Source organism: Mycobacteriales bacterium, assembly GCA_035550055.1.
In the GTDB taxonomy this organism is placed as follows: Bacteria; Actinomycetota; Actinomycetes; order JAFAQI01; family JAFAQI01; genus DASZTV01.
Genome location: DASZRO010000065.1, coordinates 1 through 57,671, shown reverse-complemented (window position 1 = coordinate 57,671; position 57,671 = coordinate 1). Strand labels below are relative to the sequence as shown.

Genomic DNA, 57,671 nt, shown 5'->3' with positions numbered 1-57,671 from the left:
GGAGCGCAGGATCGCGGTGAACACCGCCATCCCGGACGCCGACTCGGCGTCCCAGTGCCGTTCCCACACCCGACGCGATGCCTCGACGACGTCGAAGGGGGCCGGCTCGAACCCACCGCCGCGAGAACCGTTCGCGCGCGCCATCAGTGACCCCCCACCGCAGCAACCGAGTTGCCGATGATCCCGGCAGCGGCCAGCTCGTCGATCTCGCTGCGACTGAGCCCGAGCTCGGTGAGCAGCGCGTCGTTGTGCTCCCCCAACAGCGGAGCGGCCCGTCGCTGCATCGCCGCGGGTCCGTTGGACAGCCGCATCGGCAGCGTGCTGTAGCGGCAAGCCCCGACCACGGGATGCTCCAACGTCTCGAAGAAGCCCCGGGCCGCCACCGGTGGGAGATCCGGCTGTTGATGCGGCTGCATCACCTTGGCAACGGGTACGCCGGCCGGCCAGAGCAGATCCACGACCTCATCCGCCGTACGACTGCGACACCAGGCGGCGAGATGGCCGTCGAGCTCGTCCTGCGCGCCGCGACGTCCCGCCGCGGTCGCGAGCGCGGAGCCCGATGCCCACTCGGGTTCACCGATCGCGGCCCGCAGCGCCAACCACTGCTCGTCGGTGGCCACCGCAATCGCGACCCATGAGTCGTCCCTGCCCTCCTCGTCAGGGCCGGCGGCCTGGTAGACGTTCTGCGGCGCGGCCATCGGACCGCGGTTGCCGTCGCGTTGGAGGAGGTTGCCGTAGGCGGAGTACTCGATGACCTGCTCCGCCGCGACGCTCAGCGCCGCATCGACCATCGCGGCTTCGACCAGGCAACCCTCGCCCGTGTGATCGCGGTGCTCGAGCGCCAGCAGCAACGCGAGGACCGCGTGCAGCCCGGCGTTCGGGTCCCCGACGCAGTAGGGCTCGATCGGCAGCTTGTCCTCATACCCGGTCAGCCAGGTCAGGCCGGAGGCGTCCTCGATCACGAAGGCGAACGCGCCACCGTCGCGCCACGGCCCGTCGAGACCGAAACCGGGCATGCGAACCATCACCAGGTCCGGCCGCTTCCGGCGCAACGTCTCGTAGTCCAGGCCGAGCTGGTCGAGCACTCGCGGGGTGAAGTTCTCGACCACCACGTCGCAGGTTGCGACCAGCTGTTCGAGCACCTCGACCCCCCGTGGCGTGCCCAGGTCGATGGTGAGGCTCGACTTGTTCGTGTTCAGTGCCGCGAAGATCGGGCCGCGCTCCCAGAACTGATCGGTGGTCTGGGGGATCCCGCCGATCAGCCGCGCGCCGTCGGGACGTGCGGTGGACTCGAGGTGGATCACTTCGGCGCCGAGCATGCCGAGGATGCTGCCGACGAGCGGCCCGGCCCAGAACGCGGTCATCTCCAGCACGCGCAGACCGCGCAACGGCAGGCTGTGGTCGGCATCGGTCGGGCTCGGCGCAACGGGCTCGCGCCGCTGGTCCGACGCCGGCGAGATGCGGTACGGCGGGCCGGGATTGACCGCGCCGTCCACCGGGTTGGACACGAACGCGTTGCGCGCCCGGAAGTGCTCGAAGGTGGTCGCGTTGGCGCCGTTGACCAGCGGCGCATTCGGGATCCGGAACGCGGATGCCAGCTCGAGCAGCGCATCCACCTTCTGCTCGGCGATCCAGGCGTCGATCGTCGGCATCAGCGACGTCCGGTCGAGGAACAGCTTCGGGTCATCCATCCACTCCGGGTGACCGACCATCGCGCAGAAGTCATACCACTGCTGACCGGTGCCGACGCCGAGTCCCACCATGCCGTCCGACGCCTGCGCCACACCCGGCGACGGCACGAACCGTCGCTTGCGCATCGGACGGCCCATCTGGTCGTGGTAGGTCACCGGGTAGTAGGTCAGGCACAACGCCAGGACTTCGAGCATGGATACGTCGATGATCTCGCCGGTGCCGTCACGACGCAGCGAGGCGACGGCTCCGACGGCTGCGACGACGCCGGCTAGCCACTCCCCGATCTGGCCTCCGACGTGAACCGGCGCGCGATCGGGGTAGCCGCGACCGAGCCCGACCATCCCCCCGGACCACGCCTGGAGGGTGAACTCGGTCGCCGGACGGCCGGTCCACGGTCCGGTCAGCCCGAACGGCGTGATCGACGCAATGTGGGCGTCGGGGTGGCGCGCCGAGATCGCGGCCGGTGCGAGCGCAGGATCCGCGGTGAGTGCGGAGCCGGGCGACCACACGACGAGGTCGGCCGCGTCGAGAAGGGCCTCGACCTCTGCGGCGTGGGCGGCGAGATGCTCGCGCTTTCCGGCGTGCAGGAAGTTGAACAGGGCCCCGTTTGCGTCGGGGGCGATCACCGCGCGGGAGGCCGACCACCGCCGCAACGGGTCGCCGCCGGCAGGCTCGACCTTGACCACGTCGGCGCCGGCGTCGGCGAGCAGCTTGGTGCAGTAGCCGCCCGCGATCCAGGTCGACAGGTCGACCACGCGGCGACCGGCCAGCGGTGCAGGACTCGTCATTCGGCGGGAGGCTGCTCGCGACCCGACCGGGACAGTCGCCACTCCGGCGGGAACCGGCTGTCGTTGTCCTTGACCAGCTTGTTGACCCCACCTTCGGCGATCTTGCCCCCGAGTCCGGCTTCGGAGCGCTCGACGTCCTCACGGAGCGCGCCGGTCATCGACTCCAGCCAGGCGCTCATCATGCTGCCCATGTACTCGCCCTGGTGCTGCTTCATGATGTTGAAGAACGTCTTCTGCATGAAGATCGTGTCGGTGTTGCGGGTGTTGGAGCACGCAAGGGCGTACTTCGCGACCTCGGTTTCGAGCTCGGCGCGTGGCACCACGCTGTTGACGAAGTTGCAGTCCGCCATCTCCGCGGCGGTGAACGGACGGCCGGTGAAGACCATCTCCTGGAACTTTCGAAGTCCCATCACGGTCGCCCACTGCCACATCCGCGGCGCGTAACCGACGTACCGGAACGCCGGGTGGCCGAACAGTGCGTCGTCGGAGGAGATCACCAGATCGGCATCCGCCGCTTGGTAGAAGTGCCAGCCGTAGCAGTAGCCCTTGACCTCGAGAATGCTGATCTTCTTGAAGTCGGCGAGACTGCGGTTGCCCGAGCGGGCGTCGGCGTACCAGTGCACGAGCGAGGCGCCGTTGCGGTAGTTGTGGCGATCCGGCATCGTGACGTCGTCCTCGTCGCTGATGCCGAACTCCTCGGCCATGGCGACGCCGCCTTTGCGCTTGGCCATCAGCTCGTCGAGGTCTGCCCCGGTGCCGAGATGCTCGCCCTCGCCGCGGACGACCAACACCTTGACGTCATCGTCGAGGCTGGCTTTGAAGATCAGGTCGCCGTAGCGCTTGCGAGCACCGATGGTCGGCGCATTGAGATGGTCGGGCCGGTCGAAGGTGATGGTCGCGATGCGGGTCTCGGGGTCCTTCTCGTACCGGATGATGTCCTCGGGCGCGGGTACGTCGGTCACCGGTCAGCTCCTCAGCTCGCGGAGAGGTTTCACCGACAGCAGCTCTGGCCCGGCATCGGTCAGCGCGACCGGCGCCTTGCCATAGAGCGCACCGACGCCGTCGGCCCAGACGTAGGCGGTCACCGCCAGCACCATCCCGGCTTCCAGCCGCAAGTCCTTGGCGGTGGCGGGCAGCTCGGCGAGCACCAGCGGCATGTCGTTGCCGTTGCCCAGCCCGCGCCCGATCGGCATCGGCGGCGCGGGCAGCCCGGCTGCGGCGTACGCGTCGAGCAGCGCCGACGCCGGGTTGCCCGGCCGGCATGCGGCCAGCAGGCCTTCCCACAGCTCGTCCCACTTGGCGAGCAGCGGCCCGCCCACCTTGGCGACCCCGTCGATCGCGGCCGTCCAACCGACCTCTCCGACGTACCCGTCCGCGAGCACACCGCCGTCGAGAGCGACCAGGTCGTCGGCGCCGACCGCGGCGTCCCGGCTGGTGCGCGCCCACGGCCTCGTACGCGAGGTGATCCAGGCGACGTCCTGCGTGCTCGGGGTCGTCACGCCCGCCTCGGCCATGTGGCTCATGAACACCCCGGTCAGCTGTCGCTCGGTCACGCCTGCCCGCAAGGCACCCTCTGCCGCGAGCAGCGCGCTTTCCGCGATGCGGACCGCATGCCGGATCGCATCGATCTCGTCGGGCAGCTTCACGGCGCGCACCGTGCGCATCAGCTGCTCGCCGTCGACGAGCTCAGCCGCGGGAAAGGCCTTTCGAACCAGGCCGAGCGTCGAGGGCATCAGCCCGTCCGTCGCGACGGTCTTCGCCGTGGCGGCACCCTCGACCTTCGTCAGCCAGGCCAGCGTGTTCGCGCCGTTGAACGTGATGCCATGCAGGTTCTCGTGCGGGATGTCCGCCGGCACCCCCTCGTCCCACGTGCTGACGATGTGGATGGAACCGGTCGCACGCTCGATGACGCAGCCGGGGCCGAACGGCCTCGACCCGTTGATCCACAGCCGCGGCACGCCGGCGATGTAGCGGGCGTTGGGCTCCCGGCCGGAGATCAGGATGTCGATCCCGGCGGCGTCCATCGCCTCCAGGACGCGTTGTCGCCGCGCGTTGCGCAGTCCGGCGGCGTCAGGTCGTGTCTCGGTGTCGGTCACGCGGTCCTCAGAACGGGTCGTACGGATAGTCGGTGAGCGGCTCCCAGCCGTCCTCGGTGATCAGGACGACCTCTTCCGAGCGATAGCCGCACTGGCCGTCCTCCCACACCACGGGCTCGAGCACGAGCACCATTCCGGCTTCGAGGACGTACGACGCGTCGAAGTCTTCGCCGATGTCGCTGCCGACGAACGGCATCTCGGCGCTGTCGATGCCCAGGCCGTGACCGAGGTAGAAGTGCGGCAGCCACGGTTTGCTGCCGCCGTTCGCGGCCGTGGCTGCGGCGGTGAGGTCGCTGTTGCGCGCGCCGGCGCGGGTGACGGCCAGCGTGGCGTCGAGGATCGCGCGCCACCGCTCGAACTGGGCGCGCTGGACGTCGTTGGGCTCTCGTCCGACGATCCAGGTCCGGCCGAAGTCGGTGTGGACACCCTCGTAGCTCATGCCGAGGTCGACCCACAGGACGTCACCCTCGACGAGCTCCCGCGTGGTCGACAGCAGCGGCAGGGCGAGGTCGCCCGTGGTCGTCCAGGGGCCCTCGGCGACGCTGTTGGGCATCACCTGCCAGATCGGGTCGAGGATGTTCGCGTCGGCGCCGGCCTCGAAGATCGTCTGCAGGAACGTTGCCGTCAGGTCCACCTGGCGCACCCCGGGCGCCAGGCGCTCCTGCACCTGCGCGATGCCGACCTCCATGATCCGCAGCGCCTCGCGCATGCAGGCGAGCTCGTCGGGGGTCTTGCGCAGCTTGGCGCGGCTGATGATCCGGCCGCCGTCCACGGGCGAGCCGGCAGGGCCCAGGAACATCTCGGTACGCCGCAGCGGGTGGGTCCACTCGTCGAAGGCGACCACGGCGCCGGCCGGCACCAGGTCGGCGAGCTTCGGCAGGAACAGATCCACTCCCTCGTCGAAGTCGAGCAGCGCAGGGCCGTGGACGTGGTCCGCGGGCAGCCCCGAGCGCAACCGGTCGTCGCTGCGAAGAGGCGTGAACAGGTGCGGCACATCGTCGTCGGCCACCACAACCGCGACCGGCCGTTCGAACGTCGTCCGGCTCTCGTCGGCGAAGGGCCAGATCGCTCCGGTCGCGTAGACGACGTTCGTGTTGCCCGACAGCACCACGGCGTCGACGCCTTGCTCCTGCATCGCGGCACGAACCCGCTCGATGCGGTCCTTGCGCATCCGCGCCAAATCGGGCGGGCCCGAGAACCGAGTCGGAGCCGCCGCCATGAGACCGGCGGTCATCTGTCGAGGTCCGCCCGCGTCACGCCGAGATGCCCAGGTAGCGCCGGGCGTTCGTGCTGACGATGTCGATCGCGCGGTCGACGCCGACGGCGTCGATCACCGAGCCGAGCGACTCGTTGCTGTAGCCGTACGTGCTCTCGTTGTGGGGGAAGTCCGTCGACCACATCACCTTGTCGGCACCGATGCGGTCGACCATCGACAGGCCGAGCGGGTCGAGCATGAACGACGCGTAGAAGTGCTTGTCCCAGTACTCCTGCGGATCCAGCTTGATCTCGGTGTCCTGCATGTGCCGAAACGACGCGCAGATGTGCTGGGCGTCCTGGATGGCCGACGGCACCCAGTTGATGCCGCCTTCGAAGTAGCCGATCTTGAGGCCGGGGTGGCGGTCGAGAATGCCCCCGAGGACGTACTTGCCGAAGGTGTCGCGGAACGGCGCGACCGACTGGAACATCCCGACCTGCAGCGCGTTGATCTCGATCGGTGTCTGCGGCGGGTTCTCGCCGATGTGATGCGACACCGGGATGCCGGACTCCTCGATCGCCTCCCATACGCCGTCCATCGAAGCGGCGCAGTAGTCGATCGGCTTCTTGTCCTCGTCCTTTCCCGGGACGAGCGGCATCAGGAAGGTCTTGAGGCCGAGCGCCTTCAGCTCGGTCAGCGTGCGACGCGCACCGTCCGCGTCCCACCAGTTGATGAGCCCGACGCCGTAGATCCGGTTGCCGGAACGCTCCTGCACCTCCGCGATGTACTCGTTGTAGATCCGGAAGCAGGTCTCGCGGACCTCCCGGTCGGGCCAGCCGAACAACGCGAGGATCGAGTTCGGGAAGGCCAGCTCGCTGTGCACGCCCTCGGACTCCAGCGCCGCCAGACGAGCGTCGATGTCGCCCGCATGCGAGCCGGGCACCGGGTCGTACTGCTGAAGGACGTCGATGAACTCCTTGACCAGGACCGACTTGCCGTCGAGGCCGACGACCCAGCCCCCGTCGACGTTCATGACGCGAGGGACCCGGTCCTTCATGCCCTCCGGCGCTCGCTCGAAGAAGATGTCTTCGGACAGCGAGATGTGGTTGTCGGCCGAGAACACCTCGGTGCCGGCCGGCAGCCCGAAGTCCTGCACGGGGCCGGGGTGGCGGTCCTTCGGGGCGCCGAGTCCCTCCCGCGGATATGTCAGAGCTGGCGAGCCTGCGGCCATCGTTACTCCCTCGTTCCCGGTGAGCGGACATTACTTCGGCTTCGTAGCAATGGTCAATGAACTCTGGTTAGATTCGCTTCGGAGTCGTAGCAACCGGGAGCCCGAATGTCCGAGTGGGATGTGACCGTCGACTTCGTCGCGGTCGGTTCCGGCGGCGGCGGCATGGTCGCCGCATTGGCCGCGGCCGACCGTGGCGCCGACGTACTCGTCGTGGAGAAGCAGTCGCTCGTCGGCGGCTCGACCGCGATGTCCGGGGGCATGGCCTGGGTGCCCAACAACTCGGTGATGAAGCGGGCCGGGGTGCCGGACTCCTACGAGGACGGCATGGCCTACTTCGACGCGGTCGTCGGCGACGTGGGTCCGGCCTCGTCGCACGAGCGACGCCACGCGTTCTGCACGGCAGGCCCGGAGATGATCGACTTCCTGGAAGCCAAAGGCGTGAAGTTCGTCTACTGCCCGGGCTACAGCGACTACTACTCCGACGCCAAGGGCGGCAGTGACATGGGTCGCGGCGTCGAGCCCGTGCCGTGGGACGGCCATCAGCTCGGGGCCTGGTCGGGCAAGGTGCAGATCGGGATGGCCAAGCACCTCGGCATGGCGGTGATGACCAACGAGGCCCGCTACCTGTCGCACTACAACCGCAGCGTCAAGGCGTTCGCCACCTCCGCCCGGGTCGCCATGCGCACGACGTGGGCGAAGGTGCGCCGCCAGGATCTCCTCACCAACGGCGCCTCCTTCATCGGGCAGGCGCTCAAGATCGCGCTCGCCAGCGGCGTCGAAGTGTGGACGGACGCACCCCTCGACGACCTTCTCGTCGAAAACGAGCGGGTGGTCGGCGTGCGAGTGCTTCGCAACGGCACTCCGGTCAACGTCCGCGCCCGCGACGGCGTGTTGCTCTCGACGGGGGGCTTCGCACAGAGCCGCGAGATGCGCAGCGAGTTCAGCGGGGACCAACCCAACACGGCCCGCTGGTCGATGGCCAACCCGGGCGACACGGGCGAGGCGATCCGCACCGCAATGAAGCTCGGCGCAAAGACCGACCTCATGGACGAGGCGTGGTGGCTGCCGTCGCCGCGATCGGGCAAGTTCGGCCAGAACACCCTCGACCAGGCCCGCCAGCGGCCGCGCACCATCTACGTCGACGCGGCCGGCAAGCGGTTCGTCAACGAGTCGAACTCCTACATGGAGGTCGGCAAGGCGATGTACGAGAGGGACAAGACCAGCAAGGCGGTGCCGTGCTGGCTGATCTTCGACGACCGCTACCGCAAGCGTTACGCGCACGTGCGGTCCTCCCCCGGCCGCTTCCCCAAGGACGTCCTCGCCAGCGGCAAGATCAAGCGGGCGGCGACGTTGCGCGAGCTCGCCGAGATGTGCGGCATCGATCCGGACGGGCTGATCGAGACCGTCGAGTCGTTCAACAAGTACGCCGCGGACGGCAAGGACCCTGAGTTCGGCCGCGGCGAGTCGGCGTACAACAAGGCGCTCGGCGATCCGCACCGCAAGGTGAAAAACCCGTGCGTCGAGCCGATCGACGAGGCGCCGTTCTATGCCTGTGACGTCGTGCCTGGAGACGTCGGGACTTGTGGCGGCATGCTCACCGACGAGCACGCTCGGGTCATCGGCAGCGACGACAAGCCGATCCCCGGTCTCTACGCGACGGGCAACGCGACGGCCACGGTGATGGGACGGCACTATCTCGGCCCCGGCGGCAGCATCGCCAACAGCATGGTTTTCGGATACGTCGCGGCGAAGCACGCCACGTCGCGGGAAGAGGCAACGAAGTGACGACCACCACCGACTTCTCGCACGTCAACTTCTTCAAGGACGCGGCAGTGCAAGCCGACCCCTACCCGTACTTCGACTGGGTGCGCGAACAGGGACCGGTGTGGCAGGAGCCGCACTTCGGCGCGTACATGATCACCGGACACGCCGAGGCCAAGGAGATCTACCGCGACCCGGCGACGTTCCCGGAGCACGAGGCCGCGTCCGGCACCTACTCCTCGTGCAACACCGTGAGCGGACCGTTCGTGAAGTTCTCCCGAGCGGTCGAGGGCGACGACATCACCGACGTGATCGTGGCCTGCCGCGACGAGCTGCCCTTCAGCGACCAGATCCCGTCGTTCGATCCGCCGTACCACACCGCGCAACGGCACCTGCTGATGCGGCTGATCACGCCCGGGCGGCTGCGCGCGAACGAAGAGTTCATGTGGCGTTACGCCGACGCGCTGCTCGATGTGTTCGTCGACGGCGGCAGCTGTGAGCTGATCTCCTCGTTCGCCGAGCCGTTCACCCTCACCGTCATCGCCGACCTCGAAGGGGTGCCGGAGGAGGACCACGAGTCGTTTCGCGAGCACCTGTCGACCGTCTCGGACGGGCTGCAGCACAAGCCGCTGGAGTTCCTCTACGACCGGTTCGCCGAGTACATCGAGGACCGCCGCGGCGAGCCGCGCGGCGACGTGCTGACCGGCCTGGCGACCGCGACCTTCCCCGACGGCTCGACGCCGGACGTCAAAGATGCGGCGCTGATCGCCGCGAACCTTTTCGTCGGCGGTCAGGAGACGACCGTGCGGATGATCGGCTTCGCGCTGCGAATGCTCGGCGAGCGCCAGGACCTGCAGAAGCTGGTACGCGACGACCCCGCGCTGATCCCCAACTTCATCGAGGAGACCCTGCGGCTCGAGAGCCCGCTGCGCAGCCAGTTCCGGATGACCCGGGTCCGCACCACGCTCGGCGGGGTGGAGCTGCCCGCCGGCAGCACGGTCATGCTGCTCCCGGGCGCGTGCAACCGGGATCCGCGGACCTTCGACAACCCGCACGAGTTCGACATCCACCGCTCCAACGCGCGCCAGCACATCGCGTTCGGGCACGGCATCCACACGTGCGCCGGCGCGCCGCTGGCCCGCACCGAAGGGCGCGTGACGGTCGAGCGTTTCCTCGAGCGCACCGGCAACATCGCGATCAGCGGCGACCGCCACGGAGCACCGGACGCGCGTACCTACGACTACCTGCCGACGTTCTTCCTTCGCGGCCTGCAGACGCTGTACCTGGACTTCGCCCCGCGCTGACCTAGCCGCGTGGCTTGGTGGCCTGGCTCATGATCAGCCTGGTCTGCGCCATCGAGTTGCCGGCCGTGGTGCCGCCGTCGACCGGCAGGACGACGCCGGTGATCTGCGCCGCCCGGTCACCGGCAAGGAACACGACCGCGTTGGCGACGTCCTCCGGCTGCGCCTCCCGCGGGTAGGGCTGCATGTACTCGAGCACCGGACCCATGTCGTAGGTCGTGATGCCGGTGCGGATGTGGGCGGGGGTCAGACAGTTGACCCGGATGCGGTACGGCGCGAGATCGATCGCCATGCACTTCGTCGCATGCACAATCGCCGCCTTCGATGCGCGGTAGGCGATCATCCCGGCGCCGGCGTTGATCGCGGCGATGGACGCGTTGTTGATGATCACGCCGCCGCCGTGGTCTTTCATGTGGCGCGCCGCCCGCTGGGTCCCCGCGATCACCCCGAACAGGTTGATGCCGACGATCCGGTCGTAGTCCTCGAAGTCGTCGTCGAGGAGCCGCTTCAGCGCGCTCCCGACCCCGGCGTTGTTGAACATGATGTGCAGCCCGCCGAAGCGAGCGACCGCGAAGTCGACGGCGGCCTGCACCTGGTCGATGTCGCTCACATCGGTCCGGTGAAAGGCCGCCACCTCACCGAGATCGTCCGCCAACGCGTTGCCGGCCTCGGCGTCGACGTCGGCGATCACGACCTGCGCGCCCTCCGCCGCCAGCGCGATCGCTGTCGCCCGACCGATGCCTCCCGCGCCTCCGGTGACGATCGCGACCTTGTCCGCCAGCTCGTGCGTTTCCACGCACGTGACCCTACGGGCGGGCGTCGGCCTAGGCAGCAGCGAGGGCGGCTTGCAGACCGTCGATCTCGGCGACGGTGACGGTGAGAGCCGGGTGCCTGATCCGCCCGAGCGGGTCGATGCCGCTGACGGGCTCGGCGAAACGGATGCAGAGCCCCCGATCGCGATTCGTCGCGAAGGTCAGACCTCGGTCGACGAACGACAGATGCGCCGGCCCGATCGTCTTGAGGTAGCCGAACGGCCCGGTCGGCACCGCCTCCGTGACGTTCGACAGCGGTGTCTGCACCCGCCACAACCCGAACCGCGCGGTCAGCTCGCCGTACTCGAGGTCCACGCCCGTCGTCCACGGGGTGACCCCGAACGGGACGCCAGCGGCGAGGAACGGGGTCGTGAAGCGGAACCGGAAGCTGTCGGTCGGCACGAGCTGCAGATACCCGCCGTGGCGCCGGATAGCCGGCCGGCGGGCGGGCAGAAATCACTCATGACCGATATGACGCAGACCATCGACGTCGACGTGCCCGTGACCGTCGCGTACAACCAGTGGACGCAGTTCGAGTCCTATCCGGAGTTCATGGACGGTGTCGAGGAAGTCGCGCAGAAGACCGACACCCTCACCCACTGGAAGATCTCCATCGGTGGGGTGAAGCGCGAGTTCGACGCCGAGATCACCGAACAGCACCCGGACGAGCGCATCGCCTGGCGCTCGGTCGACGGCACGGCGCATGCCGGCGTCGTCACCTTCCACAAGCTCGACGACGCCCACACCCGGGTGGCCCTGCAGATCGACACGAAGCCGGAGGGCGTGGTCGAGAAGGTCGGCGACGCGCTGGGCTTGACCAACGCGAATGCCAAGGCCGACCTGAAGCGGTTCAAGCAGTACATCGAGCAGCGCGGCGCTGCCACCGGCGCCTGGCGCGGCGAGGTCCCCCGCGACTGATCAGCGGGTAGCGCCGCCCGACCGAGCTTCGGTGAGGCTCGGCGGGGCGGCGCTCGCTGCTGTTCCCCACGCGCCGTGCGTCGCCGTCATCGTGTAGCTCAGGGTTCCGTGCAGCTGCCGGTCGGTGAGCCACGTCCGATTGACCGCGTGGCCGTTGCGTCGTAGCGCCGCGACGTAAGGCGTGAGACCGTCCGTGCCGGGCGCGGATATCCGCAACCGCGGGCCGATCTGCACGGTGTCGAACATCGGAGCGGACAGTTCCCACGCGTCGACGCCCGGTTGGGCCTGGTACAGGCCGATTGCCGACAGCACGTAGTCGGCTGACATCGTCCCTGCGTCGTCGTTGCCCGGAAGTCCGTAGGGCCCTGGGGTGAACACGGCGGTTTCGGAGTGGACGACCTGCGTAGTCCGCCACGGCTCACCCAGCCAGTCGTACAACCACGGCGCCTGCAGGTCGGTCTCGTTCGCGGGGGTGTACTGGTTGCCGACGTAGATCGCCCCGAAAACCGACGACTCGGCCTGCACCTCGGGAACCACGGGCGCGACCCGGTGATCGAGCGCCGCCGAGAAGAAGCTGTCGAGACGCTGCCTGGTCCGGGCCGGACCGATCGCCTCGGCCAGTCCCCGCACGTCCTGCGGCACGAGCCACAGGTACTGCCAGCCGGTCCCTTCCTGCCAACCCTGCGGGAAGATCGGGTTCCACACGTTCGCCAGGCCTACGAACGTCGGCGTGGCCCACGACCCGGTCCCCGTGCGCGGCCGCAGGAAGCGGTCCGCCGGGTCGAACAGGTGTCGCCAGTACTCCGCGCGCCGGTCGAACTGGGCGGTGCGAGCGGCGTCGCCGAACCGCCTGGCGAGCGCGGCGACCGACGCGTCGTCGATGGCGTACTCCAAAGTGACCGCGGCGCCGCGGTCACTGACGTTGAGCGGGACGTAGCCGAGTGCGAGATAGCTGTCCAGACCGGATCGCGGATCGACCGGCGGAAGCGTCGTCGCTTGGCGGACCACGTCGCGGTAAGCCGCGTGCGCCGCTTCGCCGGCGAGCGCGCCGCTGGTGACGAGGGTGGCCAGCGTCGGCGTCCCGGAGTCGCCCCCCATGATCCCGTAGTCGCGGTTGCCGCGGACCCACCGCGGGATCACGCCACCGTTCTGGGCGGTGTCGGCGAGCAGCGAGAGCCCGAGGTCATGCGCGACGCGGGGCGCGTCGAGCGTGAGCAGCGGCGTCTGGGTCCGATAGGTGTCCCACAGGCTGAGGTCGGTGTAGTGGTGATGGCCGGGTGCCACCTCGTGAACGCGTCCGTCGAAGCCCCGATAGTGGCCGTCGGCGTCGTCGAACGTGGTCGGCATGAGTGAGGCGTGATACATCGCGGTCTCGAACGTCCGGCGCTGCCGCCGGGTCCCGCCACGGACGCTGATGCTGCTCAGCCGTCGCTCCCAGACGCGCTGAGCCGCAGCGCGTACCGCGTCGAAACCGCGGTTCACCACGGTGGCTGCGGTGAGGTTGCGCGCCGCCTCGGCCGCCGAGGTGTAGCTCAGCGCGATGTCGGCCTGCACCTGCCGAGACGCGGCGGTGCCGAAGCTGACCCAACCGCCCGCACCGCGCCCGGCAACGGAACGCTTGCCTGCGGTGATGCCCTGAGCCGTCCACGAGCCGCTTCGCGTGAAGGGCCGGTCGAAGCGGGCCGCGAAATAGATCGAGACACCGCCGGAGTCCGGGACCAGCACGCTGCCGGCCACCCGGTCGTCGCCAGTGATCCGGAACGTGCCTGTCTGGGTGCCGCCGTCCTGGTTGCTGTCGTTGTGCCGTGTCACGTCGAAGATCAGGTTCGCCACGCTGCCGGCCGGGAACGTGAAGCGCTCCACCGCGGTCCGCAGCGTCGCGGTCAGCTCGGCCCGCACGCCGGATCGCAGCAACGTCGTCGCGTAGTAGCCCGGCTGCGCCGTCTCGGTCGCGTGCGTGAAGGGGCTCGCCCAGCTCGCCGGGTTGCGGCTCGTGACCGGTCCGGTCGTCGGCATCACGGGAAGCTCGCCGCCGATGTGAATGCCCGCGCCGGAGAAGTGGGTGAGCGCGAAGCCGCGAATCTCCGGATCCTGGTAGGCGTAGCCGACGTAGTCGAGTGGATCGTCGCCGAGCGGCGTAGTGGTGGCGGGCCCTGGCGTGACCATGCCGAACGGCAGGCCGGCAGCAACCGTGACGAAGCCCGGCCCGAGGGATCCCGACCGGGTGTCGACCATCCGCACCAGGGCTGGCACGTCGGGCGACGCGGCGGACACCGGCCTGCGTTGCGCCGTGCCCATCACGTTGGCCGCGCTGGAGGCAGGAACGGCGACCGCGAGCGCCGCGGCGAAGACCGCCGCGACCACACCCCGCCGCATCACGTCGCTCAACTTCGGTGCGGTGCCGCCGGCTTCCTGCCCGCAGCCTCCGTCAGGGCAGGCCGACGCGTGTCAGGTCACGCGCGAACTCGGCGTACGACGCAGCGGGCGACGGGCTGTCCCATGCCTTCTGCGCGAGTACGGCGAGGTGGGGCTCCACCCGACGGGCGGTCTGCGCCGGCGTCTCGTCGAGCGGCCCCCAGATGTTCATCTGCGCACCGAGCAGGCCGGGGCTTGCCGCAGCCACCTGCTGCTTCGAAGTGACGGAGCTGCCGACCTGCGTGCCGTCGAAGTCGTTGACCTGCCAGCCGGCGTACACGCCGGGCAGGCTCGCCTTGCCGCGCACCGGTCCGATGTCAGTGGTGTAGTAGTTCGGGTACCACCCGGCGTTGACGATGCGGTATCCGCGGTCAAGCAAGGTCTGGGGTGAGACGGTCAGCGTGTCGCCGAACGGCGAGATGGAGTCCCACCACTCGAGGATCACGTCGCGGTTGACCGCGACCTTGCCGACCCCACCGACCTGGTCGCTCCAGATCCGCAGCGTCTTGCCGTGGGCGCGGACGATCCGGTCGACCCAGTTGATGAAGCCGTGGACCGCGTCGGCGGGAGTAGCCCCGACGCCGTACCGGCGTGTGGCGTAGGTCTCGAGCTGCGGGAACAGCGGGTACTCCGCCGGGCTGAGGTACTCGTCGGAGCCGATGTCGAAGTACCGGCCCGGAAACCACGCAAGGTACTCGTCCAGGATCCGCCGGACCGCCCGCAATGCCGCGGGACTGGTGATGTCCAGCTTGTCGGTCGTGTAGGCGCCGACCGTGCTCGGCGAGGCCACGCCGGCCGGCTTCAGGATCAGCCGCTTGTGGTGGACGAGGAACGCCGCCATGTGGCCCGGCATCTCGATCTCGGGGATCACGGTGACGTGATCACGACGCGCGAGGTCGACGATCCGCCGGATGTCGGCGCGCGTGAACGGGCGCTTGCCGACGACGCTCGGGAAGACGCGACTGCCGAGCGCCCAACGCTGGTCGTCGGTGAGATGCAGGTGGAGAACGTTCAGCTTCAGTGCCGCGAGCCGGCGGATCTCCCGCAGGACCCACGCCGTCGAGTACGTCGTGCGGGAGGCGTCCACCATCAGGCCGCGTTGCGGGTAACGAGGCCAGTCCACCGCCGTACCGCAGGGCAGCGTGGAACCCTGCCGCAGCATCTGTAGCAGTGAGCGCCCGCCGTAGAACAGCCCCGCCCCGGTCGACGCCTCGATCGTCAGTGCGCGTCCGACGTCGAGGCGATAGCCCTCGGACCCGAGCCGTCGGCTCCGGGCAACGGTACGCATCACGATGTCGCCGGCCGTGGGCTCGCTCGCCACGACGACCGCGACCGCCCGACCGGCCTGTCGCCCGAGGTCGGCGGCCAGCACCCTGGCCTCGCGGGCGGCGGCGCCGTGCCGTCGCCGCACCTCCACCGCGGTGGTGGCGGCGAACCGCCACACGCCGGTCGCAGGATGCCACCGCTGCATCGCCGGGATGGTCAGCGGCGCCGGACGGCTCGGCGTGCCCAGCGACGCGCCCGCCGCACCGGTCGCCGGCAGGAAGGCGCAGCACGCCAACGCGCCGGCGAGCACCCTGCGGGCCGGCACCGGGCTAGTCGACGAGGAAGACCGGTGAGCCGTTGATCACGTGCGCGACCTGACGCAGATCCCACTCGTGCATCCGGATGCACCCGTTGGAGATGGCGGCGCCGTGATCGGCGATCTCGGAGTCCGAGAAGATCGACCCGTGGATGGCGATGATCGCGTCGTTCCCACCCTCGAAATGCTCGATCGCGCGCGAGTGCGCTGACGTCTCGAGCATCACCGAGCCGTAGCCGGGACCGTTCGGCGGCGCGTGGAAAGCGACGAAGTACGTACCGGTCGGCGTAGGCGTCCCGGGGGCGCCGTCACCCACGGGGTAGGAGCCCACCTGCTGGCCCCAGTGGAAGACATAGAGCCAGTGCTGGGCGATGTCGACGACGATCGCCCAATGGGTCGAGGTCAGCACCGCGTTGCTGGTATCGATCCAGGTGGTCGACTCGTCAGGGCGCTGCGCGAGCCGGACGTGCAGGCGGTCGCCGGACTGGCCGATCACCGGCAGGGCCGACGGGTATCCGTACCACGATCCGGGCACCGTCCGGTTCTGCTCGATCGCGTTCGCGCTCGGGTAGCCCGGAACGCTGCGACTCAGATGCGCCACCATCGTCGTCTCCGGCACCAGGACGGTGTCGCGCTCGGGGGCCATGCGGGTGCCGCTCGACGACGACGTCGACGCCTTGGCCGGCACGGCGGCGCGGTGGGGCTGACCGACCGGCGACAGCGTCTGCGTGCTGCTCGGCGTCGGACCGGTCTCGGCGCTCAGGACGGCACGCTGCGAGCCGTCCGCCAGCAGCAACGAGGCGAGATGGGCACGCGACCCGGCTCGGGCCACACCTGAATGGGTCTTCGCGGTCGAGTTGCCCGCACCGACCGTGAAGCTGACGACGAGCGCCACTGCGAGGACCACCGGAACGCCGACGAAGCCGCGGCGCCGCCAGACGGCGCGCGAAGATACGTGTGAGCTCATCAGCAGGGTGCCACCACAGTCTGGGTCGGGTCGGTGCCCGGAAGTACGGCTTTGCGGGTCATCACCATCGATTGTCCGGGTTTTTCCGATGATCTCCAAGTTCGCCACGGTGCGGCGTACCTCCTGCGGTTGGATACCCCACGACGAGAGGAACGACCGAGATGGATCTTCGGGCACGGCACGTGGTGGTGACCGGCGCCTCGCGCGGCATCGGGTTGGCCGTCGGCGAGCGTTTCGCGGCCGCCGGCGCGAAAGTGACCCTTGTCGCCCGCAGCGAAGCCGCGCTCGCGGCGGCCGCCCAACGGATCGGATGCGGCCACGCGGCGGCCGACCTGCTCGACGTGTCCGCGCTGGGCGCACTGATGGTGCGCCTCGAGGCGCTCGCCCCGGTCGACATCCTGGTCAGCAACGCCGGAGTGGGGACGCCAGGGCCCGTCGAGCAGATGACCGCTGAAGACCTCAGCGGGATGTTCACTCTCAACGCGCTCGTGCCGGCCGAGCTGGCCCGGTTGGCCCTGCCCGGCATGCGAGAGCGCGGGCAGGGCCGGCTCGTCTTCATGTCCTCGCTGTCCGCGGAGGTCGCGTTGCCCGGCCTCACCGCGTACTCGGCGACCAAAGCGGCCGTTTCCCAGTTCGCTGAGGGGCTGCGCCGTGACCTGCAGGGCAGCGGTGTCGGGGTGACGACGGCCGAGCTCGGCCCGGTCGACACGGGGTTGTACGACGAGGCGACCGCCTACCCGCCGTGTGCAGACGCGTTCAACCGGCTGTTGCGGCTCGGCATGCTCACGATGCTGGAGCCCGGGCAGGTGGCGGACGCAATCGTGCAGGCGTGCCGCAAGGACAAGGCGCGCGTGGTCCTGCCGCGGCGCGGCGGCGCCCAGGTGGCCGCCGCCAGGCTGCCGCAGTGGCTGGCCAATCGGGTGCTCTGATGACGCCATGACCACTGCCGCCCGGGCCGGCCGCGCGCAATGGCGCTGAGCAAGCGCCCGCGCGTCGCGGTCCTCGGCGCCGGAGCCGGCGGACTGGCGATGGGCGTCGCGCTGCGACGCGCCGGCTTCGACTTCACCATCTTCGAGCGAAGCGACGGGGTCGGCGGCACCTGGCGCGACAACACCTACCCGGGGGCGGCCTGCGACGTGCCGTCTCATCTCTACTCGTTCTCGTTCGCGCCGAACCCGAAGTGGTCGCGGACCTATGCCTCGCAGCCGGAGATCCTCGCCTATCTGGAGGAGGTCGCCGATCGGTTCGGGTTGCGGGCGCACCTTCGTACCGGCGTCACGATCGAGCGGGCTCGGTGGAACGACGACGACCAGCAGTGGGAGCTGACCACGGACCGTGGCGAGATTCACCGGGCCGATGTCCTGGTCAGCGCGCTCGGCATGCTCAACGTGCCGTCGCTGCCGGACGTCCCCGGCCTGGACACCTTCCGCGGACGGATCTTCCACTCCTCGCGCTGGGACCACAGCAGGCCGCTGGCCGGTGAGCGCGTCGGCTCGATCGGGACCGGGGCGAGTGCCATCCAGTACGTGCCGGCGATCGTCGCCGACGTCGAGCGGCTGACCGTGTTCCAGCGCACCCCGATCTGGGTCACGCCCCGGTTCGAGACCGAGTACACCGCTTCGCAGCAACGCCGGTTCGCGAGGGTGCCGCTGGCCGCCAGACGTCACCGCTGGGAGATCTTCTGGACCTATCAGCGGACCTCCTTCCAGGCCGCCCACCCGTTCACCGTCGGTCAGACCGAGCTCGCCCGCGGCTACCTCGAGCGGAAGGTGGCGGATCCGGCGCTGCGCGCCGTGCTCACCCCCGACTTCCCGGTCGGGTGCAAGCGGCCGCTGACCTCGCGAACCTGGCTGCCCGCCCTAACCCGACCCAACGTGCGAGTCGTCACCGCGCCGATCGTCCGGCTCACCGAGCGCGGCATCTGCACCAGTGACGGCGAGGAGCACGAGCTGGACACGATCATCTTCGGGACGGGCTTTCGGGCCAACGAGTACCTCACCACCATCGACATCGTCGGCCGCGACGGCCAACGACTCGCCGACCGCTGGCGTGACGGCGCCGAGGCCTATCTCGGGCTCGCGGTGGCCGGCTTCCCCAACTTCTTCATGCTCTACGGGCCCAACACGAACGGCGTGAACTCGATCCTGTTCATGCACGAGGCCCAAGCGCACTACGTCGTCCGCGCGCTGCGGATGATGCGCCGGCGGCGGCTGACCTCGATCGACATCCGCCGCGACGTCGAGCGGAAGTACAACGAGAAGGTCCAAGCCGGCATGGCCGGCACCGTGTGGCAGGCCGGCTGTCGCAACTACTACACCGTCGCCAACGGCAAGAACGTCACCCAACTCCCCTACAGCGCCGGCGAGTACTGGCTGCGAACCCGTGTGGTCGGCTGGTGGCGCTACCGGCGCATCAGGAAGCGCCGGTCGGTCGGCTGACGCTGGTGGTGATTGTTGACCATCTTTGTGTAGGTTAGGTCGCCATGCACATCGACCCGTACATCGTGCTGGGTAGTGCGATCATCGGCGTCCTCGTCGGAACGACGGGCGCGGGTGGCGGCGCACTCATGACGCCGATGCTCATCCTGCTGTTCAACGTGCAGCCGGACAAGGCGATCTCGAGCGATCTCGTCGCGGCGGTCGTGATGCGGCCACTCGGCGCCCTCGTCCATCTGAGCAAGGGCACCGTGAACCTGCGCCTGGTCGCCCTCATGTCGTGCGGTTCGGTGCCGATGGCCTTCCTGGGCGCCTACCTGCTCCACCTCATGGGTGAGTCGTCGAGCGCGCAGACGAATGTCGAGCGGCTGCTCGGCAGTGCGCTGCTGCTCGGTGCCGCAGCGATGGTGCTTCGCTTCTTCCTCGACCAGCGCAGCGGCAACACCCGAGACGCATCGATCGGTGAGATCCACGTGCACCCGGTGCGCACGGTGGCGATCGGCGCACTCGGCGGGATCGTCGTCGGGATGACGTCGGTGGGATCAGGCTCGCTGATGATCGTGCTGCTCCTGTTCCTCTACCCGATGATCGGCGCCAACCAGCTCGTCGGCACCGACTTGAGCCAGGCGTTGCCGCTGACCGGTGCGGCGGCGCTCGGCGCCCTCGCGTTCGGCAGCGTCTCCTTCGGGGTCACCACGTCGCTGATCATCGGCAGCGTCCCCGCGGTGCTGGTCGGGTCGTTCCTGTCCTCGCGCGCGCCCGACCGCTACATCCGTCCGGCGATCACGTTCGTGATCTTCGCCTCGGGCTTGAAGTACGTCGGAGTCGGCACCGACGACCTCGGATGGACACTGGTCGGCGTACTGTTCGCAGGATTCGTGGTCTGGCTGCTGACCGCCCGGCCATGGCGCTCGGACTCAGGTGAGACGGCGGCACTGGAGACGTAGATGACCGTGGAGCTCAGCGAGGAGCTGTTCCTTCCCGATCCGGCACCTCGCCAGGTCAGCTACACCGTCATCTCCGTCGACGACCACGTCGTCGAGCCGCCGCACCTGTTCGAAGGGCGACTGCCCACGGCCGTCGCCGATCGCGCGCCACGAATCGTGGAGACCTCGCGCGGCTATCAGGTCTGGGAGTTCGAAGGCCGCAAGTACAGCCAGATCGGGATGAACGCGGTCGCCGGCCGCCGTCCGGAAACCGTGTCGATGGAGCCGTTCCGCTTCGACCAGATGCGACCGGGTTGCTACGACGTGGACGCCCGCGTTCGCGACATGGACCTCAACGGCGTCTGGGCCTCGTTGAACTTCCCGTCGCAGATCAGCGGCTTCTGCGGGCGCGTCTTCTTCGACGCCGCCGACCGCGAGCTCGGGCTGGGCTGCATCCGGGCCTGGAACGACTGGCTCTACGAGGAGTGGTACTCCGCGCATCCCACCCGGATCATCCCGCTGGGGATCACCTACCTCGCCGATCCGGCACTCGCGGTGGCCGAGATCGAGCGCAATGCCACGCGCGGTTTCACCTCCGTCACGATGCCGGAACGGCCGCACGAGATCGGCCTGCCGTCGCTGTGGGACCGCGAGCACTGGGATCCCATCATCGACGCGTGCGTCGCGACCGGGACAGTCATCTCGCTGCACGTCGGCAGCTCGGGAATGCCCGCACTGCCAGCCGGCTCCCCCGCGGTGCAGCTGTCGGCCACGCTGTTCGGGCAGCAGTCGCTCGGTGCGTGTGCGGAGTGGCTGTGGTCCGAGTACCCGCTGCGTCATCCCGACCTGAAGATCGCGATGAGCGAAGGCGGGATCGGCTGGGTGGCCATGCTGCTGGACCGCCTCGACAACATCGTCGACCGGTCGGGGTACGGGCTCGGGTGGGCGATGCGACCGTCGGAGGTGCTCAAACGCAACTTCTGGTTCTGCACCATCGACGACCCGTCGACCATCGACACCCGCCACCGCATCGGCGTCGAGAACATCATGGTCGAGGTCGACTACCCCCACGGCGACAGCACCTGGCCCGACACGCAGCGGGTCATCGAGCAAGCGTGGGGTCACCTGCCCGCCGACGAGCTACGGATGATCTGCAGCGAGAATGCGGCAGCGCTCTACCGCCACCCACTGCCTGAGGTGGTCCTGCCGCGTTAGCGGACGGCGTCCTTCACCTTCTCGCCCGCTTGCTTGAGGTTGCCCTTGGCCTTGTCGACCTTGCCTTCGGCGGTCATCGACTCGTTGCCGACCGCGCGACCCATGCTCTCCTTGGCCTTGCCCTTCGCCGACTCGCCGAGGTTCTTGGCCTTGTCCATGCCACTCATCAGACGCTTCCCTCCTCGAGGATTCGTTGCGGACCAACACCGCAGATGTGCCTCGTCAGCGCGCGAGTAACCGGCCTCGATTGCATCCGCTTGCGAAGATTCGCACCGTGGCGGGGGTGGGCACCCGGATGACGCACTCGCCGACCGCAACCGTCACCGGCGTACCCGCGGCGCTGATCGTCAGCCGGTCACCGGCACGCCGGAAGGTGACCACCGCGGTCGGCGGCGAGGCGAACCGGTACCCGACGTTCCAGAGCTTGCCGCTGGTCGCGACCGTCGCGTTGGTCCAGGCAGCGGGATGGGTCGGCACCGGCTTGAACAGCCCCCAGCTCAGTAGCGCCTGCAGCTCCTTGTGGAACGACGGCAGGTCGTGCCCGCCGAAGTGGACCTGGTAGGTCACGTTGACGCCGGCGGCGTTGAGCGCGTCGTAGTACCGCTCGCTCATCGGGTAGATCAGGCCGGCCTCCTCCCAAGTCGCGTCCACGATCTCCTCGGTGAAGCCGGCGAGGATCACCCCGACGCTGGCCAGGTCCGGTATGCCGTTGCCCGTCGTGAGGTACACCCGCGTCTGGCGCAGGTTCGCGGCCAGCCGCCGCGGGTTGTGGCCGGTCGCATAGAACCCGTCCGGCGGCCCGTAGATCGGCACCGGATCCTTGTCCCGGCCACTGCGCGGGCCGGACAGGAAGCCGTTGGTCACCGCAGCCATCGCCGGTTGCACGACCGTGCCGAGCAGCTGCGGGTCGACGAACCCGGACAGCGACGCCACCGTCCCGAAGAAGCCGGGCAACCGCCCGCCGAGGTAGGCCGCTCCCAGGCCACCCATCGAGATGCCGGCGATGGCGTGCCATCGCCGGCCGGCGCGGATCGGGAACCGGTGCATGATCGCGGGCAGCACGTCGTCGAGCTCGTAGGTCTCCCAGGACGGGTCCCCGCGCTCGCCGTCGTTCCACCAGTCGGCGTACCAGCCGGCCGGCCCGCCGTCGGGCATCACGACGATCGCGTCGAGGTGGTAGAGCTCAGGCAGCAGTCCCTGCTGTTGGTAGAAGGCGTAGCTGCCACCGAGGCCGTGCAGGAGGAACAGCAGCGGATAGCGCTTCGACGGGTCGTAGCCGGCCGGCAGCAGCACGTCCGCCTCCGGCAAGCCCGGGTGGTCCAGCCACTTCGCCGGGATCTTGCCGTGCACGGCCGGGACCGTGATCGTCACCAGCGTCGGGCCGGTCGCGGCCGAGGCCGCGTGGGAGGCCGCTGAGTACGACGCCGCGGCGGCGCTACCACCGAGCCCGATCGCGACGGTGGCCGCCAGAGCCAGGAGCCGCCGCACGGATGGATCTTCTCCCGTCAGCGGAAGTTTCGCGCGGCAGGTCTGATCCCGAGCGGCAACGCGGTGATCCGCTCGGCCATCACGTTCACCACGTTGTCGGTGTTCTGCAACATGCCGCGGATGAGCAGCGCCGCCGAGTTCTGCGCCACCTTGCGATAGCGCGCCCAGACCTCACGAGAACAGATCACGTTGATCATGCCGGTCTCGTCCTCGAGATTGACGAACGTCACGCCGCGCGCAGTCGCCGGGCGCTGACGATGGGTGACCACTCCTGCGACCAGGACCCTGGTGTGGTCCTCGATCCGGCGCAGGCCTGCCGCACTGACCACCCCCATCCGGTCCAGCCGGTCGCGGACGAACCTCGTCGGGTACTCCCGCGGCGTCACCCCCGTCGCCCACAGGTCGGCGTACATCTGCTCCGGCGCGGCCATCGCGGGCAGCGGCGGCGCCGCGCGTTCGTCCACCACGACCAGCTCGAGCTGGCCCGGGCGCACCGTCGCCGCCGCTCCTGCCGCCCACAGCGCCTCACGGCGCGCGACGCCGAAGCCGTCGAACGCCCCCGCCGTCGCGAGCGCCTCCAGCTGGTCGGTCGACAGCCCGATGCGATGCGCGAGATCGGTCATGGACGCGAAGCGGCCGTGGGCCTCCCGGTCGGCCACGATCCGCTCGGCCAGCTCGTCGCCGATCGAGCGGACCCCGGCCAACCCCAGCCGGACGGCCGGTTGCGGCGCGTCCAGGCACGGGCACTGCGACGGGCCGTCGTCCGGCTCGAGTGTGGCGGCAGCCGCCGAGATGTTGATGTCGGGACCGCGCGTGGTGATGCCGTGCCGGCGAGCGTCCGCCACCAGGGACTGCGGCGAGTAGAAGCCCATCGGCTGCGCGTTGATCAGCGCCGCACAGAAGGCCGCCGGATAGTGCAGCTTCAGCCACGCCGACGCGTAGACCAGCAGGGCGAACGAGATCGCATGACTCTCGGCGAACCCGAACGAGGCGAACGCCCGGATCTTGTCGAAGATGAGGTCGGCTTCGACGCCGGTGATGCCGTTGGCCGCCATCCCGTCGTACAGCCGTTGTTTGAGCGCGTCGATCTTCGCCTCGGAACGTTTCGAGCCCATCGCCCGGCGCAGCTGGTCGGCTTCGTCGCCGGTGAAGTCCGCGACCGCGATCGCGAGCTGCATCATCTGCTCCTGGAACAGCGGCACCCCCAGCGTCCGCTCCAGTGGCGGACGCATCTTCTCGTGCAGATAGGTGATCTCCTCGCGACCGTGCCGGCGCCGGATGTAGGGGTGCACCGAGTCGCCCTGGATCGGGCCGGGCCGGATCAACGCCACCTCGATCACCAGGTCGTAGAAGTTCCTCGGGCGCAACCGTGGCAGCGTCGCCATCTGCGCCCGCGACTCGATCTGGAACACCCCGACGGTGTCTGCCTTGCACACCATGTCGTAGACGCACTCCTGCTCACGCGGGATCGTCGCGAGCTCGTAGCGCACGCCGTGCCAGGCCTCGATCAGTTCGAAGCTGTAGCGGATCGCCGAGAGCATCCCCAGGCCCAGCAGGTCGAACTTCACCAGGTGGATCTGCGCGCAGTCGTCCTTGTCCCACTGCAGGACGGTGCGGCCCGGCATCCGGCCCCACTCGACCGGGCAGACCTCGACGATCGGCCGGTCACAGATCACCATGCCGCCGGAGTGGATGCCGAGATGGCGGGGGTGGCGTCCCATCTCGTGAGCCAGCTCGACGATGTGGCTCGGGACGCCGTCGACGTCCTCAGCCTCGATCGAGTAGCTGTGACCGATCTGCTTGCTCCAGGCGTCCTGCGTGCCGGTCGGATACCCGAACGCCTTGGCCACGTCCCGGATTGCCGACCGGGGGCGGTAGCTGATGACGTTGGCGACCTGCGCGGTGTGGTCCCGGCCGTAGGTCTCGTAGACGTGCTGGATGACCTCCTCGCGCCGGCCGGACTCGAAATCCACGTCGATGTCCGGCGGCTCGCCGCGCTCGGCGGCCAGGAACCGTTCGAAGACCAGGTTGTAGTAGACGGGGTCGATCGAGGTGATCTCCAGCGCGTAGCAGACCGCGGACGACGCCGCCGAGCCGCGGCCCTGGCAGAGGATCCCGGCCTCGCGGGCGAACTTCACGATCTCCCAGACGACCAGGAAGTAGCCGGGGAAGTTCAGCTCCTCGATGACCGTCAGCTCGTGCTCGATCCGGGCGTATGCCTTGCGGCTGAGCTCGTCTCGGTCACGCCGGCCGTACCGCTTGTGCGCGCCCTTCCAGGTCAGCTCACGCAGGTAGCTCATCGTGGTGTGGCCTTCCGGAGCCGGGAACGGCGGCAGCTCCGGCGCGATCAGCTCGATCGGGAACGCCAGCTCCGCGCCGAGTCGCGCCGCTTGTGCAACCGCTGCTGGATGGCGGACGAACCGTTCGGCCAGCTCCTCGCCGCTGCGCAGATGGGCGTCGGCCCAGGCCGGCAGCCAGCCGTCGATCTCGTCGAGACTGCGTCGGGCGCGCACCGCTGCCATCGCGGTGGCGAGCGGACGGCGTGGTGGAGCGTGATAGTGCGCGGCAGTGGTGGCGACGGTCCGCAGGCCGGCGTCGAGCGCCAGCCCGGCCAGCGCGGCGTACCGCTCGTCGGCGAGCGGATCCCGGGCGTAGGTGAGCTCGACCACCACGTTGTCGCGGCCGAATCTCGCGACCAGCTCGTCGAGAGCCCGCCGGGCGCTGTCCAACCCGAAGGTGCCGTAAGGGGCCGACTCGAGCGCTGCGCGCACCGGTCCCTTACGACAGCCGGTGAGCACCAGCCAGTGCCCTCCCGCGCTCTCGGTCAGCTCGTCGAGGTCGTAGACCGGATGACCCTTGGCACCGCCACGCCGATGCGCCGCACTCATCGCGCGACACAGCCGCGTGTAGCCCTCCGGGCCGCGGGCCAGCACCACCAGATGACGCCCGTGGGGGTCCGGCATGCCCGAACGGGCTCCGGTCGCCCGTTGCGCCGCCGTACCGGGAACGGGGAGATCCAGCGACAGCTCGGCGCCGTAGATCGTGGCGAGCCCGTGCTCCTTGGCGGCCTCCGCGAAACGCGGTACGCCGTACATGCCGTTGTGGTCGGTGAGCGCCAGGCCGGCGAGCCCGAGCCGTACCGCCTCCTCGACCAGCTCCTCCGGCAGGCTCGCGCCGTCGAGGTGGCTGAACGAGGAGTGTGCGTGCAGCTCCGCGTACGGCACCGTGGCGGCCGGGCGTCGCAACGTCGGCGGCCGGTAGGCCGGGCGGTGCCGCGACCAGCTCGGTGAGTCACCGCCGTCGCCCTGCACCGGATGCTGTCGGGGCGGGTCCGGGACGCGCCCGGACAGTCGGGCCTCCAGCTCCCGCCACGGGACCGGCGGGTTCTCCCAGCCCATCAGTCGTAGATCCCTTCCAGGACCCAGCGGGCGCCGGGCAGCTCGACCGCCACGAGATACGCCCGCCCCATCGCGTCGACCAGCTGCATCCTGGCCACCCGCACCGCGCTGTTGGGATCCCACCAACGCTCGTCGGCCGGCCACGGACCGGCCCAGGAGGTCACCACCACCGCAGCCTCACGACGCAGCCCGAGCCGGTTGGGTGCTCGCAGCAGCGCTCCGCGCTCCCCGATCACCACGGGCCGCCCGCCGGCGTCGAGCAGGTCGATCGGCGCGGGCGGGTCCAGCACCACGCTCGGCGCCGGAGCGGGCAACCGTCCCGGCCACGGCTGCTCGGGCGCCCTCGCGACGGGGGTCTCCTCGCCCCACGCCGTCAGCTGGCTGCGCTGCGCCGGGCTGCGCCCACCCACCACGGCGGGCGCCAGCACACCGTCGAAACCGAGCATCGTCTGCACCCGCGCCAGCGCCCGGCGCGCTCGCTCACCGGCTTCGCCGTCACCGCCCCACAGGGCCTGCTGGTGCGTGCCGCTCGGCGCCGTCTCGATCGGCACGATCCGCAACCGGGTGACCGCCGCCGTCAACCCGTCATCGCTGTGCAACCAGCCTTCGATCTGCCAGCGGATCCGGTCGATGATGTCGCTCGCCGACAGCACGCCGGAGGCACGCCAGCGACGTGACGCATGCTCGCCGAGCTCCGAGGTGACCTCGAGCTCGACACACGCGCAGGCCAGCGCCCGGGTGGACAGGTTGGCGACGAAGGTCTCGACGGCGCTACGTGCCGAGAACGCGATCACGTCGACGCGGTCGACCGGCGGCTCGAGGTCCAGCGTCACCGAGCAGTCGACCGGCGGCTCCCGGACCACCACCGGCTTGGCGTCACGGCCACCCGCCTGTCGGTGCGCCCAGGCGCCGGTCGGCCCGAACCGGGCGGCGACGTCTCGCGCCGGCAGCGCCGCGAACCCTCCCAGGGTCCAGATCCCGAGCCGGCGCAACACGTCGACCAGCGCCGAGTCCCCGAAACAGTCGAGAGTCCCGATCGGCAGGTCGGCGAGAAACTCACCGGACGCACCGGCCGGCACCACCACGTCGCGACGCGCCGCCTGCTCGGCCGCAAAGGCGCCGTCCGCGATCCCGACCGACACCTCGGGCACCGAACGGCGCACCGCCGCTCGAAGCGCGGACGCCAGCGCCGCCTCGCCACCGAGATGCCGCGCCGGTCCACGAGCCGCGACCAGCAGCAGACCGGGGCGGACCACCTCGACGCCCGTCACCACGTCCTCCACCGCCCGGATCGCCGGTTCGAAGCAGCGCGCTTCGGTCGCCTCGTCCCTCGGCAACACCACGAGGTCCGGGCAACGCGCCTGTGCTTCACGTTTGCGCATGCCGCGCCGTACGCCGACCCCGCGCGCGCCACGTGAGCAGGCCACGATCTGCCCGCCGGCGATCACCGCCATCGGAAGGTCGAGGGCATCTGGACCATCCGGCAGGTCGGCATCGGCGGCCCCGGACACCGCAACCACGGGCCAGTCCGGGCACCACACCGTGGCGATGCGCGGGAGGGCGGTGGTCGCCACTAGCCGGTCCGTCGTACGTCGGAGAGCTCGACGACGGCGGCGACCGGCTCCTCCGACTCGATCCGGCCTTGCTCGCCGGGCAGCCACAGCGAGACCTCTCGAGATCGAACCCCACCGCTGCGGCCTTCGACACCGACCTGCATCCGCCGGCGAGCGAGCCGCCCGTGGCCGTCGCCGATCCCGGCCCATTCCCCCGGCCGAGCCGCCAGCCGAAGGTCGGCCATCGGCCAGCGACCGCCGGCCAGATATGGCACCAGCACCGACTGCCGTGACCGGGCTCGGGCAACCAGCCGTCGCAGCTCGCCGTCGGCAAGATGGGCGGGCGCTCGGGCCGCGACCACGTCGAAGGCGTCCAGCAACGCGCCGACCACGTTCGGCCAGCTGTCCCCGGTCGCCGGCACCACCGGCAGTCGGGCCAGGTCGATCCCGAAGTCACGCGCCGCCTCAGCACCGAGGCGAGTCCGCGACCCGATCGGCAGGTCGACGAGGACACACCACGCACCTTCGGCGGATGCTTGCGCCAGCAACGCCAGCAGCAGCGACAGCGAACCGGTGACACTGACCGTGCTCCCCCGCCGCAGCCCGTCCGGCAACAGCGGGTGCAGGGCCGGGTGGACCGGCAGCGCGGGCGAGCGGGCCGCCAGCGCGGCCGCGGTGATCGGCGCGGTCGGCCGCTCGCGAGGGGTGCGGGCGGCCAGATCCATCACCCGGCCATCATCGAACGTATGTTCGAATCATGTCAATGTGGGTGACGCACCCCTCAGGAGAACAGCTCCTTGCCCCACCAGTCGCCCGGGCCGGAAAGGCCGGGCGGTACGGCGAACAGCGCGCTGGAGGTGTGCTGGATGTACTCGTTGAGGTTGTCGCGCGAGCCGAGCAACCGCTGGATCGGCACGAACTGCTTGCGTGGGTCCTTCTGGTAGGCGATGAAGAACAGGCCGGCGTCGAGCAGCCCGGTTGTCGGGTCGATGCCGTCGGTGAACGAGTAGCCGCGGCGCAGGATCTTCTGGCCGCCGTGACTGCTCGGCGCGGCCAGCCGGATGTGGGCGTTGAGCGAGATCACCGGAGTGCCGTCCGGGTTCTTCGCCGCCAGCTCGACCGGGTCGAACTCGTGCTTGCCGGTCAACGGGGCGCCGCTGGTCTTGAACCGGCCGAACACCCGCTCCTGGTCGGCCAGGAAGTCGGTGTCCCACGACTCGATGAACATCCTGATCCGCCGGGACACCAGGTAGCTGCCACCACGCATCCACGGTTGGTCGGTTTCGCTGCCGACCCAGACGTAGTCGTCGAAGTCGGCGGTGTTCTGCGCCTTGATGTCGTTGGTGCCGTCCTTGAACCCCATCAGGTTGCGCGGCGTCTGCTGATCGGTCGAGGTCGACGACGTACGCCCGAAGCCGAGCTGCGACCAGCGCATCACCGCGGTGCCGCGCGCCAGCCGCGCGAAGTTGCGGATCACGTGGAAGGCGACCTGCGGGTCGTTGGAGCAGGCCTGTACGCCGATGTCGCCGTTGCTGATCTCGGGTCGCAGCTCGTCGCGCGGCAGCGGCGGGATGTCGGCGAGTGCCGCAGGCCGCTTGTTGGCGAGGCCGAACCGGTCGTCGAACATCGAGGGGCCGAACCCGACGGTGATCGTCAGTGCCGCGGGCCCGAGGCCGAGCGCCTCGCCGGTGTCGATCGGCGGCGCTTGCGGCGCGGTGTTGATCGGCCCGATCAGCTCGCCCGCCGTCATGCGCGCCGCGGCGGCCGCCCAGGATCCCAGCAGGACCTCGACCGCGTTGCGATCGGTGGTTGTCAGATCGAAGGCCGCGAAGGCCAGCCGGTCCTGGGCAGGGGTTGCGATGCCGGCCTGGTGCGCGCCGTAGAACGGGATCTGCTTGTCGGCGCTCGACGTGCTCGACGAGTCGGTGGCGCGCCCGATCGCCACCCCGCCCGCACCGCCGGCGACGAGCGCACCGGCCACGCCGAGCGCTCCCCCGACGAACTGTCGGCGGCTCGGCTGCAGCGGGGTTCGCTCGTCGTCAGGCATCGTCGTCAGACCTTCGCCACCTTGCTGGCCACCTGGGACAGCGGCTCCTGGACCGCTTTGACCGCCGCGGCGAGCTGGCGCTTGTCCGCCTGCGAGAGCGCGCTGTAGTACTCGAAGCCCGACGGGTTGGAGCCGGTGCGGTAGGTGTTGAGAAGATTGTCGAGCGAGGTGAAGTAGGCCGCAATCGTCTTGGTCAGCGACGCGTCGATCTTCGTCAGTGCGGGCTGGAGGTCGGCGAACGCCTGCTCGGCCCCCTCGACGTTGGCCTGGATGTCGAGCAGGTCGATGTGGGAGTACCGCTCTTCCTCACCGGTGATCTTCGAGGCCGCCACCTCGTCGAGCAGCTCCTGGGCGCCGTTGGCCAGCTCGTACGGTTGGTAGGTCAGCCCGTTCGTCAGCTTCTGGAGCTTCTCTACGTTGCCGACCAGGCCCGCGGCGAGCGAGGACAGCCCCTTGGTGCTCTTGTCCTGGAACAGGCCCTTCTCGATCGGGTGGAAGCCCTTCCAGTCCGCCGCCGGCACATCGTTGGCCCGCGCGTCGATGTCCGCGTCGAGGTTGTTCTTGCCGACGGTGAAGGACTCCGCAACCGGCTCGATCTTCTCGTAGAACGGCCGCGCCTTGTCATACGCCGCCTGCGCCGCGGCGAGGTTGCCGCCCGCGATGCCCGAGCGCAGCACCTTGACACTGCTGACCAGATAGCCGGCCTGTGTTGTGACGTACTTCGCGTAGTCGTCGGTGCCCGTCTTCAGCAGCGCCTCGACGCTGTCGCCCGAGGCAGCCGTCGTGTGGCCGGTCACGGTGATCGGGATGTTCTCCACTTTGGCGCCCGGGCAGTAGAGCGAGTACGTGCCACCGTCGACGTCGACCGAGAACGTCCCGGAGAAGCCCGGCGGCAGGTTCTCCTTCTCACCGACGATGCGGTCTCCGCTGTCGAGCTCGACCTCGCTGACCGCAGTCGCGTCCTTGTTCGAGATGTCGAAGGTCAGGGCGCCGGCGGGGAACGTCGTGGCGGAGACCTGGCAGCCGTCGGCGGAGGTGATCGTCACGGTTGCGGTGCGGCTGTTGGCGTTCGTCGGCGCGGTCCCGGCCGCATCCGAGCTGCTCCCCCCGCAGGCGGTCAGCGTGAGGGCGGCGACAGCGGCAACACCACCGGCCCGCACGGTGCGGTCGGCGAACAGGAGCAAGCGCGACATCTGGTCTCTCCAGTTGCGGCGACGGTTCGCCGCTCAGACGGTAGGTTAGGTAAGGCTTACCTGATGTTGTACCAGGCTGCCCGTCCCGCCGTCCACGGGGGTAGGTGCGATCGTGGTCGGGCGGCGACGCCCGGCGAGCCCGCAGGCGACGCCGACGGCAACCATGACGCCCGCCAGTGCGGTCAGCCAGGCCGCCCCCGTGAAGTCGTCGTCGCGGCGGTCGAGGGTCGACGCGTCGTGGCGGGCCGCGGCGAACGCGGCCGTCACCGCCGCCGCAGGCAGGGACTGCCGCGAGGAGGACACCGCCTTCGACAGCTGCACGTCGGCGAAGGAGGTGTGGACGTAGCCGATCACCTGGCGCTCCCAGGAGGCGTCGACCACCCGGTTGGTCGAGCCGGGGGTGACGTCGACCGACTGGGAGCGCGACGACCGGAACGTGACAGCGACCTTGCGGCCGGAAGCGGTCACCCCGAGCGGCAGCCGGCCTCCGTTGAGACGGGCCAGGGCAGCTGCCGTCATGAGCCGGTCGGGACCACTTCTCGCCACGACCGCCGGCAGCACGTACCGGACGACCGAGACGCCGTCGCGGACGGTCCGGGAGCCGTCGAGCCGGGTGAGGGTGACGTCCGCGGGCTGGCCGCTGGGCCCGCCGGCAGGCATCCGGACCGTCACCTTGCCGGTGAGCGCTGACACGACCTGCAGGTGGGTGTCGCCCACCGCCGTGAGCGGTCTCGCCGGCGGCTTGCCGGGCGCCGTACCGGCCAGCACGCCGGCTGCGGCCGCTGCCGCAACCGCGGTGGCGGCAGCGCTCCAGGCGACCACGCGCATGGGGACGCGGCGGCCCTGCGGCCAGCCGACGTACGCCGCAACCGGAACGAGGTAGACCAGCCAGCCGACCAGCTCGATCACGACCGGCTGTGGCTGCAGCCCGAGGATGCCGGTCAGCAGCGAGGCGCGGATCGAGCCGGGACGGACCAGCCAGGACATGTCGAAGGTCTGGTGCTGGCCGACGTCGAGCCAGCCGGCCTCGTGCGCGGTGTGGATCGCGGTCATGACCAGGCCGGCGGCAACGAGCACCAGCACCAGGCCGGTGGCCCGGAAGAACTTGGAGAGGTTCAGCTTCACGCCACCGCGGTAGATGCCCCACCCGAGCCCGACCGCGACGACGATCCCGATGATCGCCCCGGCCACCGGCGATGCCCCGCTGCCGGTCTCGTTGAACGCCGCGAGCAGGAAGACCACGGTCTCGAAGCCCTCGCGGAGCACCGCGAGGAAGGCCATCAGGACCAGCGCCTTTCCGGCCCGGTCCGAGCCGGCGCGAAGCGCCTCGGCGGTTGCGCCCTCCAGCGTGCCCTTCAGGTCACGCGAGTGCCGGCGCATCCAGACGACCATGTAGGTGACCATGCCGACGGCCAGGGCGCCGACGATGGTCTCCAGGCCCTCCTGCTGGCGCTGCGGGAGGTCGTCGGAGAGCACGCGAAGCGCGACCCCGACGCCGACGCAGAGCGCGATGGCGGTCCCGACGCCGACGTAGACCCAGCGCAGCAGGTCGAGGCGGCCCTGCTTGCGGAGGAACGCCGCGATGATGCCGACGATGAGCGCAGCTTCCAGTCCCTCGCGGAGGCCGATCACGAACGTCGGGAGCATGTCCTCGAATCCAGCGCTGGGCGACAGATGTTAGGTGAGCCTAACCTGCCTTGCCGGGTCTGTCACGCGGGGTTTGTCACGCGGGGTTTGTCACCCAGGGTCCGTGACGGGGCCTCAGTCGAGCCGGAACCAGACGCCCTTGCCCGGCTGGTCCGGGTTCACCCCCCAGTCACTGGCGAGCAGCTCGACCAGCCGCAGCCCGCGACCGCCGAGATCGCCGGTCCCAGGATCGGCGAGCACCGGCGAGGCCGGCTCCTCATCGGTCACGGTGACCGCAAGCGCGCCGCCGTCGTACTCCATGACCACTGACACCGGCCCGCGGCCGTGCACGACCGCGTTCGTGACGAGCTCCGAGGCAAGCAGCTCCGCCGTCCACGCCGTCTTCGGCGACACCGCGGTCGCGAACTCGTGGACGGCATGGCGCGCTTTCGCCGGCGCGAGGCGCGTCGGCGACAGCCGCAACACCTCGCGAGTCACGCAGTCCATGACTTCGTGGTGCCCGATTTTCGGCGGGGTCGAACCCGTCAGACCGCAACGCTCACCAACTGCTGGTCGTCGTCCCCCAGCAGGATCAGCCGGCGCAGATGGGATACCGGAATGGACGTCGACCCGGTGACCTGCGCGTTGCCGGCGTACGTCGCAACCCATCGGCCGACGGACTCGCGCGTACCGTCGTCGGCCACAGCCACCAGCCAGCAGTGTTCGTCCTCGGGCAGACCCGACACTGCGACCCGCAGCGCCGTCCCGGCGGCCTGAGCGGCGAGGGTCACCTTCATCCGGACACTTCCGTGAGTGCCGTCCGCGGTCTGCACGGCCGCCGACGGGCCCGACGAGCCGCCCAGCTCCACCAGCGCTGTGACACCACCCGCAACCAGGACCACCGCGGCAGCAGCAGCGGCCAACGCCTGCGCCGGGCGCTGCCGCAGCCAGCCGAGCCGCACGACGACAGAGTCCTTGCGGACCGACGCGACGACCTTGTCGAACAGCGACTCGGGCGCCACCACCGTGGGTAGCGCCTCACCGAGGTCCTGCAGGCTCAGCCGTGACAGCAGCGCAGGCAACGTCGCGAGCTCCGCGAGCTCGCCACGGCACTGCTCACACGTGCGTAGGTGCACATCCACCGCGGCACGCTCGGCCGGGTCGAGCGCGTCCAGCACGTAGGCGCCGAGGGCGAGGGTGACCTCATCGCAGCGGGTCATGTCGTGACCCCGCGTTCGGCGAGCGCGAGCTTCAGCGCGCGTAACGCGTAGAACGTACGGGATTTGACGGTGCCGGCCGGCACCCCGAGCACCGCTGCGGCGTCGGCAACCGAACGGCCGCGGTAGTACGTCTCGATCAGCACCGCCCGATGCTCCTCGGACAGCGCGGTGAGCGCGTCGCTGATCAGCATCCGATCGAGCCGGGCGTCGATGTCGTCAGCGGCCGGCACCACCTCGAGCACCGCGTCGCCGACCTCTGTCGGCCGGGCCGAGCGGGCCCGGTAGGCGTCGATCGCGACTCGTTGGGCGACGGTGAACAACCACGGCCGGATCGGCCCGCGCGACTCGTCGAGTACGTCACGGTGACGCCACGCCCGCAGCAAGGTCTCCTGTACGACGTCCTCCGCACGGCCCCGGTCGCCGCCGGTGAGCCGGGTGGCGTAGGCCAGCAGGGCTCCGGCGTGCGCGTCGTACAGGTCGCGCAACGCCAGCTCGTCCGCCGGGTCCACAGCCACCATCATCGACGCTGCCACGACTTCACCTGCCCCACGACTGTCACTACGCCGGGGCGGCGTCTGCGGTTCAGGCGGTTGCGACCTCGAGCTCGTCGAGCGCGGTGTCGAGGTGGGTGAGCAGCCGCTGCAGGTGCGGCACGTGGCGGCGGCATCCGGTCAGACCGAACTCCATGTTCTCGACGTAGCTCGTCACCGTGATGTTCAGGGCCTGACCGACCGTCGGGATCGACAGTGGGTAGAAGGCTTCCAGCCGAGCGCCTTGCGACCACAGCGGTTCCTTCGGGCCCGGGACGTTGGAGATCACGAGGTTGAACGGCGGCGGCAGCAGCCGGTTGATCCCGAAGAACGAGCTCATCGCCAGAGGCGCCATCGCGACCGCGGACAACGCAACGGCCTGGACGCGACTCAGGCTCGCAAGCAGGTCCTTGCCATGCTGCATCGACTCAACGATCGTCTCGAGTCGCCGCGCCGGGTCCGGCTGGTCGGTGCCGAGGCTGGTGAGGATCGCGCCGACGTTGTTGCCGGCGCTCGTCCCCTTGCCGATCGCGCTGAGATGAACCGGGACCATGGCGACCAGCGACGCCTCCGGCAGCTCCTGCTGCTCGTCGAGGTAGGCGCGCAGCGCCCCCGAGCACAGAGCAAGGACGACGTCGTTGAGCGTCACCCCCGCCTGCTTGCGGATCACCTGCAGTCGCTCCAGCGGCCAGGACTGCGCGGCGAACCGTCGCGAGCCGGTGATCGCACCGTTGAGGATCGTGCGCGGCGCGGGGCTCGGCAGCGCCGCCGCCTGCTCGCGCAGCAACCGGTCGGCGGCACGCAACGCCAGCGGCCCGAGCGCAACCGTCTCGCTGACCGCCTCGCGGGCCAGCCCCGCCAAGACGGCCGGCGAGAATCCGCTGCTGGTCGAATGCCCGGGCCCGATCTCCCGAGCGATGTACGGCGCGCGCAGGCTCATGTCGTCCGGGTCCGTCGTCAGCGAGCTCTGCATCAGCCGCATCGCGGAGACCCCGTCCATGACCGCGTGGTGCAGCTTCGAGTAGATCGCGAAGCGGCCGTCCTCGAGGCCCTCGATCAGATGCAGCTCCCACAGCGGCCGCTGCCGATCGAGCAGCGTGCTGTGCAGCCGGGACACCAATGCGAGCAGCTCGCGGATCCGGCCCGGGCGGGGAAGCGCTGAGTGACGGACGTGGTGCTCGAGGTCGAGTTCCTTGTCCTCCTGCCAGACCCACTGCCCCAACGTGCCGACCGAGCGATGAATCCGCCGGCGGAACAGCGGCGCGATCTCCTCGATCGCGAGCATCTCGGCGTACACGTCTTCGAGGTAGTCCCGGCCTGCTCCCTCCGGCGGCGTGAACAGCTGCAGACCCCCGACGTGCATGGGCTGGTCACGGGTCTCGGGCAGCAGGAACGCCTGATCCTGCAGCGACAGCAACGCCATGGCGGACAAGCATGACGCAAATGCGCCCGGACCGGGTGTGGTCTGATCATTTTCGGGCAAGGCCACATCCAGGAGTCACGAAAGGCGGCGGACATGTCCGAGGCTGCGCTAGACGCCCTACTCCACGAGACGCGCAGGTTCGAGCCGCCGCAAGATCTCGCCCGCGAGGCCAACGCCACTGCCGAGACGTACACCCAGGCCGCGGCTGACCGGCTCGCCTGGTGGGAGGAGCAGGCTCGCGCGCTGACCTGGTCCTCGCCGTGGACCCAGGTGCTCGACTGGCAGCTGCCGTTCTCGAAGTGGTTCATCGGGGGCCGGCTCAACGCCTGCGTCAACGCCGTCGACCGGCACGTCGATGCGGGCGCCGGCGACAAGGTCGCCTTCCATTGGGTCGGTGACGGCGAGCGCGAGCGTCGCGACGTGACGTACGCCGATCTCAAGCGAGAGGTCTCCAAGGCAGCCAACGCGCTGACGAGCCTCGGTGTCGCCTCCGGCGACCGCGTCACGATCTACATGCCGATGATCCCCGAGACCGTCGTCACGATGCTCGCGTGCGCGAGGATCGGCGCACCGCACAACGTCGTGTTCTGCGGCTTCTCCTCGGACTCGCTGCGCGGCCGGATCCTCGACTCCGACTCGCGCGTGGTCGTCACCACGGACGGGCAGTTCCGGCGCGGGTCACCGACTCCGGTCAAACCGGCCGTCGACGAGGCCCTCGAAGGCTGCCCGGACGTGCGGACAGTGCTCGTCGTCCGGCGTACCGGCGACGACGTCGTCTGGCACGGCGACCGGGACGTGTGGTGGCACGACGTCGTGGACAGCGCCTCCGACGCCCACGAGGCGGAAGCGTTCGACTCCGAACACCCGCTGTTCATGATGTACACGTCCGGCACGACCGCGAAGCCGAAAGGCATCCTGCACACGACCGGTGGCTATCTCACCCACGTGTCCGCGACACACCGGCTGGTGTTCGACCTCAAGCCGGAGCGCGACGTCTACTGGTGCGCCGCCGACATCGGGTGGATCACCGGCCACAGCTACATCGTGTACGGGCCGCTGATCAACCAGACCACGTCGGTGATGTACGAGGGCACACCACATCCGGGAGACAAGGCCCGCTGGTGGAAGCTCATCCAGGACCACAAGGTCTCGATCCTCTACACCGCTCCGACCACCATCCGCACCCTGATGAAGTGGGGCGCTGAGGAGCTCGCGCCGTACGACCTGTCCTCGCTGCGCCTGCTCGGCTCGGTCGGTGAGCCGATCAACCCTGAGGCCTGGATCTGGTACCGGGAGAACGTCGGCGGCGGTCGTACGCCGGTCGTCGACACCTGGTGGCAGACCGAGACCGGCGGGATCATGATCACCCCACTCCCGGGAGTCACCTCGACGAAGCCGGGCGCGGCGATGACACCGTTCCCGGGCATCAGCGCCGAGGTCGTTGACAACAACGGCACGCCCGTCGGCAACGGCGGCGGGGGTTTCCTCGTGCTCACCGAACCCTGGCCCGGAATGCTGCGCGGCATCTGGGGCGACGACCAGCGGTACAAGGACACCTACTGGTCTCGGTTCGACGGCATGTATTTCGCCGGCGACGGCGCGAAGAAGGACGACGACGGCGACCTGTGGCTGCTGGGCCGCGTCGACGACGTCATGAACGTCTCCGGCCACCGCATCTCGACGACAGAGGTCGAGCATGCACTCGTCAGCCACCCATCCGTCGCCGAGGCGGCTGTGGTCGGGGCGAGTGACGCAACCACCGGGCAGGCGATCGTCGCGTTCGTCACACCCCGGGGCAGCGTCGCGGAAGACGAGGCGTCGGGCGATGAGTTCGTGCAGTCGTTGCGCGATCACGTCGCCAAGCAGATCGGTCCCATCGCGAAGCCCCGGCAGGTGCTCGTCACACCGGAGCTTCCCAAGACGCGCAGCGGCAAGATCATGCGACGGCTGCTGCGTGACATCGCGGAGCACCGGGAGCTGGGGGACGTGACGACGCTGCTCGACCCGACCGTCACGGACGCAATCCGCGAGCGCATGGACGGGGGCTCAGAGAAAGAGGAATAGGGAATGTCAACCTCGACATCCGAACGGCCTATCCCAGCGCCACTCCCCGACGTCGCCGATCCGGCTCCGCTCGGGCTCGCAGCTTTCGCCCTCACCACGTTCATCCTCAGCCTCGCCAACGCGAACGTCTACCCGTCCGCGGCCGCCGCAGCCGTCTACACCGCGATCGCCTACGGCGGGAGCGTCCAGCTGCTCGCCGGCATGTGGGAGTTCAAGCGCGGCAACACCTTCGGCGCGACGGCGTTCTCGTCGTACGGCGGGTTCTGGATTGCGGTGTTCTTCATCGTCCAGGTCGGCAAGGTGATCCCCGGTACTCCGGGCACCGAGGCGCTGTTCGGGACCTTCTTCCTCGCGTGGGGCATCTTCACCGCGTACATGGCGATCGCGGCGCTGCGGGTGAGCGGGGCTGTCGAACTGGTCTTCGTGCTGCTTACGATCACCTACGTGTTCCTGACCATCGGCGCCTTCCACGCCAGCCCGCACCTGACGCACATCGGCGGGTGGCTCGGCGTCGCGACGGCTGCCGCCGCGTGGTACGCCTCCTTCGCGGGCGTGACGAACTCCACGTTCAACCGGACGATCCTTCCGACCCTCCCTCTGGCGCGGTGACATTTGGCTGAAGTGCCCACGGCCCGGGGCCCCGTCGACAGCGGGGCCCTGGGCCGCACTCTGATCCACGAACACGTGTTCGTGATGACCACCGAGGTCCAGGCGAACTTCAAGACCGACTGGGACGAAGAGCGCAACGTCGCCGATGCGATCGCCAAGCTCACCGCGCTGAAGGCCGCCGGCATCGACACGATCGCCGACCCCACGGTGATCGGCCTCGGCCGCTACATCCCGCGCATCGTCGACATCGCCGAACAGGTCGACCTCAACATCATCTGCGCGACCGGCGTCTACACCTACAACGACTTGCCGCGCTACTTCACGATGCGCGGAATGTTCGGGCTCGGCCCGGACGATCCGATGGCCGACATGTTCGTCACGGATCTCACCGAGGGGATCGCCGACACCGGCGTACGTGCTGCGTTCCTGAAATGCGCGATCGATGAGCAGGGCATGACCGAGGGCGTCGAGCGCGTGCTTCGATCGGTGGCACGGGCGCACCTACGAACCGGAGCGCCGGTGATGGTGCACACCCACCCCGGCACGCATCGCGGTCTCGAAGTCCACCGGGTGCTGACCGAGGAGGGCGTCGCGCCGGACAACGTGCAACTGGCGCACAGCGGCGACTCCGGCGACGCCGACCATCTCAGCGAGCTCGCCGAGCTCGGCTATCACCTCGGCATGGACCGGTTCGGAGTCGACGTCTATCTGCCGTTCGAGCAACGGGTCGGGATGGTCGCCGAGCTCATCCGGCGCGGCTACGTCGACAAGCTGATGCTTGCCCACGACGCGTCCTGCTACTTCGACTGGGTCGAGCCGAGCGTGCTCGCGATGGCGCCGAACTGGAACTTCCTGCACATCAGCAACGACGTACTGCCAGCGCTTCGTGAGCTCGGCGTGACCGAGGAGCACATCGACACGATGCTCGTGGACAACCCTCGGCGCTGGTTCGAGACGGCAACCCGCTTCGCCGCCGAACCGGCGTGATCAGCAGGAGCGGAAGTTCGGGGGACGCTTCTCGAGGTACGCCGCGACGCTTTCCGGCAGGTCGGGCAGCTTGAAGGCCTGGAGCAGCAGCTCGTCGGCCTCGGCGTTGGCCTCTTGCAGCGTTGCGCCAGACGCCGCCCACACCTGGGCCTTCATCCAGCGCAGCGACTGCGGGGAGCAGTTGAACACTATCTCGCGCGCGTAGCTCTTCGCGGCCGCAAGCGCGTCGTCGACCACCGCCGTGACGAGACCGAGCGACAGCGCTTCGTCGTCGGTGATCGTCCGGGCGGACAGCAGCAGATCCAGGCCCCGCGACCAGCCGACGATCCGCGGGACCAGCCACGCCAGACCGTCCTCCGCGGGCAACCCGCGCCGCGCGAAGGCGGTCGAGAGCTTCGTACCGCGCTGCAGGAACCGGACGTCGCAGTAGAGGGCGCGCGCCAGGCCGAGCCCGACGCAGGGCCCGTTGATCGCGGCAATGACCGGCTTGGGCACGGCGGGTTCGGTCGCGAAGTCCTCCCGGACGCCCTCGGCCGGCGGCAGCTCCCCCGCGATCAGCCGTTTGAGCATCGCCATGTCGGCGCCGGCGCAGAACCCGCGACCAGCACCCGTGATGATCACCACTCGGACTGCCGGGTCGGCGGCGGCTTCGTCGAGCCGCGCGAGGTACTCCACGCCCATGTCGAACGTCCAGGCGTTCAGCGCCTCCGGCCGGTTCAGCGTGATGACCGCTACGCCGTCTTCCACGGCGTACTCCACGAGGCTCATCGCGGCGCCAGCTCCCGGACCGCGGTGGCGGCGTCCACGCCGACCGGCAGCACCGCGAGCACCGGGCTAGTGATGCCGTTCGCGACGTACTCCCCGATTCGCTCACGGCACGCGCCTGGCGCGCCGTGGACGACGAGGTCGTCGACCAGCTCGTCCGGGATCGCCGCCAAGGCTGCCTTGCGATCGCCTGCCGCCCACGCCTCCTGCATCGGCGCCATGAGCTCCCCCCTGCCGAGCCACTCGTGAAACGCCCGGTAGACCGGGACCGTCAGGTACGCCGCGATCGCGAAGCGGCCGACGGCCCGGGCCATGTCGACGTCGTCCGTGGGCGCCACGAAGATGCGCGCCGCCAGCTCCTTGCCGGGCGCTCCTTCGGCGAGGGCCTTCGCCACCGCAGGGACGTCGTCGGGGCCGAGCCAGTTGGTGATCGCGCCGTCGCACGCCCGACCGGCGAGCTCGAGCATCCCGGGGCGCAACGCCGCGAGCAAGACGGTGGGCGGCACCGGTGGCGTGAAGCCCATCCGGAAGCCCTCGACCTTGAAGGTTTCGTAGGTCTCGCTGACCTTCTCGCCGGTCATCGCCTTCTTCAGGAAGTCGATCGTGTCGCGCGTCTTGGCGTACGGCGCCGCGAACGGCGTGCTGTTCCACTTCTCGACGATGACGTTTGACGACGTACCGATGCCGAGGACGAAGCGACCGGGTGCCGCCGCCGCGAGCGAGGCCGCGCACATGGCCAACGTCGCGGGGCCCCGCGTGTAGACCGGGATGATCGCGATGCCCAGCCGCAACGTCGGCGCCCACACGCTGGCGAGGGCGAGTGGCGTGAACCCGTCGTACCCGTTGGACTCCGCCGACCACAAGTCGGTGTAGCCGAGGTCGGCCAGTGACTCGACGATCGGCCGCTGGTCGGTCAGCGCGATGTCGTCGAACGGGAAGGTGATGCCGTATCGGTCAGCCACGGCGCGACCTTACCGAACCACGGTGATCTTGACGCTTTCGGCCTGATGGGGTCGTCTTCGGGCCGAAAGCGTCAAGATCACCGGGGGTCAGACGCCGAGGGAACGGCCGACGATCTCCTTCATGATCTCGGTCGTCCCGCCGTAGATCGTCTGCACGCGGGTGTCGATGTACGCCTTCGCGACCGGGTACTCCAGCATGTAGCCGTAGCCGCCGTGCAGCTGCAGGCAGGAGTCGATGACCCGCTTCTGCAGCTCGGTGGTCCACCACTTCGCCATGGCGGCGTCCACCGCGCTGAACCGGCCTTCGTTGTGCTCGGCGATGCACTTGTCGATGTAGACCCGGGCGACCTCGACCTCGGTTGCCAGCTCGGCGAGCACGAAGCGCGAGTTCTGGAACGAGCCGATCGGCTTGCCGAACGCGGTCCGCGTCTTGCAGTACTCCAGCGTGTTGGCCAGGACCGTCTCGGCGGAGGCGACCGCGCCGACGGCGATCGACAGCCGCTCCTGGGGCAGGTTCTCCATCAAATGGATGAACCCGCCGTTGAGCTCGCCCAGCAGGTTGTTGGCGGGCACCCGCACGTTGGTGAAGAACAGCTCGGCGGTGTCCTGCGCCTTCATGCCGATCTTGTTGAGATTGCGGCCGCGCTCGAAGCCGGGCATGCCGCGCTCGACGACCAGCAGCGACGTCCCGTGGGCGGCTTTCGCGTCGGGATCGGTACGCACGACGACGATGACGAGGTCGGAGTTGATGCCGTTGGTGATGAACGTCTTCTGGCCGTTGAGGATCCAGTCGTCGCCGTCGCGGACGGCGGTCGTCTTGATGCCCTGCAGGTCCGAGCCGGCGGCCGGCTCGGTCATCGCGATGGCGGTGATCAGCTCTCCGCTGCAGAACCCCGGCATCCAGCGCGCCTTCTGCTCCGGCGTCGCCAACCGCTCGAAGTACGGCGCGTTCACGTCGTTGTGCAGCCCGAACCCGATGCCGCTCGCTCCGGCACGGATCAGCTCCTCGCCGAGCACGGCGTTGTAGCGGAAGTCGGCGACCCCGCCACCGCCGTACTCCTCACTGATCTCGAAACCGAGCAGGCCGTGCTTGCCCGCCTCGACCCAGACGCCCCGGTCGACGACGCCGTCCTTCTCCCACGCGTCGTGGAACGGGGTGACGTAGCGCTCGACGAAGCCGCGCGCCGTGTCGCGGAACGCCTCGTGGTCAGCGGTGTAGAGGTCCTTCTGCATGTCGGCAGAATACGGTTCGGTCGGCCGTCGGCGCGGCCCGGGCCGCTGTCAGCTCGCGACGCGGCGCATTCCGCGGTAGCCCGCGACCGACACCGCCAGCGCGACCGCCAAGATCAGCAGCGCGAGCACGATCGGGCCGATCGCAGCCACGATCGAGTCCATTCCCCGACCGAACCGGCTCCACGAGGTGTGCCACGCCTTGCTCAGGCCGTGCGGCTGATGTGACGCGGCAGCGACGAGGGCGACCGGGGTCACGTCGACGGTGAGGGTGGAGTACGACGCCTGACTTCCGAGCAGCTTGAGCTGACCGGTGAGCTGGTCGATCTGCTCCTGGACGGTCTGGATGCGGTCCTGCACGGCAAGCGTCGCCCCGATCGTCGTCGCGTGTCCGAGGATCGTGAGGTACGTCGCGCGGGTCTGTTCCAGCGCGTGCCGGCGGGCGGCGAGGTCGACGTAGTGGCCGGTGACGTCGTCGGCGGAGGTCGTCAGCGACAGCACGTGCCCACCCGCCACCTTCTCCGCGGCGCTGACGGCATCTGCGAAGTGCCCGACCGGTACGCGCAGCACGACCTCGCCCGACGGCTCGCCTCCCCCAGTGTTGGTGTTGCTACTCGCCACGTAGCCCCCTTGGGCCGTCGCGAGCGCCGTGAGGTCGCGGACCGCCGTCTGCACCTGCGAGGCGTCGACCCGAAGGGTGAGCTCGCCGGTCTTGACGATCTTCGTGGCACCCAGCGAGTCACCGGAGGACGACTCGCTCGCCGACACCTCGGGCGGCTGCTCGGCCGGAGTGCCCGCGGCGGTTGATCCCGCACCGGAAGCGGCGCTGTCGGCAGAGAACGTCGTCGCGCTGCGATGGGCCGCGAGCAACGGCGCGGCACCGACGCCTCCCGCGACGCCGACGCCGTTGGTGGTGCCGGCGGGCGCCTTGGCGATCGCGGCGCTCGCCGATGCGCCGCCCGCACTTTCGTTGCTCGGCGAGCCAGAGCCGCCTATCGCGAACGCGGTGGCGATCAGCGCAACGAGCAGCGCGAGGGTTCCGATCACCGCCGCTCGGACCCGGTGATCGAGATCGAATGCTCGGCCGGCTGTCATGACGCCTCCCCAACTTCGCGTTGCCAGTTGGACGCCGGGCGGGCGGTGGCGGTTCCGGCTAGGTTTCCGTTTCGCCGGAGTCGACGACGACGAGCACAGTCCCGGCGTCGACCTGCTGGCCGGCCGCGACGTGGATCTCGCTCACCGTTCCGTCGGTGGGACTTGCGACGGTGTGCTCCATCTTCATGGCCTCGAGCACCACGAGCGGATCCCCCTTGCCGACGCTCGCGCCTCGGTCGACCAGCACCCGCACCACCGATCCCGGCATCGGCGCGATGAGTGAACCTGCGGTGACGGCCTCAGACGGGTCGGCGAAGCGGGGAACCACGGTGTACGACGACGAACCGAGCGCGGAGTCGACGTCGATGATGCGCCGGTCCGTGGAGATCGCCACCTGCATTCGACGGCGTACTCCTGCCACGGTCAGGTCGACGACATCACCCGCCACGCCGTGGACCTCGACCGCCACGTCACGACCGTCGACCTCGAACGAGCCGATCACGCCACGCACGAACCGGTAGCTCACCGCCACCTGCGACTCGGTGTCGTCGAGCACGACCCGCTGTGGAATCGCCGGGTTGTTGCGCCAGCCGCTGGGCAGCCGCCGCCACGCCGGGTCAGCCGCTCGGTGCGCGGCCTGCAGCGCAACCACCGCCGCCGCGACGTGCGCATCGCGGTCGGTCACCGTTACCAGCGGTGAGCGGCCGAGCTCGGCGGGGTCGTGGCGGTCGAGATAGCCGGTGTCCGTCGCGCCCGCGAGGAACTCGGGCTCGCCCAGGATCCCGACCAACAGGTCGCGGTTGGTCGTGATCCCGTGAATCCGGGAGGCGCGCAGGCCGGCCGCCAGCCGGGCCGCCGCCTCGGCTCGGGTCGGCGCATGCGCGATGATCTTGCCGATCATGGCGTCGTAGTACGGCGAGACAATGTCGCCCGAGCGGACACCGGTGTCGGCCCGTACGCCGGCGGCGATCGAGAACTCGCGCAGCGTGCCGGTCACCGGCAGGAAGTCGTTGCGCGCATCCTCGGCGTAGAGCCGCACCTCGATCGCGTGGCCGTCGATCGAGGGCGACAGTGCCTCCGGCGGCAACGCTTCGCCCTGCGCGACGAGGATCTGCAGCCGCACGAGGTCCAGGCCGGTCACCAGCTCGGTCACCGGGTGCTCGACCTGCAGCCGGGTGTTCATCTCGAGGAACGCGTACGACGAGTCCGCCGCCATGACGAACTCGACGGTGCCTGCGCCGACGTACCCGACGGCTTCGGCCGCGGCGACCGCGGCCTGGCCGAGGCTCTCCCGCAGCTGCGTGGTCACCGCCGGCGACGGTGCCTCCTCGACGATCTTCTGATGGCGGCGCTGGATCGAACACTCGCGCTCGAACAGCGACACCACGTTGCCGTGGCTGTCCGCGAAGACCTGCACCTCGATGTGGCGGGGTGCCTCGAGGTAACGCTCGCAGAACACCGTCGCGTCACCGAAGGCACCGGCCGCCTCCCGGCTGGCCGCCTCGACCGCCTCGGCGAGCTCGGCGGCTTCCCGGACGACCCGCATCCCCCGGCCGCCGCCACCGGCCGACGCCTTGACCAGCAACGGGAAGCCGACCTCGGCCGCCCCGTCAACGGTCTCCGACCACGGCAGCGTCGGCACCCCGGCGTCGCGCATCAGCCGCTTCGCGCCGAGCTTCGAGCCCATCGCCTCGATGGCATCCGCCGGTGGTCCGATCCAGGTCAGCCCGGCTGCCACCACCTCGCGAGCGAAGCCGGCGTTCTCGGACAGGAAGCCGTAGCCCGGATGTACCGCGTCGGCACCGGCGGCTTGTGCGGCGGCGACGATGAGGTCACCTCGCAGGTAGGTCTCCGCGGGCGTGTTGCCGGGCAGCCGGACCGCCGCGTCGGCATCGGTGACGAACGGCGAGTTGGCGTCCGCGTCGCTGTAGACCGCGACGGTGGCGATCGCCATCTCGCGCGCGGTCCGGAACACCCGACGGGCGATCTCGCCGCGGTTGGCGACCAGGAGCCGCCGGATCGCGCTCACATCCGGAAGACGCCGAAACCCCGGCGCCCCTGGATCGGGGTGTTGTGCGCGACCGAGAGGGCGATCCCGAGCACCGTGCGGGTGTCGCGCGGGTCGATGATGCCGTCGTCGTAGAGGCGTGCGGTGAGGAACAACGCCTTGCTCTCGGCTTCGATCTGGTTCTCGACCAGCTCCCGCATCGCCTGGTCGGCGGCTTCGTCGTAGGGCTGGCCCTTCGCCTCCGCTGAGGCGCGGCCGACGATGGACAGCACCCCGGCCAGCTGCGCGGGGCCCATCACGGCCGACTTCGCGTTCGGCCATGTGAACAGGAAACGCGGGTCGTAGGCGCGCCCACACATCCCGTAGTTGCCGGCGCCGTACGACGCGCCCATGTTGAGTGTGAAGTGCGGCACGTCGCTGTTGCTGACCGCGTTGATCATCTGCGCGCCGGCCTTGATGATGCCCCGCTGCTCGTACTCCTTGCCGACCATGTAGCCGGTCGTGTTCTGCAGGAACAGCAGTGGGGTGTCGGCCTGGTTGGCGAGCTGGATGAACTGCGTCGCCTTCTCGCTGTCCTCGGCGAACAGCACGCCACGCGCGTTGGCGAGAACGCCGACCGGATACCCGTGCAGCTGCCCGAAGCCGGTGACCAGCGAGGTCCCGTAGAGCGGCTTGAACTCGTCGAACTCGCTGCCGTCGAGGATGCGGGCAAGTACGTCGCGCGGGTCGAAGGGCTCACGCAGGTCGGTCGGCACGATGCCGAGCAGGTCGTCGATGTCGTAGAGCGGCTCGGAGTACGACGAGGCCGGCGGGCGACCCAGCTTCTCGCGGTTGAGCCGGCGAACGATCTGGCGCCCGAGCCGGATCGCGTCGTACTCGTCGACGGCGAGGTAGTCGGCAAGTCCGCTGGTTCGCGCATGCATCTCGGCGCCGCCGAGCTCCTCTTCGTCGGCGACCTCTCCGGTCGCCATCTTCACCAACGGCGGCCCGCCGAGGAAGACCTTGGCCCGGCCCTCGACCATCACGATGTAGTCGGACATGCCCGGGACGTAGGCGCCCCCGGCCGTCGAGTTGCCGAAGACCAGCGCGATCGTCGGGATCGCGGCGGCCGACTTGCGCGTCAGGTCCCGGAACCCGGCGCCGCCTGGGATGAAGATCTCGCTCTGGGTCGGAAGGTCGGCGCCGCCGGACTCGACCAGGTTGACCACCGGCAGCCGGTTCTCGGTCGCGATCTGGGAGGCACGCCCCTGCTTCTTGGCGCCGAAGGGGTTGACCGCGCCGCCGCGCACCGTCGGGTCGTGGGCCTGCACGAGGACCTCGGTGCCCTCGACGACGCCGATGCCGGTGACCACGCTGCCGCCGACGGTGAAGTTCGTGCCCCACGCGCACAGCGGGGACAGCTCGAGGAACGGGGTGTCGGGGTCCAGCAGCAGCTCGATGCGCTCGCGGGGCAACAGCTTGCCGCGCTGGTGATGGCGCTCGACCATCCGTTCCCCGCCACCCGCCGTGGCGAGCGCGAGCTGGCGCTCGTGCTCGGCGAGCAGCTCCAGCAGCGACTCTCGCCGGGCGGCGTACTCCGGCGCGTCTCGGTCGACGCGATCGGGAAGCACCGGCACGGTGCCGGAGCCTATCTACAGCGCGCTGAGCTGGTCGTACTCGTCGTCGGAGAGCGACACGTCCGCGGCCGCGCAGTTCTCCTCGAGGTGCGCGACCGACGAGGTCCCGGGAATCGGCAGCATCACCGGCGAGCGGCGCAGCAGCCACGCCAACGCGAGCTGGGAGGCCGATGCGGAGTGCTCGTCGGCCATCCGTGCGAGCGGCCCCCCTTCGGCGGCGAGCTTGCCGGTCGCGAGTGGGAACCACGGGATGAAACCGAGACCTTCACGGTCGCAGTAGTCGACGACGTCCTCGTGATGGCGGTCGGTGAGGTTGTAGAGGTTCTGCACGCTCACGACGTCGACGACGGCTCGCATCGCCGCAATCGTCTCGACACCGACCTCCGAGACCCCGATGTGGCGGATCTTGCCCTCGTCCTGCATCGCCTTCAGCTCACCCAGCGACTCCTCCATCGGCGTCGCCGGGTCGACGCGATGCAGCTGGTAGAGGTCGATGCATTCCAGCCGCAGTCGCCGCAGCGACATCTCGACGCACTGGCGCAGGTACGCTGGACGTCCCACCGGACGCCAGTCGCCCGGGCCGGCGCGAGTCAGCCCGCCCTTGGTCGCGATGACCAACCCCGAGGGGTAGGGGTGCAACGCCTCTCGGATCAGGTCCTCGGAGACGAACGGGCCGTACGAGTCCGCCGTGTCGATCAGGTCGACGCCGAGATCGACCGCCCGACGCAAGACGCGGATGCACTCGTCGCGGTCGCGCGGCTCACCCCAGATGCCTTGGCCGGTGAGCTGCATCGCGCCGAAACCGAGGCGATGCACCTCGAGGTCACCGCCGATGCGGAACGTTCCCGACGCGTGTACCGAGCCCAGCGTTTGTGTCACAGCGTCAGCATTCCCACCGCGGTTGCGGGCTCAATCACCGGGGGCGCAGCTCCCACATCGCGATGCCGGCGGCGGTGGCGACGTTGAGCGAGTCGATCCCGGCGGCCATGGGGATCTGGACCGCAGCCTCACACGCCTCGATCGCGGGCCGCGTCAGCCCTTCGCCCTCCGTCCCCACGACGATCGCGATCCGGTCATCCGGGTCGAACTCGACGCCGCCGAGGTCCACGGCATCCGGCGCCGGCGTCAGCGCCAAGGTCCGAAAGCCCGCGGCGCGCAACCCGCCGATCGCGTCCGGCCAGGAGGTGGCTCGTGCGTACGGGACGGTGAAGACGGCACCCATCGAGACCCGCACGCAGCGCCGGTAGAGCGGATCCGCGGACTGCGGCGAGACGACGACGCCGTCGACGCCGAGCGCCGCGGCGGTGCGGAAGATCGCGCCGAGGTTGGTGTGGTTGACGAGGTCCTCGATGACCGCGAGCCGGCGTGCGCCGCGCGAGACCTCGTCGACCGACGGGAGCTCACGACGGTGCACCGACGCGAGCGCCCCGCGATGCACGTGGAAGCCGGTCAGGGACCGCAGCAGCGCGTCGCTGCCGACGTACACGGGCGCGTCGGCGCGCGCGAGCCACGGCGCGGAACGGTCGAGCCACTGCGGCGTCATCAGCGCCGACCGCAGCCGGTAGCCGGCGTCGAGCGCACGCTCGATGACCAGCGCACCCTCGGCGATGAACATCCCGTGCGGTGACTCGACCGACATGCGCAGCGCGACGTCGGTCAGCGCACGGTAGTCGGCCAGCCGCGGGTCGCCGGGGTCGTCGACCTCGACGACGAGGTCCAACTAATCGAGCAGGTCAGGCTGCTCGCGCACGATCTTCTCGTACAGCGGCTGGAAGGAGAACCAGCCGGCCAGCTCCGAGCCGACCGTCTCGTGCGTCTTCTTCGCCTGGTCGAGATCGATGTGGACGACCTTGCCGGCCGCCTTGGCCAGCAGCTGCACCTGGCAGGAGCGTTCCATGGTGATGAACCACCAGACGGCGGAGTCGACGGAGGTGCCCGCGGTGAGCAGACCGTGGTTGCGCAGGATGACGGCCTTGTTCTCGCCGAGGGCGTGGGCGATCCGCTTGCCCTCCTCCAGATCGGTCACGACCCCGGTGTAGTCGTCGAAGAGGGCGTGGTCGTCGTAGAAGGCGCAGACATCCTGGGTGATCGGCTCGAGCAGCTCGCCGAGCGCCGACAGCGCCCGGCCGTACGTCGAGTGGCTGTGCGCGGCGGCCACGACGTCGGGCCGCGCCTCGTGGACGCGCGAGTGGATGCAGAAGGCGGCCTCGTTGACGTGGTAGTTGCCCTCGACGACCTCACCGGTGTCGTTGACCCGGATCAGCTTGCTGACCGAGACGTGTGCGAACGGCACGGCGAACGGGTTGACCCAGAAGGTGTTGGGCTCGATCGGGTCCCGCGCGGTGATGTGACCGGCGACGCCCTCCTCGAAGCCGAACTTCGAGAACAGCCGGAAGCCGGCGGCGAGGCGCTCCTTGCGGTGCTGGCGCTCGTCCTCGAGCGAGTCGAACTTCGGGGGCAACGGGAACCACTTGTCAGCCATGCGCCGATTATCCCTCCATCTCGGCGGGATGTCAGGCGTCAGGGTTCTGCTTGCGCCACTCCCGCATCCGGCCCTCCGGACCGAGCTCGAACAGCCGCTTGCACTCCGGACAGATCGGGTACTTCTTGGGGTCGCGGCTCGGTACCCAGACCTTGCCGCACAGCGCGACCACCGGCGTACCGGTGACCATCGCCTCCGTGATCTTGTCGCGGTCGGCGTAGTGCGCGAAGCGCTCGTGATCGCCGTCGTGGGTCGGCAGGACGTCGGGACGCTCCACGACCCGTACGTCGGTGTCCACCTCGGTCACGACCCGAGCGTAATCCGGTCATTGCGGGGTGAAGTAGGCCGAACGGTTGGTGGGATACGCCGTTCGCCGAGCAGAACCGTCACAACGAGCCATGGCGCGGCACGGCCGCATGCCCGACAACTGAGAGGAAACGGTTCGGCGACTGAAAGAGGAGTCGTGAACGCACTCGAGCAACTCGTCAGCGAGGCATGTGACGACGGAGCGGTGACCGGGGTCATCCGGCCCGCCGCGATCGTCCCGGAAACCGCCGGCCGCGAGATTCTCGCCTTCCTGTCGCTGCACGACGTGCGCATGGGGGGTCCGTGGCTGCCGGAGCCCACCAGCTGGCGGCGATACGACCAGCCGTGGAACGGCGCGGACCGCGGCCCTGGCACCGCGCAGCTGCTGGGGACCATCCAGATCATTCATGGGACGCCCACCCGCTTCGAGATCACCCTGTTCCGGGCGACGATCACCCTCGAGGGGCGCCAGCTCGGCTACACCGTCACCTCCCTGTGCGACGAAGCGCTCGGCTACGGCGGGCTGTCCCTCGCCACCTGCCCGAGGGCGAAGCTGAGCCCGCCGCCGCAACCGTTCCGCTTCGGCCGCTAGTCGGTCAGCAGCCCGTCGGCCACCGGTTCGCCAGCTGCGGGGAGCCGCGGGAGGCGGTGGCCAGTGGCAGTCCCGCGGTGACGAGGTCGTTCATCGCGGCGAGGACGGTGCGCGCCTCGTCGGTACCGGTCGACCAGCCGCTGGCCTGGGTGAGCGCCGGGCCGGCCAGCGGGTGCGCCGCCGCATCGAACAGCTCGGCGATCCCGGAGCGCCCGTAAGCCTGCAGCGCGGTCTCGAGGGAGTAGATGCCGATCGTGCCGGGAGTCAGTGCCGCTGCGAGACGGGTGTCCTCGACCATCGCTGCGAGATTCCGGTACGGGCCCTGGCCCGCGACGCCGAGGCTGAACCCAGCGGCCGTGCCGTACCAGCGGCGCATCGCGTCGATGTAGGAGGCGAGGATCGACGACCCGGGGTCGGTGCCGATCAGGCTGGCGTAGACCGAGCGCATCACCATGAAGGCAACCTGGCCGAAGGTGCCCGGCCGCGGCACAGCCATGTCCAGGCCGTCGGAGAGCGCAAGGTCCCCGTCGGCGACGTCGTCGAGAAGGAAGGGGTACGCGGCCGCGCTCGTCGAGTACCCGCGTCGGGTCAGCCAGCCGGCCAGGCGCTCGATCTCACCCGTCGCGGCGCACTGGTGTGCCGGGTCGACGTTGCGGTCGAGCATCGCCACTGCCGGGAACGGATCCCGCAGCGCCTCGCTGGAGATTGCGCTGTCTTGCAGCGGTGACTCCAGATCCAGCAGCACCTGCTCGGGTCGGAACCCGATCCGGTGCGCCCACGCGTCGAAGTCGCGTGCCGCCCGGTCGAAGGTGGCCACGTTGTCCTCGGTCAGCCAGTAGCCGTCGGCGTACGGGACCGTGAGCCACGCGACGATGCCGACGTGATGGCGCGCCGCGGTCCGCAGGAACGCCACGAGCTCCCCGAAGTGCGGCGCTCCCTTCGGGACCGGGCCGAAGTCGCGCCGCCAGCGGAGGTTGACGCTCAGCCACGCCCTACGCCGCTGCAGCAGATGCCAGAGGGCCGGTGTGTACATGCTGAGGTTGCGCCGGACCGTCCAGTAGCTGCGCGGGTCGGGAACCCGGCCGCTGGTGAAGCCCTGCAGCGTGGAGTCCTCCTCGGCGGCGGCGAAGACCAACCTGGAGTGCGGCGCCGGCGAGCGTGACGCGACCGGGCCGGACGTGCGCTCGGCGGGCAGGAGCCGTCCCGAGCCGGCGGCGGGGCTGGCGGTGGCGGTAGCGACCGGCAGCAGGAACACAGCGGCCGCGGCCGCCGGCAACCACGCTGTGCGTCTCACCGACCCCAGTCCCGGCGCGATCGCGGGCCGAGCAGCTGCGCCAGCAACTCGGTCCACGCGCTGCCAGGGATGCTGGGGTCGGCCGCGCGCTGCGCGCCCACTCCGAGCAGCATGCCGAGCACCGCGACGGCCATCGTCTCGCTGACCTCACCTCCCAGGCATTCCGCGACCAGCTCACGAGCGCGTTGCCGAAGCCGCGCGTAGCGCGCCGCGGTCGCGGCCAGATAGCTGTCATCGGTCACGCTCAGCGCCGCGATCTCGAGCTCGAGGCGCATCCAGGCCGGGTCGCCGATCGACTCATCGGCCCAGCTCGTCATGGCGGCCAGCCAGTCGTCTCGGCGCAACGCCTGCTCGAGCCGCTCCTCGACGTCGGCGTACAGCCGATCGATCACGGCGATACCCACTTCGGTCTTGCTGGCGAAGTTCGAATACACCGCGCCGCGGGTGTAGCCGGCCTCGTCCCCGATCTGCTCGAGCGTCGTCGCGCGGAAGCCGTCGCGCAGGAACAGCGTCGTCGCCGCATCGACGAGACGCTGGCGGGTGCGCTCCTTGCTCTCGGCGCGGGTCAACCGCCGGGAAGGGGTGGTCACGACAGTGCCACCACTGATATACCGGGAGTATCCACATATTCAGAATATCTCAGTGGGAGCCGATGAACGCTCTGCAGCGCCGCATCGTCGACACGATCGAAGGCATCAGCGGCACTCATGACGACCCCGCGGTGTACGGCGGGCCCGCCGGCGACCCGGGGCTGTGCGGACCGGACAGCGTCTCGTGGAAGATCAACAGCGACCTCAGCGCGGTCGGGCGAGCCGGCACCAGCGCCATCGTCATGGAGCTTCTTCACCCGTCGGTGATGGCCGGCGTCCAACAGCTGTCCAGCTACCGCGAAGACCCGTTCCGGCGGGCCCGTACCACGCTGGGCTATGTCCTCGCGACCACGTTCGGCAACACCGAGGCTGCCACCGCGCTGATCGACAAGGTCCGGCACATCCACGGCTTCGTCGAAGGCCACCGACCCGACGGCGTGCCGTTCCGGGCGCTGGATCCGAAGCTCCTCGCGTGGGTGCACACGATGATCCCGTGGATGATCCTGCGCAGCTACGAGCGCTACAACTCACCGCTCAGCGCCGAGGAAAAGGACCGCTACCTCAAAGAGCAGGCGCTCATCGGCCGCATGGCCGGCGCGTCGGGGGTGCCAGAGTCCATGGCAGAGCTCGCGGACTTCGTCGACGCGATGCGACCTGAGCTAGCCGTGACCGCACAGCTCGGGGAGTTCTTCGAGTTCCTGCTGACCGCGCCGTTCCTGCCGACCCGCACGCCACGCCCGATCGACCGCGCGCTGCACGCCTACTTCGTCCGCGCCGGGATGAGCCTGGCACCCGACTGGGTGCGACAGATGACGGGCTACCACCACTCGTCGGTGGTCCAGACGGTGATGTTCGAGCCTTACCTGCGCGCCGACGCGCGGCTGACCCGGTGGGCGTTCGATGAACCGAAGTACGTCGCCCTAGCCAAGGCGCGGGTGGCACGACACGGCGAGGTCGCCGCAGTCGACGTGGCGGCCGGGAATCGACACCGCTGAGGCGAAAGAGGACGACAACAGGTCCGACCTCGCCTTGCCCACGACGGTTGTCGCGAGCAGCCGACGCACGGCGCCGGCGTCGTGTCTGAGGAACAGGTCGAACCACGCCCGCGTGTAGTACTCGAACCGTTCGAGCTCGACGTTGCCACCGGGGGCGGGAAGCTGGCTCTGCGCCCAGTCCAGATGTTGGGCGCCCCGGAACACCACCTCCATCGACGGCACGCCGTGGCGGACCCAGTCGTCGTACGCCGTCTTCTTGATCTGCGGGCCGCGCTGCAGCTGGAAGCCCGCGCTGTCGGAGGCCTCTCCCAGTGACGGCACACGCGGCCGGACCGGCACCGGCGGGCCGAACGGGATCCCGCCGCCGATGATCTCGCTGGCGGGCGGCCCACCGCTCGGCGAACCCGCGTCCCCGTCGAGGTCGGAGGCGAGGTTGTCCCACGCGACGACGGCGTCCACTCGTTTGTCGACACCTTGGAGGTAGCTGACGGCGCGTGCACCGAGCGAATGGCCGGCGAGGCCGATCTCGGCCGGGTCGACAACCGCGCGATACGGGTTGTGCCGCGACAGCAGCTCGTCGATCCCGCTCTCCGCCGCATCCACGTAGTTCGCGGACTGCTGGAACGGTACGCCGGGACACGGGGTCGCCTGGCCGGGCTCGATGGTGAGACGGCACGGCGGTGACCCGATCGCACCGCTGCGACCGACTCCCTGCGGATCGACCACCAGCGCCACATAACCGTGGCCCGCCAGATCGCGCGCCGACCACTCGTAGAAGCTCTCCACACCTGGCCCGGATCCCGGCACGATCACGACGGCGGGCCGGCGTCTGCCCGGCGGCGTTCGCTGCGGCGCGAACTCGACCCCGTAGAGCGTGGCACCGGTCGCCGCGGACGGGAACAGCACGGTCCGTTGCTGCCACGTGCCTTCCCATGCGAAGGACGGCTCGCTTGCCTCATAGCCCCCCACCTCGCCGAGCCCGATCGGCAGGTCGGACTTCGCCACCTTCGCCGCCGCGACCACTGGCGGCTGGATCGGCCGCGGGTCGCGGCAGGAGGAGACCGGGATCGGCGGGTCGACGTCGGCACCGAGCTTGCCCGCCGGCGTGGTGCTGGCGGATGAGGTCATCGCGAGCTCGTCGGCGACCTGGTTGGCCAGGCTCACCTTTCCGGGAGGCAGCTTCGCCAGCAGGTCGAGCTCCCGGCCGAAGCCGTTCGCGACGGCGGCCAGGGCGCTGCCGCTGACACCGGCCGGCGTGTCACCCGTGGTGTGGAACCACGCACTGCTCCCGGACTCAGCCACGATCGGGATGCCGTCGGCATAGGCAAGCGACTGCTCCCCCGGGTCGCTGATGCCAGGCGGGGTGGTGAGCAGCGGCTGCGCGCCGGCGAACGCCGCGGTGCTGGTCGCCTCCAGCAACGGGTTCTCGCTGACGTAGAGCGAGCGCGTCGGATCCCCGATCGGGAGCGGCTGCGCCGAAGCGCCCGGCGTCTGGGCAACCGCGGCCACGGACGCGCCGAGGTGAAGGTAGGCGTCGGCGGCAGCGAACCAGTCCGGGTGCGTCGCGAGCAGCACCGGGAACCCGAGGTAGCCGACCTCGTGCCCGGACAACCCGGCGAAGACCAGCCCGACCGGGCGTTGCGAGCGCGGCATGGCCGCGTAGTGCCGCGCCAGCCCGACGAGTGCCGCAACGCCTGCGCCGCGCTCCGAGGCAGCCGCGTCGTACGCCGACGTCGGGGTGCCGATCACCTCGTCGCGGTTCGGATCCGTCCCGGGCAACGTCGCCCACACATCACTCGTGCACGACCTGCCGACGTAGGCGCTCAGCGTCAGCCGCGCGGTCTTGCCCGCCTTCGCGGCCGCTTCGAGCGCAGTCGCCGCACGAGAACCGACGATCACCGTCGGCAGCCGCCCGACCCCGGCACGGGAGTCCACGTCCTGCTGCACGGGCAAGCCGTCGGGACCGTCGGTGACGGCCACCAGTCCGGCGGCGTGCTGCTTGGCGACCGCGCCGTACGCCGTCGCAAAAGTCGGGGTCAGCCCGTCCACGTCGGGGACGGTGACGACCGCGATCTTCCCGCGGACGTGCGCGCTCGTCACCTGCTCGGGCAGGCCGAGACCGACGTCGACGAGGGGCGCAGCCACGCCGTTGTCCGGCGTGACGCCGGAGTAGAGATAGGCGTCGACGTCGGTGGCCGTGTAGCCGCGGGTCGTCAGCGAGACGTGGGTGGGGCGGAAGCCGAGGTAGGTGTAGTAGCTACGGCCGACGGTCAGCCCCGCATCGCGCAGCTGCGTCGCCAGCCAGTCCTGCGTCGCCGTCTCGTGCGACGAGTCCGTGAGGTGGTCGGGGGCAAGGCCGGCGTAGGCGCGCACCGTCGTCATGAGGGAGGCCGCCGACAGCGGATCCGGCTGGGTACCGGTCGCCGCCCTCGCGACGACGCCGCCGGGCAGCGCGACGCTGACGAGTACGGCGACGACCAGCCCGCACAGCCACGTCGCGCGCCGCCGGGCAGGCATGGCGCACGGTTTCGACGTCGTCGATCTTGTCTCCTCTAAGGTCGGACGATGCGAGCCATTCAGATCACCGAGTACGGCGGGCCCGAGGTCCTGACGGTTACCGAGGTGCCCGATCCGGTCCCGTCCGAAGGCTTCGCTGTGGTCAAGGTCACCGGTGCCGGCGTCAACTACGCCGACACCCACCAGACCGAGAACACCTACCTGTCCGCGACCCGGTTGCCGATCGTGCCGGGCAGCGAGGTCGTCGGCACCCTTCCTGACGGGCGACGAATCGCCGCCCTCGTCGGCACTGGCGGCTACGCGGAGTGGGCCGTGGCGCCCGGCTTCCTCAGCTTCGACCTGCCCGACGCCGTCACCGACGGGCAGGCGCTGGCGCTGATGGTGCAGGGGCTCACCGCATGGCACCTGCTGAAGACGTCGACCCACCTGGCCGTGGGCGAGACCGTCGTCGTGCACGCGGCCGCCGGCGGCGTGGGCACGCTGGCGATCCAGCTGGCCAAGCTGTGGGGCGCCGGCCGGGTGATCGGTGTGGCGTCGTCGGCGGACAAGCGCGAGCTCGCCGCGAGCCTCGGGGCGGACGCCACGGTGGACCCGGCCGCCGACGACCTCGAGTCGGCGCTGCGCGAGGCCAACGGCGGCAAGGGCGTCGACATCGTGCTGGAGATGACCGGCGGCAACTCCTTCGATGCGAGCCTGGCTGCGCTGGCGCCGTTCGGGCGACTCGCGACCTTCGGGATGGCCGGCCGCGTGCCTCCGCAGCCGATCGAGCCGCGGGTGCTGATGATCGACAGCCGCACCGTCGTCGGCTTCTGGCTGACCAACTGCATCGGACAGCCCGGCATGGTGCACGAGCCGATGGCGGCGATGCTCGACCTCGTCGCGGCCGGCCGCCTCACCCCGATCGTCGGCGCGACCTATTCGCTGGCGGACGCGAAGCTTGCGCACGAGGATCTGCGGGCACGTCGTACGACGGGCAAGCTCGTCCTCGACCCGACGAGGTAGCCCGCCGGTCCCGATAGAACGCGCACAGAAGGGAACGTCTCGCGCTATGCCGCACGACATCGACCCGGAGTTCAGCGCGCTACCCCTCCACGCAGTGGCCGACGCGGTGCTCGACCGCGCACGCGAGCTGAAGGTGGAGCACGCGGACGTCCGCGTCGAGCGCATCCGGACCGGCGACCTCGCGCTGCACGACGCGCGCCTGGAGACCAGCCACGACGCGGACGAGCGCGGCCTCGCGGTCCGGGTCGTCCACGACGGGACGTGGGGCTTCGCCGGCGGTGCGGTGGTCACCCCGGAGGCGGCACGCGCGCTGGTCGACCGCGCCGTCGAGGTCGCCAAGGTGTCCAAGCCGGTCACCGGGGAGCGCATCGAGCTGGCGGCTGAGCCCAGCCACGGTGAGCAGGTGTGGGTCTCCTCCTACGAGGTCGACCCGTTCAGCGTCACCGAAGGTGACCGCATCGCGTTGCTGGCCGAATGGTCTGCGCGACTGCTCGGCGCGAAAATCGTCAACCACGCGGACGCCACGCTGAAGCAGGTCCGGGAGAACAAGTTCTTCGCCGACCTGGGCGGGACGACGACCACGCAGCAACGGGTCCGGCTGCAGTGCCAGCTCACCGCGCTCTGGGTGGACGAGGCGAGCGGCCGGTTCGAGACGATGCGCACGATCGCGCCGCCGGTGGGACGCGGCTGGGAGTGGATGACCGGCGGCTACGACTGGGACGCGGAGCTGGCCCAGCTGCCGGAA

General features: G+C 69.8%; 50 protein-coding genes (1 of these 50 running past the window's edge). 14 read left to right on the top strand and 36 right to left on the bottom strand.

What is annotated here, in order from left to right; all coding sequences use genetic code 11:
* The 6 genes in view from VG899_09910 to VG899_09885 are tightly spaced (at most 19 nt apart) and all read right to left on the bottom strand, a layout consistent with a single transcriptional unit that may run on beyond the window.
* A protein-coding gene (locus VG899_09910; GenBank protein ID HWA66667.1) for a MarR family transcriptional regulator crosses the window boundary here: on the bottom strand, positions 1 to 144 show its 5' end (the start). 483 nt of this gene lie to the left of the window's left edge; 144 of the gene's 627 nt are visible here — the first part of the coding sequence; it begins with the start codon at positions 142 to 144; its stop codon lies beyond the left edge, outside the window.
* Positions 144 to 2,480, bottom strand: a complete 2,337-nt coding sequence (locus tag VG899_09905; GenBank protein ID HWA66666.1) for a CoA transferase — start codon at positions 2,478 to 2,480, stop codon at positions 144 to 146. The genes VG899_09910 and VG899_09905 overlap by 1 nt, the downstream gene beginning before the upstream one ends.
* The gene (locus tag VG899_09900) at positions 2,477 to 3,442 is read right to left on the bottom strand and encodes an enoyl-CoA hydratase/isomerase family protein (protein HWA66665.1); all 966 of its coding nucleotides are present in this window, start codon (positions 3,440 to 3,442) and stop codon (positions 2,477 to 2,479) included. The genes VG899_09905 and VG899_09900 overlap by 4 nt, the downstream gene beginning before the upstream one ends.
* A 3-nt stretch (positions 3,443 to 3,445) precedes the next feature.
* Positions 3,446 to 4,576, bottom strand: coding sequence for a M24 family metallopeptidase (locus VG899_09895; GenBank protein HWA66664.1), 1,131 nt, complete (start codon positions 4,574 to 4,576; stop codon positions 3,446 to 3,448).
* Positions 4,577 to 4,583: 7 nt separating this feature from the next.
* The gene (locus VG899_09890) at positions 4,584 to 5,810 is read right to left on the bottom strand and encodes a Xaa-Pro peptidase family protein (protein HWA66663.1); all 1,227 of its coding nucleotides are present in this window, start codon (positions 5,808 to 5,810) and stop codon (positions 4,584 to 4,586) included.
* A gap of 19 nt (positions 5,811 to 5,829) precedes the next feature.
* A complete protein-coding gene (locus VG899_09885; protein ID HWA66662.1) occupies positions 5,830 to 7,002 on the bottom strand; it encodes an amidohydrolase family protein in 1,173 nt (390 codons plus the stop codon).
* A gap of 105 nt (positions 7,003 to 7,107) precedes the next feature.
* Between VG899_09885 and VG899_09880 the strand changes: the two genes are divergently transcribed.
* Positions 7,108 to 8,787, top strand: a complete 1,680-nt coding sequence (locus VG899_09880; protein HWA66661.1) for an FAD-binding protein — start codon at positions 7,108 to 7,110, stop codon at positions 8,785 to 8,787.
* Entirely contained in the window at positions 8,784 to 10,067 is a 1,284-nt protein-coding gene (locus VG899_09875) for a cytochrome P450 (GenBank protein HWA66660.1), read from the top strand. Before VG899_09880 ends, VG899_09875 begins: the two co-directional genes overlap by 4 nt.
* A gap of 1 nt (position 10,068) precedes the next feature.
* On the opposite strand, the gene VG899_09870 is transcribed toward VG899_09875, so the two are convergent.
* Positions 10,069 to 10,860 carry an SDR family oxidoreductase gene (locus VG899_09870; GenBank protein ID HWA66659.1) on the bottom strand — a complete coding sequence of 264 codons (792 nt, stop codon included), beginning with the start codon at positions 10,858 to 10,860 and terminating at the stop codon, positions 10,069 to 10,071.
* Between the two features lie 28 nt (positions 10,861 to 10,888).
* A complete protein-coding gene (locus VG899_09865; protein ID HWA66658.1) occupies positions 10,889 to 11,278 on the bottom strand; it encodes a hypothetical protein in 390 nt (129 codons plus the stop codon).
* 60 nt (positions 11,279 to 11,338) lie between these two features.
* Between VG899_09865 and VG899_09860 the strand changes: the two genes are divergently transcribed.
* Complete coding sequence (locus VG899_09860) at positions 11,339 to 11,794, top strand: SRPBCC family protein (protein HWA66657.1); 456 nt, start codon at positions 11,339 to 11,341, stop codon at positions 11,792 to 11,794.
* Here VG899_09860 and VG899_09855 read toward each other — a convergent pair whose 3' ends face one another.
* From VG899_09855 to VG899_09845, 3 genes are read right to left on the bottom strand one after another with little or no spacing between them, the layout of a single operon-like run.
* Positions 11,795 to 14,170 carry a GH92 family glycosyl hydrolase gene (locus VG899_09855; protein ID HWA66656.1) on the bottom strand — a complete coding sequence of 792 codons (2,376 nt, stop codon included), beginning with the start codon at positions 14,168 to 14,170 and terminating at the stop codon, positions 11,795 to 11,797.
* A gap of 52 nt (positions 14,171 to 14,222) precedes the next feature.
* A complete protein-coding gene (locus tag VG899_09850; protein HWA66655.1) occupies positions 14,223 to 15,800 on the bottom strand; it encodes a beta-N-acetylhexosaminidase in 1,578 nt (525 codons plus the stop codon).
* A gap of 4 nt (positions 15,801 to 15,804) precedes the next feature.
* Entirely contained in the window at positions 15,805 to 16,758 is a 954-nt protein-coding gene (locus tag VG899_09845) for a L,D-transpeptidase (protein HWA66654.1), read from the bottom strand.
* 161 nt (positions 16,759 to 16,919) lie between these two features.
* Here VG899_09845 and VG899_09840 point away from each other — a divergent pair, with 161 nt between their 5' ends.
* Genes VG899_09840 through VG899_09825 form a run of 4 tightly spaced genes read left to right on the top strand, consistent with a single transcriptional unit; the run spans position 16,920 to position 21,334 of the window.
* Complete coding sequence (locus tag VG899_09840; protein ID HWA66653.1) at positions 16,920 to 17,687, top strand: SDR family NAD(P)-dependent oxidoreductase; 768 nt, start codon at positions 16,920 to 16,922, stop codon at positions 17,685 to 17,687.
* Positions 17,688 to 17,726: 39 nt separating this feature from the next.
* The gene (locus tag VG899_09835) at positions 17,727 to 19,196 is read left to right on the top strand and encodes an NAD(P)/FAD-dependent oxidoreductase (protein ID HWA66652.1); all 1,470 of its coding nucleotides are present in this window, start codon (positions 17,727 to 17,729) and stop codon (positions 19,194 to 19,196) included.
* Positions 19,197 to 19,240: 44 nt separating this feature from the next.
* Positions 19,241 to 20,140, top strand: coding sequence for a sulfite exporter TauE/SafE family protein (locus tag VG899_09830; protein ID HWA66651.1), 900 nt, complete (start codon positions 19,241 to 19,243; stop codon positions 20,138 to 20,140).
* On the top strand, positions 20,141 to 21,334 hold the full coding sequence (locus VG899_09825; protein HWA66650.1) for an amidohydrolase family protein: 1,194 nt from the start codon (positions 20,141 to 20,143) through the stop codon (positions 21,332 to 21,334).
* Here VG899_09825 and VG899_09820 read toward each other — a convergent pair.
* From VG899_09820 to VG899_09765, 12 genes are all read right to left on the bottom strand, one after another.
* A complete protein-coding gene (locus VG899_09820; protein HWA66649.1) occupies positions 21,331 to 21,501 on the bottom strand; it encodes a CsbD family protein in 171 nt (56 codons plus the stop codon). The two genes, VG899_09825 and VG899_09820, sit on opposite strands and share 4 nt — an antisense overlap.
* 55 nt (positions 21,502 to 21,556) lie before the next feature.
* On the bottom strand, positions 21,557 to 22,822 hold the full coding sequence (locus tag VG899_09815; protein ID HWA66648.1) for an alpha/beta hydrolase-fold protein: 1,266 nt from the start codon (positions 22,820 to 22,822) through the stop codon (positions 21,557 to 21,559).
* A gap of 17 nt (positions 22,823 to 22,839) precedes the next feature.
* Positions 22,840 to 26,220, bottom strand: coding sequence for an error-prone DNA polymerase (locus VG899_09810; protein HWA66647.1), 3,381 nt, complete (start codon positions 26,218 to 26,220; stop codon positions 22,840 to 22,842).
* Entirely contained in the window at positions 26,220 to 27,794 is a 1,575-nt protein-coding gene (locus VG899_09805; protein HWA66646.1) for a DNA polymerase Y family protein, read from the bottom strand. The genes VG899_09810 and VG899_09805 overlap by 1 nt, the downstream gene beginning before the upstream one ends.
* Positions 27,794 to 28,498, bottom strand: coding sequence for a hypothetical protein (locus tag VG899_09800; protein ID HWA66645.1), 705 nt, complete (start codon positions 28,496 to 28,498; stop codon positions 27,794 to 27,796). The genes VG899_09805 and VG899_09800 overlap by 1 nt, the downstream gene beginning before the upstream one ends.
* Before the next feature lie 56 nt (positions 28,499 to 28,554).
* Entirely contained in the window at positions 28,555 to 29,820 is a 1,266-nt protein-coding gene (efeB, locus tag VG899_09795; protein ID HWA66644.1) for an iron uptake transporter deferrochelatase/peroxidase subunit, read from the bottom strand.
* Between the two features lie 5 nt (positions 29,821 to 29,825).
* A complete protein-coding gene (efeO, locus tag VG899_09790) occupies positions 29,826 to 31,013 on the bottom strand; it encodes an iron uptake system protein EfeO (GenBank protein ID HWA66643.1) in 1,188 nt (395 codons plus the stop codon).
* Positions 31,014 to 31,058: 45 nt separating this feature from the next.
* Positions 31,059 to 32,660 (bottom strand): iron uptake transporter permease EfeU, encoded by a 1,602-nt coding sequence (gene efeU, locus VG899_09785; GenBank protein ID HWA66642.1) that lies wholly within the window; start codon positions 32,658 to 32,660, stop codon positions 31,059 to 31,061.
* Positions 32,661 to 32,774: 114 nt separating this feature from the next.
* Positions 32,775 to 33,146, bottom strand: coding sequence for an ATP-binding protein (locus VG899_09780; GenBank protein HWA66641.1), 372 nt, complete (start codon positions 33,144 to 33,146; stop codon positions 32,775 to 32,777).
* Between the two features lie 38 nt (positions 33,147 to 33,184).
* A complete protein-coding gene (locus VG899_09775; GenBank protein HWA66640.1) occupies positions 33,185 to 33,859 on the bottom strand; it encodes a zf-HC2 domain-containing protein in 675 nt (224 codons plus the stop codon).
* Positions 33,856 to 34,380, bottom strand: coding sequence for a sigma-70 family RNA polymerase sigma factor (locus VG899_09770; GenBank protein HWA66639.1), 525 nt, complete (start codon positions 34,378 to 34,380; stop codon positions 33,856 to 33,858). Before VG899_09770 ends, VG899_09775 begins: the two co-directional genes overlap by 4 nt.
* A gap of 61 nt (positions 34,381 to 34,441) precedes the next feature.
* Positions 34,442 to 35,812 (bottom strand): wax ester/triacylglycerol synthase family O-acyltransferase, encoded by a 1,371-nt coding sequence (locus tag VG899_09765; protein HWA66638.1) that lies wholly within the window; start codon positions 35,810 to 35,812, stop codon positions 34,442 to 34,444.
* A gap of 93 nt (positions 35,813 to 35,905) precedes the next feature.
* On the opposite strand from VG899_09765, the gene acs reads away from it, so the two are divergent.
* Genes acs through VG899_09750 form a run of 3 tightly spaced genes read left to right on the top strand, consistent with a single transcriptional unit; the run spans position 35,906 to position 39,472 of the window.
* On the top strand, positions 35,906 to 37,876 hold the full coding sequence (gene acs, locus VG899_09760; GenBank protein ID HWA66637.1) for an acetate--CoA ligase: 1,971 nt from the start codon (positions 35,906 to 35,908) through the stop codon (positions 37,874 to 37,876).
* Positions 37,877 to 37,879: 3 nt separating this feature from the next.
* Positions 37,880 to 38,485, top strand: a complete 606-nt coding sequence (locus VG899_09755; protein ID HWA66636.1) for an acetate uptake transporter — start codon at positions 37,880 to 37,882, stop codon at positions 38,483 to 38,485.
* A 3-nt stretch (positions 38,486 to 38,488) separates the two neighbouring features.
* Positions 38,489 to 39,472: a phosphotriesterase-related protein gene (locus VG899_09750; GenBank protein HWA66635.1), complete on the top strand. Its 984-nt coding sequence runs from the start codon at positions 38,489 to 38,491 to the stop codon at positions 39,470 to 39,472.
* On the opposite strand, the gene VG899_09745 is transcribed toward VG899_09750, so the two are convergent.
* The 10 genes from VG899_09745 to VG899_09700 form a co-directional block, all read right to left on the bottom strand.
* Entirely contained in the window at positions 39,473 to 40,240 is a 768-nt protein-coding gene (locus tag VG899_09745; GenBank protein ID HWA66634.1) for an enoyl-CoA hydratase-related protein, read from the bottom strand.
* A complete protein-coding gene (locus VG899_09740) occupies positions 40,237 to 41,199 on the bottom strand; it encodes an LLM class F420-dependent oxidoreductase (protein HWA66633.1) in 963 nt (320 codons plus the stop codon). The genes VG899_09745 and VG899_09740 overlap by 4 nt, the downstream gene beginning before the upstream one ends.
* Positions 41,200 to 41,286: 87 nt before the next feature.
* Positions 41,287 to 42,432 (bottom strand): acyl-CoA dehydrogenase family protein, encoded by a 1,146-nt coding sequence (locus VG899_09735; GenBank protein HWA66632.1) that lies wholly within the window; start codon positions 42,430 to 42,432, stop codon positions 41,287 to 41,289.
* 48 nt (positions 42,433 to 42,480) lie between these two features.
* Positions 42,481 to 43,524, bottom strand: a complete 1,044-nt coding sequence (locus VG899_09730) for a DUF4349 domain-containing protein (protein ID HWA66631.1) — start codon at positions 43,522 to 43,524, stop codon at positions 42,481 to 42,483.
* A gap of 58 nt (positions 43,525 to 43,582) precedes the next feature.
* Entirely contained in the window at positions 43,583 to 45,553 is a 1,971-nt protein-coding gene (locus tag VG899_09725; GenBank protein ID HWA66630.1) for a biotin carboxylase N-terminal domain-containing protein, read from the bottom strand.
* Positions 45,550 to 47,148: a carboxyl transferase domain-containing protein gene (locus VG899_09720; GenBank protein ID HWA66629.1), complete on the bottom strand. Its 1,599-nt coding sequence runs from the start codon at positions 47,146 to 47,148 to the stop codon at positions 45,550 to 45,552. The genes VG899_09725 and VG899_09720 overlap by 4 nt, the downstream gene beginning before the upstream one ends.
* 15 nt (positions 47,149 to 47,163) lie before the next feature.
* A complete protein-coding gene (locus VG899_09715; GenBank protein HWA66628.1) occupies positions 47,164 to 48,027 on the bottom strand; it encodes an aldo/keto reductase in 864 nt (287 codons plus the stop codon).
* Positions 48,028 to 48,061: 34 nt separating this feature from the next.
* Complete coding sequence (locus VG899_09710) at positions 48,062 to 48,868, bottom strand: RNA methyltransferase (protein ID HWA66627.1); 807 nt, start codon at positions 48,866 to 48,868, stop codon at positions 48,062 to 48,064.
* Positions 48,869 to 49,630 (bottom strand): class II aldolase/adducin family protein, encoded by a 762-nt coding sequence (locus VG899_09705; protein HWA66626.1) that lies wholly within the window; start codon positions 49,628 to 49,630, stop codon positions 48,869 to 48,871. It lies immediately after the preceding gene.
* Between the two features lie 31 nt (positions 49,631 to 49,661).
* Positions 49,662 to 49,937: a DUF3039 domain-containing protein gene (locus tag VG899_09700; GenBank protein HWA66625.1), complete on the bottom strand. Its 276-nt coding sequence runs from the start codon at positions 49,935 to 49,937 to the stop codon at positions 49,662 to 49,664.
* Positions 49,938 to 50,093: 156 nt separating this feature from the next.
* Here VG899_09700 and VG899_09695 point away from each other — a divergent pair, with 156 nt between their 5' ends.
* The gene (locus VG899_09695; GenBank protein ID HWA66624.1) at positions 50,094 to 50,528 is read left to right on the top strand and encodes a hypothetical protein; all 435 of its coding nucleotides are present in this window, start codon (positions 50,094 to 50,096) and stop codon (positions 50,526 to 50,528) included.
* 4 nt (positions 50,529 to 50,532) lie between these two features.
* On the opposite strand, the gene VG899_09690 is transcribed toward VG899_09695, so the two are convergent.
* Both VG899_09690 and VG899_09685 read right to left on the bottom strand, forming a co-directional pair.
* Positions 50,533 to 51,822, bottom strand: a complete 1,290-nt coding sequence (locus VG899_09690; GenBank protein HWA66623.1) for a hypothetical protein — start codon at positions 51,820 to 51,822, stop codon at positions 50,533 to 50,535.
* Entirely contained in the window at positions 51,819 to 52,412 is a 594-nt protein-coding gene (locus tag VG899_09685) for a TetR family transcriptional regulator (protein ID HWA66622.1), read from the bottom strand. Before VG899_09685 ends, VG899_09690 begins: the two co-directional genes overlap by 4 nt.
* A gap of 62 nt (positions 52,413 to 52,474) precedes the next feature.
* On the opposite strand from VG899_09685, the gene VG899_09680 reads away from it, so the two are divergent.
* Positions 52,475 to 53,407 (top strand): oxygenase MpaB family protein, encoded by a 933-nt coding sequence (locus tag VG899_09680; protein ID HWA66621.1) that lies wholly within the window; start codon positions 52,475 to 52,477, stop codon positions 53,405 to 53,407.
* On the opposite strand, the gene VG899_09675 is transcribed toward VG899_09680, so the two are convergent.
* A complete protein-coding gene (locus VG899_09675) occupies positions 53,333 to 55,924 on the bottom strand; it encodes a hypothetical protein (GenBank protein ID HWA66620.1) in 2,592 nt (863 codons plus the stop codon). The genes VG899_09680 and VG899_09675 overlap by 75 nt on opposite strands.
* A gap of 48 nt (positions 55,925 to 55,972) precedes the next feature.
* Here VG899_09675 and VG899_09670 point away from each other — a divergent pair, with 48 nt between their 5' ends.
* The gene (locus VG899_09670; protein HWA66619.1) at positions 55,973 to 56,926 is read left to right on the top strand and encodes a zinc-binding dehydrogenase; all 954 of its coding nucleotides are present in this window, start codon (positions 55,973 to 55,975) and stop codon (positions 56,924 to 56,926) included.
* A gap of 46 nt (positions 56,927 to 56,972) precedes the next feature.
* On the top strand, positions 56,973 to 57,671 hold a 699-nt coding region (locus tag VG899_09665; GenBank protein HWA66618.1), incomplete at its 3' end, for a DNA gyrase modulator.

Coding starts and splice junctions, on each gene's coding strand:
- VG899_09905 (HWA66666.1), bottom strand. CDS start 2,480: ATGACGAGTCCTGCACCGCTGGCCGGTCGCCGCGTGGTCGACCTGTCG.
- VG899_09890 (HWA66663.1), bottom strand. CDS start 5,810: ATGACCGCCGGTCTCATGGCGGCGGCTCCGACTCGGTTCTCGGGCCCG.
- VG899_09885 (HWA66662.1), bottom strand. CDS start 7,002: ATGGCCGCAGGCTCGCCAGCTCTGACATATCCGCGGGAGGGACTCGGC.
- VG899_09880 (HWA66661.1), top strand. CDS start 7,108: ATGTCCGAGTGGGATGTGACCGTCGACTTCGTCGCGGTCGGTTCCGGC.
- VG899_09860 (HWA66657.1), top strand. CDS start 11,339: ATGACCGATATGACGCAGACCATCGACGTCGACGTGCCCGTGACCGTC.
- VG899_09855 (HWA66656.1), bottom strand. CDS start 14,170: ATGCGGCGGGGTGTGGTCGCGGCGGTCTTCGCCGCGGCGCTCGCGGTC.
- VG899_09845 (HWA66654.1), bottom strand. CDS start 16,758: ATGAGCTCACACGTATCTTCGCGCGCCGTCTGGCGGCGCCGCGGCTTC.
- VG899_09840 (HWA66653.1), top strand. CDS start 16,920: ATGGATCTTCGGGCACGGCACGTGGTGGTGACCGGCGCCTCGCGCGGC.
- VG899_09835 (HWA66652.1), top strand. CDS start 17,727: ATGGCGCTGAGCAAGCGCCCGCGCGTCGCGGTCCTCGGCGCCGGAGCC.
- VG899_09830 (HWA66651.1), top strand. CDS start 19,241: ATGCACATCGACCCGTACATCGTGCTGGGTAGTGCGATCATCGGCGTC.
- VG899_09825 (HWA66650.1), top strand. CDS start 20,141: ATGACCGTGGAGCTCAGCGAGGAGCTGTTCCTTCCCGATCCGGCACCT.
- VG899_09820 (HWA66649.1), bottom strand. CDS start 21,501: ATGAGTGGCATGGACAAGGCCAAGAACCTCGGCGAGTCGGCGAAGGGC.
- VG899_09810 (HWA66647.1), bottom strand. CDS start 26,220: ATGGGCTGGGAGAACCCGCCGGTCCCGTGGCGGGAGCTGGAGGCCCGA.
- VG899_09800 (HWA66645.1), bottom strand. CDS start 28,498: ATGGATCTGGCCGCCCGCACCCCTCGCGAGCGGCCGACCGCGCCGATC.
- efeB (HWA66644.1), bottom strand. CDS start 29,820: ATGCCTGACGACGAGCGAACCCCGCTGCAGCCGAGCCGCCGACAGTTC.
- efeO (HWA66643.1), bottom strand. CDS start 31,013: ATGTCGCGCTTGCTCCTGTTCGCCGACCGCACCGTGCGGGCCGGTGGT.
- efeU (HWA66642.1), bottom strand. CDS start 32,660: ATGCTCCCGACGTTCGTGATCGGCCTCCGCGAGGGACTGGAAGCTGCG.
- VG899_09780 (HWA66641.1), bottom strand. CDS start 33,146: ATGGACTGCGTGACTCGCGAGGTGTTGCGGCTGTCGCCGACGCGCCTC.
- VG899_09775 (HWA66640.1), bottom strand. CDS start 33,859: ATGACCCGCTGCGATGAGGTCACCCTCGCCCTCGGCGCCTACGTGCTG.
- VG899_09770 (HWA66639.1), bottom strand. CDS start 34,380: ATGATGGTGGCTGTGGACCCGGCGGACGAGCTGGCGTTGCGCGACCTG.
- VG899_09765 (HWA66638.1), bottom strand. CDS start 35,812: ATGGCGTTGCTGTCGCTGCAGGATCAGGCGTTCCTGCTGCCCGAGACC.
- acs (HWA66637.1), top strand. CDS start 35,906: ATGTCCGAGGCTGCGCTAGACGCCCTACTCCACGAGACGCGCAGGTTC.
- VG899_09755 (HWA66636.1), top strand. CDS start 37,880: ATGTCAACCTCGACATCCGAACGGCCTATCCCAGCGCCACTCCCCGAC.
- VG899_09745 (HWA66634.1), bottom strand. CDS start 40,240: ATGAGCCTCGTGGAGTACGCCGTGGAAGACGGCGTAGCGGTCATCACG.
- VG899_09735 (HWA66632.1), bottom strand. CDS start 42,432: ATGCAGAAGGACCTCTACACCGCTGACCACGAGGCGTTCCGCGACACG.
- VG899_09730 (HWA66631.1), bottom strand. CDS start 43,524: ATGACAGCCGGCCGAGCATTCGATCTCGATCACCGGGTCCGAGCGGCG.
- VG899_09705 (HWA66626.1), bottom strand. CDS start 49,630: ATGGCTGACAAGTGGTTCCCGTTGCCCCCGAAGTTCGACTCGCTCGAG.
- VG899_09680 (HWA66621.1), top strand. CDS start 52,475: ATGAACGCTCTGCAGCGCCGCATCGTCGACACGATCGAAGGCATCAGC.
- VG899_09675 (HWA66620.1), bottom strand. CDS start 55,924: ATGCCTGCCCGGCGGCGCGCGACGTGGCTGTGCGGGCTGGTCGTCGCC.
- VG899_09670 (HWA66619.1), top strand. CDS start 55,973: ATGCGAGCCATTCAGATCACCGAGTACGGCGGGCCCGAGGTCCTGACG.